At 51.8% G+C, this 57,671-nt stretch carries 14 protein-coding genes; 6 read left to right on the forward strand and 8 right to left on the reverse strand.

Annotated features, from left to right (window positions below; genetic code table 11):
- The 8 genes from GWG06_RS25045 to GWG06_RS25080 all read right to left on the reverse strand — a co-directional run.
- A partial coding sequence (locus tag GWG06_RS25045; protein ID WP_160716856.1) for a type I polyketide synthase occupies window positions 1-2,311 on the reverse strand: 2,311 nt, incomplete at its 3' end.
- Window positions 2,292-11,873, reverse strand: coding sequence for a non-ribosomal peptide synthetase (locus tag GWG06_RS25050; RefSeq protein WP_160716858.1), 9,582 nt, complete (start codon window positions 11,871-11,873; stop codon window positions 2,292-2,294). The genes GWG06_RS25050 and GWG06_RS25045, both read right to left, overlap by 20 nt.
- Before the next feature lie 22 nt (window positions 11,874-11,895).
- On the reverse strand, window positions 11,896-12,621 hold the full coding sequence (locus tag GWG06_RS25055; protein ID WP_127033717.1) for an aspartate/glutamate racemase family protein: 726 nt from the start codon (window positions 12,619-12,621) through the stop codon (window positions 11,896-11,898).
- A gap of 8 nt (window positions 12,622-12,629) precedes the next feature.
- Window positions 12,630-18,704 (reverse strand): non-ribosomal peptide synthetase, encoded by a 6,075-nt coding sequence (locus tag GWG06_RS25060; protein WP_160716860.1) that lies wholly within the window; start codon window positions 18,702-18,704, stop codon window positions 12,630-12,632.
- Complete coding sequence (locus GWG06_RS25065; RefSeq protein ID WP_160716862.1) at window positions 18,701-25,336, reverse strand: non-ribosomal peptide synthetase; 6,636 nt, start codon at window positions 25,334-25,336, stop codon at window positions 18,701-18,703. The genes GWG06_RS25060 and GWG06_RS25065 overlap by 4 nt, the downstream gene beginning before the upstream one ends.
- The gene (locus tag GWG06_RS25070; protein ID WP_160716864.1) at window positions 25,333-38,025 is read right to left on the reverse strand and encodes a non-ribosomal peptide synthetase; all 12,693 of its coding nucleotides are present in this window, start codon (window positions 38,023-38,025) and stop codon (window positions 25,333-25,335) included. Before GWG06_RS25070 ends, GWG06_RS25065 begins: the two co-directional genes overlap by 4 nt.
- 1 nt (window position 38,026) lies before the next feature.
- Window positions 38,027-44,587, reverse strand: a complete 6,561-nt coding sequence (locus GWG06_RS25075) for a non-ribosomal peptide synthetase (RefSeq protein WP_160716866.1) — start codon at window positions 44,585-44,587, stop codon at window positions 38,027-38,029.
- Window positions 44,584-46,593 (reverse strand): AMP-binding protein, encoded by a 2,010-nt coding sequence (locus tag GWG06_RS25080; RefSeq protein WP_160716868.1) that lies wholly within the window; start codon window positions 46,591-46,593, stop codon window positions 44,584-44,586. Before GWG06_RS25080 ends, GWG06_RS25075 begins: the two co-directional genes overlap by 4 nt.
- 1,449 nt (window positions 46,594-48,042) lie before the next feature.
- On the opposite strand from GWG06_RS25080, the gene GWG06_RS25085 reads away from it, so the two are divergent.
- From GWG06_RS25085 to GWG06_RS25110, 6 genes are all read left to right on the forward strand, one after another.
- Entirely contained in the window at window positions 48,043-48,630 is a 588-nt protein-coding gene (locus GWG06_RS25085; RefSeq protein WP_160716870.1) for an RNA polymerase sigma factor, read from the forward strand.
- Window positions 48,631-48,730: 100 nt separating this feature from the next.
- Window positions 48,731-49,894 (forward strand): FecR family protein, encoded by a 1,164-nt coding sequence (locus tag GWG06_RS25090; protein WP_160716872.1) that lies wholly within the window; start codon window positions 48,731-48,733, stop codon window positions 49,892-49,894.
- A gap of 282 nt (window positions 49,895-50,176) precedes the next feature.
- Window positions 50,177-53,728: a SusC/RagA family TonB-linked outer membrane protein gene (locus GWG06_RS25095; RefSeq protein WP_160716874.1), complete on the forward strand. Its 3,552-nt coding sequence runs from the start codon at window positions 50,177-50,179 to the stop codon at window positions 53,726-53,728.
- Window positions 53,729-53,738: 10 nt separating this feature from the next.
- Window positions 53,739-55,088, forward strand: a complete 1,350-nt coding sequence (locus GWG06_RS25100) for a RagB/SusD family nutrient uptake outer membrane protein (protein ID WP_160716876.1) — start codon at window positions 53,739-53,741, stop codon at window positions 55,086-55,088.
- A 10-nt stretch (window positions 55,089-55,098) separates the two neighbouring features.
- Entirely contained in the window at window positions 55,099-56,598 is a 1,500-nt protein-coding gene (locus GWG06_RS30470; RefSeq protein ID WP_202183113.1) for a TlpA family protein disulfide reductase, read from the forward strand.
- A gap of 274 nt (window positions 56,599-56,872) precedes the next feature.
- Window positions 56,873-57,604, forward strand: coding sequence for a basic secretory protein-like protein (locus tag GWG06_RS25110; RefSeq protein ID WP_127033668.1), 732 nt, complete (start codon window positions 56,873-56,875; stop codon window positions 57,602-57,604).
- Window positions 57,605-57,671: the final 67 nt, after the last annotated feature.

Below are 57,671 nucleotides of genomic sequence, written 5' to 3' on the forward strand. Positions count from 1 at the left end.
CCACCCAGTATTGGGCGCTGCAGGCAGCGGTATCCTGAATAAAGTCGCCGGTCAGGTTAGAGATGAAAGGCAGCTGCGGCTTGTTCAGTTTCACCTGCTGTAATACAGAAAGGAATGCCGGCAGGATGCTGTCCTGCATCTGTGAGTGGAAAGCATGCGACGTATGCAATTGTACATAGGCAATGTCGGCGGCGTCCAGGCGGGCTTTCAGGCCAGACATTGCTTCCGGGTCACCGGAGAACACGACCTGCTCCGGTCCGTTGACCGCTGCCAGGCTGATGCCCGCTGTCAGCATTGTTGCTGCAGCGGCGGCACTCACCGGAACGCTCAGCATAACGCCGGCGGATACACGCTCCATCAGCTCACCCCGTTTGGATACCACCAGCAACGCATCTTCAAAACTGAATACTCCACTCAGGCAGGCAGCCACATATTCGCCGATGCTGTGACCCAGCATGTATTGCGGGCTGATACCCAATGACAGCAGCAAACGCGAAAGACTGTATTCCACCAGGAACAGCAGCGGCTGTGTGTAGCGGGTGTGGTTCACCAGCGTACCATCTGCCGCATGGAAGAGCACCTGTTTCATATCCTGGCCCGTCAGCTGTTGCAGCAAGGCGAAGCCTTCCTCCATCTGTGCGCGGAACAATGGTTCTTCCTCATACAGGCCCAGGGCCATATTCATGTACTGGGAGCCCTGGCCGGGGAACAGGAATACAGGGATGCTGTTGCGCGCTGCGCCCCGCTGCACCACCGGCGGTTGACGCAGCTGCCGCAACAGATCTTCATAACCGGTAAAGCTCAGCGTACTCCGGAAAGGAAACGCTTTGCGACCTACCTGTAAGGTATAGGAAAGGTCCGCCAGGTTGGTATCCGGGTGTTGTTCCAGGAAACTGTGCAACGAGGTCAGGTATCTTTCCACGGAGCCGGCAGTCTTCGCGGAAACTGCCAGCAGCTTATATTTTCTGCCTGCATCGCTTGCTTCGCGGACAGGCGCTTCTTCCAGAATAGCGTGTGCGTTGGTACCTCCGATACCGAAGGAGCTGACGCCGGCACGCAAAGGATGTCCGTTGCGGCGTTCCCAGGGTTGCAATTGGGTATTGACAAAGAAGGGACCGCTTCCGAAATCGATCTCCGGGTTGGCTGATTTAAAATGCAGGCTGGGAACCAGCTGCCTGTGTCCCAGGCAAAGCGCCGTTTTAATCAGACCGGCAATACCTGCGGCCGTATCCAGGTGACCGATGTTACTTTTCAATGCACCGATAGCACAGGATTTCTCTTTACCTCCCAGCGCATATGCCTCGTTAAGCGCTCTTATTTCCACCGGATCGCCCAGCCTGGTAGCCGTGCCATGTGCTTCCACATAGCTGATACTGGCAGGTTCCACATTAGCTACCTTCATGGCGGCGGCAATACATTCAGCCTGCCCTTTTACACTGGGAGCGGTATAGCCTACTTTCTGCGCACCGTCATTATTCACAGCAGTAGCCCTGATGATGGCGTAGATGTTATCTCCATCCTTCATGGCTTCACTGAGACGTTTCAGCACCACCACACCGGCGCCCTCTCCCACTGCCGTACCGGTAGCATCCTTGTCGAATGTTCTGCAGTGACCATCATCCGAAGAGATACGGCCTTCGTAATATTTATATCCTTTCTTACGGGTAGTCTGTATAGAGATACCTCCTGCCAGCGCCATGGCGCACTCCCTGGTAAGCAGGCTTCTGCACGCCAGGTGAACAGCGCCCAGAGAGGTAGAACAGGCGGAGTCTATATAGAAAACAGGGCCGCGCAGATTCAGTTTATAAGCTACCAGCGTACCGATAAAATTAGGCGTGCTGATCATACTCAGGTAAAACGGGTCTACGTTGCTGCCGGCCGATTTCCCGTACAGGTGTATTTTCCAGTTGGTATTACCGGAAGCGCCGGCAAACAATCCTATTTTCTTTTTATCAATAGCCGCTGTATATCCGGCATCGTCAATAGCATTCCAACAATGTTTGTGGAACAGCCTTATCTGCGGATCCATCAGCGTTGCTTCTTCTGCCGTGTATCCAAAAAATGCGTTGTCAAATGTTTCCTTGTCTGACAAGATACCACCGGCTGTTTTCACAAAAGCAGGATCATTCAGCAGGGTGGCATCCACACCTCTTTCTTTCAGTTCCTCATCTGTCAGGAACTGCAGCGATTCATTGCCTGCTGTCAGGTTACTCCAGAACTCCCGGTAATCATTGCTTCCGGGGAACTGGGCTGAAATCCCTATGATCGCTATTTCCAGCCCGTCGTACTGCTTAGCTGAGGTCGTCTTCATACGCGTTGAATTTATTGAGGTCACCTATTAATTCATCTCTGTCAAAATCATCTTCTTCTGCCACTGCCATCGCCGGTTCATCTACGATGAAGTTTACCAGGTCTTCTATATTCGGATACTGGAATAACAGCGCCACGCTGATATCTTTGCCCAGCAGCCTGGTAGAGAGCTGTGACAGCCGGACAATCTTGATGGAGTTACCACCGGCATCGAAGAAGTTATCGCGGATACCGATTTTATCTTTACCCAGCAGTTCCTTCCATATGGCGACCAGCTTTTCTTCTATTTCATTTCTGGGAGCCACATATTCCGCGCCCGACCTCAGTTCTATGCCCAGCGGATCCGGCAGCCGGCGCTTGTCTGCCTTACCGTTCTGCGTCAGCGGTATTTCTTCCAGCTGTACAAAATAGGAAGGCACCATATAGGCTGGCAGTGCGCCTGACAGGAACTCTCGCAGCTCGCCGGCATTCAGCTCTTCGTCTGCTACTATGTATGCCGCCAGCTCCCGGTCGCCACCCGGTACCGTTACCGGTACTACCGCGGCGTTCTTCACTGACGGGTGCTGCTGCAACGCATGCGCCACCTCGCCCGGCTCTATGCGGAAGCCGCGGATCTTCACCTGTTCATCGCGGCGGCCGATGTACACCAGGTTCCCGTCTGCCTGCCAGTAACCCAGGTCGCCGGTCTTATACAACCGGCTGCCCGGACGGTAAGGATTGTCTGTAAACCGTTCTGCCGTTAACGCTGGCTGGTTCAGGTAACCTGCTGCCAGTCCTGCTCCGGTAATACATATCTCTCCGGTAACGCCCCTGCCGCATAAGCCACCAGCGGCATCCAGGATGTAGATGCCTGTGCCGGCAACGGGTTTACCGATGATCACCGGTTCGTTCAGTAACAACGGCGCTACGATACAGCCTACTGTAGACTCCGTAGGGCCGTACTCGTTATACACCGACATTTCGCTGTTAATACCCTTCAGCGTTTCCACATGTACAGCCATTACCTGCTCACCGCCCACAATAGCGCAGGTGACGGCACTGGAGTGAAGCTCCAGCTGCCGCAGCATACTGATATGGGAAGGCGTCAGCTTGATACTGTCAATACCCTGGCTGCCGTCAAAACTGGCAGTCAGTATATCGCTCAGCGCCGCATGCTGCGGGAAGATGGTTAACACTCCTCCGCTGGTCAGCGGACAAAATATAGTCGTTACCGTGAGGTCGAAGGACAATGAAGTGAACAGCCCGAAATGAGGACGCCCGCCTTTGAAATAATAGCCATTTGCCCACTGTATATAAGACGACAGGTTACGGTGTGTGATGGCACAGCCTTTGGGCGTACCCGTGGAACCGGAAGTATAGATCACATAGGCCAGCGAATCAGGCGAAGGAGTAAACGTATCTGCTGATGCAGGCGCTTCCAGGCCACCCAGCTGTACATCTACCGCTATTACTGTTCCGCTGTAGTAAGACAGATCAAAAATGTAATCTGTCTGTGTCAGCAGCACCGTTATTGCCGCATCACCGATAATATATTCCTTCCGAGAAACAGGATACGCCGGGTCCAGCGGAACATAGGCCGCGCCTGACTTCAGCACGCCCAGAATGCTGATGAGCATTTTGTCTGAACGGTCCAGTAAGATACCTACCCGCTGATCCGGCTGCACCCCGCAGGTGGTACGCAGGTAGTAAGCCAGCTTATCTGCTGCTTCGTTCAGCTGCCGGTAGGTGAAAGTCTGCCCTTCATATATCAGCGCCGTTGCATCCGGCTGCTGCTGCGCCTGCCGGTGGAAAAGCTCCACCATGCCCGCGTAGGGAAGGCTGGCTTCCAGTGGCTGGTTGAAGCCGTGTATCAGCTCAACATGTTCGGCGGTGCCCAGGTAATTCAGCGCTGACACAGATGATGCCGCCTGTGTTATCACGGAGCGGGTCATCTCCAGGAAATGTTCCTGCAGTTGCGCCATCATAGCCTGTTCGTATACGTGACCGTTGTATTCAAACTTAATCATGATGTCTGTTCCCGGCAGCACCGTGATGGTGAGATCAAAGTTATTCTGCCCGAAACCTGTACAGGATACCAGCGAGAGCATACCATCTTCTTCCAGCTTCTCCATATTCTGTGCTATCAGCTGTTGTACGGGATAGTTTTCAAACAGGATAATATGATTGAAGAGCTCCCGGTTCAGGTGGTGGGCAGCCTGTACCTGTCCCAGCTGCGTATAATGATGCGGCACGCTTTCCAGGGAAGCATGCTGTACTTTCCGGAACAGTTCTTTCACCGGCATATCAGCAGTGTGTTGCACACGTACCGGTATTGTATTGATGAACATACCGATCATCTGTTCCACACCGCGCAGTTCAGCAGGGCGGCCGGAAACAACAGCGCCGAATACCACATCATCCGTATTGTTGTATTTACTTAACAACAATCCCCATACGGTCTGTATAAAAGTACTTTCAGTTATACCCAGTCCGGTGCAGAACTGGCTTACTTCTTTCCTGAGTGCACCGTCAATATGAAAAATCTGTTTCTCCGGCCTGAACACATAGTTACCTGCCGGATGCAGGGAAGGCAGTACAGCCGCCTCTTCATAACCACGGAGGCAGGACTTCCAGTAATCCAGGCTGGCAGCAGTATCCAGCCCGTTCAGCCATCCGATGTAATCAGCATAAGGAACGGGTTTTTCCAGTGAAGAAGAGATGCCCTGCTGCTGGCTGTAATATATTTTGAAGAATTCCTGTATCAGGATGCTCACGCACCATCCATCCATCAGGATGTGGTGATGACTCCAGACGAACTCGTAGAGATCATTACTTTTTCTCAGTACCGTCAGGCGCATCTGGGAACCTTCGTGGAGATTAAATCCTTTTTTCCTGTCTGCATCACGGAAATCCTGTATAGAAAATTCCGGCTGCTGCCGGATGTCCCGGAAGCTGAAATGGTTGCCTGCCTGGCGTTGTACAATCTGTAGCGGGCGGTCGCCGTATGCCTGTGTGAAGCGGGTTCTCAGTACGCCATGACGGGCAACGAGCAGGTTGTAGCTTTTCTCCAGCAGGTTTACATCCAGTGTGCCTTTCACTTCATAGCTCATCTGTTCAAAATAAGCGCTCGATGCAGGCGTAATCAGCCACTGGTAATACAATCCTTCCTGCAGCGGGCTTAGCGTATACACATCTTCCACATTGCCGGAGGCGGTAAGTTCCATCACGGTATCCACGCTGAGATCCTTACAGGTCAGGTCTGCCGGTGTCAGATGAACCGTTGTCACCTCACTGAGCTGGCGGATCAGCAGACCAAGATGCTTTTCATAGGCAGCCATCAGCAGGTCTATGGTGGCGGCGTTATATTGCGCAGTATTGTATCCTGCTGTCAGCCGCAGGCGGCCTTCTGCAACGATACCGGAAATATCCAGCAGGGCAGTTCTTTCCCAGTTCTCGGAGATGGTGCGGCCATGCGGTTCTCCGCTGAAGCGGAACAAGGCCCCGCCATCGCCGGCTGCAACACCGTGGCCGAAATCGCCCAGGTAGTTGAAGTTTACTTCCGGTGTTAAGGTCACCTCCTGTGTTGTCATATAGCGGAGAATACCATAGCCTATGCCCTTGTTGGGAATACGATGCAGGTGTTCCTTTACTTCTATCAGCTGACGGATCATATCCTCCCGGTATTCCATATTGAAGAGCACCGGATAGATACTTGTAAACCAGCCAACAGTACGGGTTACATCCACATCAGCACCGATCTGCTCACGGCCATGACCTTCCAGGTTAATCAGTACGCGGTCAACGCCGAATACTTCTGTCAGCGCCAGGCTTAATGCGGTCAGCAGTATATCATTGGTATCTGTATGATACGCGCTGTAACAACCGGTAAACAGCTGTGTGCTCATTGACTGATCCAGTGTGAAGGAACGGAAGCTGATGTCCTTTACCAGGTTGCTGCCACCGGGATAGTCCAGCGGAAGATGCGGTACCGGCTGCGCTGCAATGGCAGACCAGTAGGTTGCTTCCTGCTGTAAGGCTTCGCTGGCGGCATAGACTGTTTGCTTTTCCTGCCAGTAGCTGAAAGCGTCTGTCTTCATGGGCAGTACGAGCGGCTGTGCTGCCAGGGCCTGTTCATACAACGCAGATATATCTTCCAGCAGTATTCTCCAGGAAACCCCGTCGATAACCAGGTGATGCACTACCAGCAGCAGCTTATCGCCCGCTGCATCCCGGAAGATGGCTGCCCGGAACAACGGGCCTGATGCCAGGTTAATGCCTGCCTGTATGCGGTTACAATGTGCATCGAAATCATGGGTATCATAAGACAATATTTCCAGCGCATATCCCTGTTCCGCTCCTTTGTTCTCCTGCTCCCATCCGCCGGCTGTCTGCCGGTAAACCATCCGCAATGCATCATGATGGAGCAATATTTTGTCCAGCGTCTTTTGCAGCGCGGCTTCGCTGATCGTTGTTTCACATTGCAGTAAGACAGACTGATTATAATGATGCTTTTCCTTAAAATTATTAGAGAAGAAATAATGCTGGACAGGGCTGAGCGGTATCATGCCGGCAACCGTTTCCTGACTGATGGTACGGCTGTTTTTCATCACATGCACGGCGGTATCTTCCAGCACCGGATGCAGCAATATATCCTGAATAGTAAGCGTGTAGCCTCTCTGCTTCATGCGGGAAACCACCTGTATTGATTTGATGGAGTCGCCGCCCAGCACAAAGAAATCATCTTTGATACTGATGTTTTTCCTCTTCAGTACTTCTTCATATACAGCAATCAGTTGCTGTTCCGTTTCATTCCCTGCAGCTACGTATTCCACGCCGGATTTCAGTTCTATACCCAGCGGATCCGGCAGCCGGCGCTTGTCTGCCTTGCCGTTCTGCGTCAGCGGTATTTCTTCCAGCTGTACAAAATAGGAAGGCACCATATAGGCTGGCAATGCGCCTGACAGGAATTCGCGCAGCTCGCCGGCATTCAGCTCTTCGTCTGCTACTATGTATGCCGCCAGCTCCCGGTCGCCACCCGGTACCGTTACCGGTACTACCGCGGCGTTCTTCACTGACGGGTGCTGCTGCAGCGCATGCGCCACCTCGCCCGGTTCTATGCGGAAGCCGCGGATCTTCACCTGTTCATCGCGGCGGCCGATGTACACCAGGTTCCCGTCTGCCTGCCAGTAACCCAGGTCGCCGGTCTTATACAACCGGCTGCCCGGACGGTAAGGATTGTCTGTAAACCGTTCTGCCGTTAACGCTGGCTGGTTCAGGTAACCTGCTGCCAGTCCTGCTCCGGTAATACATATCTCTCCGGTAACACCCCTGCCGCATAAGCCACCAGCGGCATCCAGGATGTAGATGCCTGTGCCGGCAACGGGTTTACCGATGATCACAGGTTCGTTCAGTAACAACGGCGCTACGATACAGCCTACTGTAGACTCCGTAGGGCCATACTCGTTATACACCGACATATCGCTGTTAATACCCTTCAGCGTTTCCACATGTACAGCCATTACCTGCTCACCGCCCACAATAGCGCAGGTGACGGCATTGGAGTGAATCTCCAGCTGCCGCAGCATACTGATATGGGAAGGCGTCAGCTTGATACTGTCAATACCCTGGCTGCCGTCAAAACTGGCAGTCAGTATATCGCTCAGCGCCGCATGCTGCGGGAAGATGGTTAACACTCCTCCGCTGGTCAGCGGACAAAATATAGTCGTTACCGTGAGGTCGAAGGACAATGAAGTGAACAGCCCGAAATGAGGACGCCCGCCTTTGAAATAATAGCCGTTTGCCCACTGTATATAAGACGACAGGTTACGGTGTGTGATGGCACAGCCTTTGGGCGTACCCGTGGAACCGGAAGTATAGATCACATAGGCCAGCGAATCAGGCGAAGGAGTAAACGTATCTGCTGATGCAGGCGCTTCCAGGCCATCCAGCTGTACATCTACCGCTATTACTGTTCCGCTGTAGTAAGACAGATCAAAAATGTAATCTGTCTGTGTCAGCAGCACCGTTATTGCCGCATCACCGATAATATATTCCTTCCGAGAAACAGGATACGCCGGGTCCAGCGGAACATAGGCCGCGCCTGACTTCAGCACGCCCAGAATGCTGATGAGCATTTTGTCTGATCGGTCCAGTAAGATACCTACCCGCTGATCCGGCTGTACCCCGCAGGTGGTACGCAGGTAGTAAGCCAGTTTATCTGATGATTCGTTCAGCTGCCGGTAGGTGAAAGTCTGCCCTTCATATATCAGCGCCGTTACATCCGGCTGCTGCTGCGCCTGCCGGTGGAAAAGCTCCACCATGCCTGCGTAGGGAAGGCTGGCTTCCAGCGGCTGGTTGAAGCCGTGTATCAGCTCCTCTTGTTCAGCCGCGCCCAGGTAGTTCAGCTCCGACACAGCGGTGGACGGATCGGTTGTCAGCGCTGCCAGCAGGTATTCAAAATGATCGATGATCCGGCCGGCAGTAGCGGCCGAGAAAAGATCGGTGTTATATTCAAGCGAAAGGTATACATCACTTTCAGATACCATGAACATAAATGTCAGATCGAATTTGCTGACAACATGTTCCGTGCGCAGGTAGCGGTTAACGGTGAGTCCCTGTTCCGGCAGTATATGTTGCAGGTCGCGGGTATCATGCAGATCGATGAGTACATCGAACAGGGTACTGCGGCTCATATCCCGCTGCAGCTGCAGTTCTTCGAGCATGAGATCAAAAGGATACGCCTCATGTTCATAGGCTGCCAGCGTCATATTTTTCACGTGGTGCAGCAGCTGGCTGAAACTTTCTGCTGCATTGAATCTTGTTCTGAGCGGCAGGGTATTCAGGTACATCCCGATCTGGTCCTGCAGATCCGGGTGATAGCGGCCGGCAATAGGGCTGCCGACAATAATATCTTCCTGCGCCGTGTATTTATACAGCAGGGCTTTTACAGCAGCGAGCAGCCCCATAAAAAGGGTAGCGCCTCTTTCCTGCAACATTTCCTGCAGCCGCGCCATGACGCCGTTATCGAGTACGCGCGCCGCGATGCTGCCGTTATAGGTTTTGATGGCCGGACGCGGATAATCTGTGGGCAGCTGCAGCACCACCGGCTCCTCAGCCAGGGTTTGCATCCAATAGGTTCTGCCCTGTTCCAGCAGTCCTTCTTCCATCTGCTGCTGCTGCCAGGAAGCATAATCGCGGTATTGCAGTCGCAGCGGAGCCAATGCAGGCGCTTCTCCGCGCACCAGGCTGTTGTACAGCGCCCACAGCTCTTTTACCAGTATCATCATAGACCAGTAGTCGCAGATGATGTGGTGCATGGTATACACGAATACCCACTTATTATCTTCCACCTGCAGCAACTCTGCGCGGATAGGCAGGTCTTCCGACAGGCGGAAAGGTGCGAGCATATTTTTACGTACCCGCTCTTCTGCAGCAGCAGCGGTATTTGCAGCGGTTCTCAGATCCCGGAACTGCAGGCGGAAAGAAGCAATATCTGCCGGCAGAATAAATTGCCGGATACCGTCTGCATCTTCCCGGAACAAGGTACGCAGGCTTTCATGTCTGGCCATCAGCTGCTGCAGGCTGTTTTCCAGCGCGCTGCGGTTCAGGTCACCTTCAAAAGTATAGGCGCCGGACATATTATAGGCGATGCTGCTGTTCTCAAACTGGCTCAGCACCCATATTCTTTTCTGTGAAGAAGATAAGGGGTAGCTGGCTTTTTCGCCGGCAGACCGGATATTATACTTCTCCCCGTTTTTATTCCGTTCAATATAGGCAGCCTGCTCGCGGATAGTAGGATACAGGAAGATGTCCTGCACTTTCATGCCGGCATTGAATGTCTTGTGTATGCGTGCCAGCAGCTGGATAGCGCGGAGTGAATGGCCGCCGGCGCTGAAGAAGGAAATATTTCTGCCTACCTTTTCCAATCCGAGTATAGCCTTCCAGAGGTCTGCCAGCGCGGTTTCCACTTCACCTTCCGGCGCTTCCTCCGGCAGTTGCTGCACCGGAGCCGGCAATGCCTTACGGTCTATTTTCCCGTTGGTGTTTAACGGAAATTTTTCCAGATGAATAAACCACACGGGAATCAGCTGCTGATTGAGATAGCGGGACAGGCCCATACGCAGCGCTTCTGTTTCCAGCGGCGTACCGGTGTAATAGGCAGCCATCGCTGATATGTTATCCGCCGAACGGTGTACCGTTACCACGCAGCCTGTCACATTCTCCAGGCTCAGCATCGCACGTTCCACTTCTCCCAGCTCCACGCGTATCCCGTTTACCTTCACCAGGTTATCGAGGCGGCCGATCACTTCGATGTTACCATCTGCAAGGTATCTTCCCTGATCGCCGGATTTATACACGATATCCGGTGCTGCTGACAGCGGATTCTGTACAAAACAGGTGCTGGTCAGCGCTTCGTTCCTATAATATCCTTTGGTGGCGAATGGCGTTTTAATGTAGATCTCTCCTGTTTCTCCCGGCTGGCAGATACGTCCGTTCCTGATGATGGCAACGATGGTATTGCTGATGGGGATACCTGCAGGAATAGACTGCGCATAATTGCCGGACACTTCATTGATCCTGTAGAAAGTTTTTACCAGCGTAGTTTCTGTGGCACCGTACAGATTCACCAGTTGTGTACTTTCGCCCATTACCTGCCGCCAGTTAAGTATATCTTTTACATACAGCATCTCTCCTGCCATCAGCAGGTATTTCAGCCGGAGCTGCTTTGCTGCTTCCGGGTTCAGCAACAGTTCTGTGGTCAGCACGCGGAAAAGCGACGGTACACAATGCACCAGCTGTATGACATTATCTCCCAGCCATGTCAGCAACGCGGCCGGATCATTTTTGACTTCCGGAGCCGGAATATACAAAGTACCACCGTTGATCAGCGCGGTAAATATATCACGGAGGGAGGCGTCGAAAGTAACGGCAGTCAGCTGGCTGACGCGCAGGGATGCATCGAAGCCGAATTCCTTTGTTTCCCAGTGGATGAAATGGCTAAGACCGGCATTGGCGCCGAGGATAGCTTTACCATCGCCGGTAGACCCGGAAGTATAAAATATGTAATTGCTGCTGTTGCCGTCGGTTATCAGCGGGAGGTTCTCCTTCCAGCCTTCCTCTTCCGTAAATACAACGGGAACGGCTATATTATTTTCACAGATAAACAGTTCAATGCGATGGTCGTCGTGCAATACAATCAGCCGGCGGATATCCGTTTGCAGTTCCTGCAGGCGGTGGCATACCAGCTCTTTTTCAGCAGCTGTTACCACCAGTATTCCGTCGGAAGTTTCCCGGAAGATCTGCAGTAATCTTTTTTCTGCGAAGGAAATATCAACAGGAAGATAGATAGCGCCCGTTTTGAAGATGGCCAGCAGGGCGGCAATCTGCGGAACGGAAGCCGGGATAACCACGTTCACAATCTGTTCCGGTTCGCAGCCGGCCATTTGCAATACATGTGCCAGCCGGTTGGCATATGCATTCAGCTCCAGGTAGGTAATGCTTTCAGTCGCTGATACCACAGCGGTGCTGGCAGGAAATTTTACTGCCACCTGTTCAAATACACTGTGTATTACTTTCTTATCCATTTTATCTGATTGTCGCATTTTTTTAATCGAGGTTATAACAGCATTCAACGGTTTTGCGGGCCAGCAGATCCAGCGCATCGAGGTAAATCACGTCCTTGCTTTCCGGCACCACTCCCAGTGATACTTCCGTACATCCGCCAATAATCATGTCTACATTCAGCGCTTTCATTCTGTTGACGGAAAGCAGCAGCAGCTCTCTGGCTTCGTCGGAAATACGGGCAGATTTAAAACCATTTTTCATGTAGACGGCACGCATAAAAATTTCTTCCTGGCTGACAGGATCCAGTGTCACTACTTCCACATTACATTTCTCCAGTGCCTGGTGATACAGGCCGCTGTTGATAGAGCCGGTGGTGGCCAGCACGCCTACGCGTTTCACCGCAGTATATTCATGGAGCAGGCGGTCAGCAATCAGCTGCAGCGGGTTCAGCACTTTTGACCGGCTGTAGTCCGCAATCCTGTCATAGTAATAATGGGAGGTAATGCAGGCAATGGCTACCAGTTCTACCTGCTGGCTGTTGAACATTTCCAGGGATCTGTAAATGCCTTCCAGCGGGGAAGGTCCGCCGTTGATGATTGCGCGGGTACGGTCAGGAATACCGGAATTATTATGGTATAATATTTCCGGAAAGTCCTGGTCTGTTACCGCCGGAGAATAATCGATAATCAGCTGCAACAGCTTTACACCGGCGCGTGATCCCATTCCTCCGATAATACCTACTTTCTTTTTATGCATAGTCATCATCATCAAAAAGATTAGAATTCTTCACTGATTGTTGCATTGAATGTAGTCTGCAGCTGCGGATCAGCAGCGGCTCTGCGGGCTTCTCCCAGCTGCGCGGCATCTCCTGCCAGCGGTTGCTGCGCGCGGAGAATATGTGCAGTCAGTTCCGTTATATCTTCCCTGATATTTTCTATCAGCGCTTTATCATAAACCTGTGCATTGTAGCGTATCCTCATGGCAATACGTTCTCCCGGTACAATGACGATACTGAAATCATGTTCTGTCTGATCAAATACATCTGATACGGCAGACATTTCAATCTGCTGTACATGGCTACCTTGCGGCCCTGCCACTTCCTGCACGGGGAAGCTCTCATACACGAGCATATGATCAAACAAGCCGGTGCTGAGGGCACTCTCCGCCTGAATATCCGCCAGGTGGGTATGCTGATGCGCGGTGCTGCTGATAAATGACTGCTGCGCCGCTGTCATCACGCGGCTCACGGGCGTCTCTGCGGTATATTGGATACGTACCGGCACTGTATTGATAAACAGCCCGATCATCTCTTCCACTCCCTTCAGTTCAGCGGGGCGGCCGGAAACAACGGTACCGAACACCACATCAGCCGTGTTGTTGTATTTGCCGAGTAATAAACCCCACAGTACCTGGAAGAAAATATTCTCTGTAATACCCAGCCCGGCGCAGTAGGTACGCAGCTCGCCACGCAAAGCGCCTTTCAGGAAAAACAGCTCGTTGGCAGCGCTGTAACCTCTTATGCCACCGGCTCTTCCGGGCACGCTGTTCAGCATATCGTAGCCGGACAGATAGTCCTTCCAGAATTGCAGGCTCACCGCCGGGTCCTGCGTCTGCAGCCATTGTATATAGTTGGTATAGGGTACTACTGCGTTCATTACCGGAAGCGTACCCTGTACCTGGTTATGATAGAATTGCAGGAATTCCTTCACGAGAATGCTGCCGCACCAGCCGTCCATCAGAATATGATGATGGCTCCAGATGAATTCATAGAGATCATGGTCTTTTTTCAGTACGGTAAGGCGCATCTGTGAACCGCTGTCCAGACGGAAGCCCTGCTGCCGGTCTGCTTCGCGGAATGCTTTCAGCGAGAAATCCTGCTCCCCGCTGATATCGCGGAAGTAAAAGTTATCGCCGGCATCGCGCTGTACGATCTGCAGCGGGCGGCCATATTCCTGTGTAAAGCAGGTGCGCAGGATACTGTGGCGGTTTTCCAGCTGCTGATAGCTCTTCTTCAGCAATGTTTCATCGAGCATACCTTTCACTTCATAGCTTACCTGTTCAAAGTAGGCGGAGGAAACGGCAGATTGCAGCCAGTGATAATACAGCCCTTCCTGCATGGGGCTTAACACGTATACATCTTCTACGTTGCCGGTAGCATTGAGCGCCATGACGGATTCCACGCTGAGTTCCTTATAGCTCAGGTCTGATGGCGTCATATGAACAACAGTTTCAGCAGATAATTTTTCAATCAGCGCTACCAGCTGTTCCCGGCAGGCATTCATGAGCCGCTCCATGGTGGCAGCCTGATACTGGGCGGTGCTGTAACCAACGGTCATGCGTAAACGTCCTTCTGTTACTATACCAGAGATATCCAGCAGGGAAGTTCTTTCCCAGTTGCCTGTAATAGCCTGCCCCTGTGCTTCTCCGCTGAAGGAAAACAGGTTTTCTCCGTTACCGGCGGCAACGCCGTGGCCGAAATCGCCCAGGTAGTTGAAAGTAACTTCCGGCGTCAATGGCAAATCGTGCCCGCCCATATAGCGAAGGATGCCATAGCCTATGCCTTTGTTGGGCACGCGGTGCAGGTGTCCTTTTATTTCTATCAGCTGCCGGATATTATCTGCGCGGTGTTCCATGTTAAACAATACCGGGTAGAAGCTGGTGAACCATCCTATGGTGCGGGTTACGTCCACATCGGCGCCGATCTGCTCGCGGCCGTGGCCTTCGAGCGTAATCAGTACACGGTCTGTTCCGAATACTGCCGACAGTGCCAGGCTCAGGGCCGTCAGTAATATATCGTTTGTATCAGTACGGTATGCGCTGTAACAGGCGGTAAACAGGCGGTTGCTCAGGGCTTCGTCCAGCAGGAAGGAATGGTAGCCGGTATCCTTCACCAGGTGGCTGCCGCCGGGGTTGTCCAGCGAAAGGCGCGGCACTGGCTGCGAGGCTATATCAGCCCAATAGGCGGCTTCCCGCTGCAGCGTTTTGCTGACAGCATAGGCTGCCTGTTTCTCCATCCAGTATTTGAATGAGTCTGTCTTCAGCGGCAGGTTCAATGCTGCGCCGGCAACAGCCTGTTCATAAAGTGCAGATAAATCTTCCAGTAATATTCTCCAGGAAACGCCGTCCATCACCAGGTGGTGAATCGCCAGCAGCAGCCTGTCTCCCGCGGCATCCCGGAAAAGCGCGGCATGAAACAGCGGACCGGTTTCCAGGTTAAAGCCTGCCTGTATGCGGTTACAGTAGCTGATAAAATCCTGTTCCTGATAAGGTAGTACTTCAAATGTACAGCCCTGTTCTTCTCCCAGGTTCTCCTGTTCCCAGCCGGCGGCTGTCATCCGGTACACCATACGCAGCGCATCGTGATGCTGTACCAGCTTATCCAGGGCAGTTTTCAACGCGGCTTCATGAATAGCAGTATTGCTTTTCAGTAAGACAGACTGATTATAATGATGTTTTTCTGCTGCGTTATTGGAGAAGAAAAACTGCTGCACAGGACTCAGTGCTACAGGTCCTTTTACTGCATGCTGCCAGATGGTGCGGTTGCTGACACCTACATGCCTGGCCAGATCGCCGATAACGGGATACAGTAATATATCCTGGATGGTGAGCGTATAGCCTTTCTGTTTCAGCCTGGAAACGATCTGTATGGATTTGATGGAATCTCCTCCGAGGAGGAAGAAATCATCATTCATACCAACGGGTTGTTTCTTCAGTACTTCTTCGTATACGGCTACCAGGTGTTTTTCGATATCGCCTGACGGCGCCCTGTAAGCCTTACCCGTAGCGATGTCCAGCCCTGCCGGCGCAGGCAGCTTACGTTTATCTGCTTTACCGTTGGTAGTCAGCGGCAGTTCATCCAGCTGTACAAACCAGGCAGGCATCATGTATGCGGGCAGCCTGTCTGCCAGGAAGCCGCGCAGGTCTGTAACGCTAAGGGGTTCATCGCTGACAAAATAGGCAGCCAGGTCTTTTTCATCGCCGGGGCTGGTATAGGCGATGACTACTGCCGCGCTGATACTTTCATGCTGTTGCAGTGCGCTTTCCACTTCTCCCGGCTCAATGCGGTAGCCTCTTACCTTTACCTGTTCATCTTTTCTGCCGGTAAATTCGATGTTGCCATCGCGGAGCCTGCGGCCCATATCACCGGTTTTGTAGATACGCCCGCCGGGGATGTACGGATCGGGTACAAATTTTTCTGCTGTAAGTTCCGGCCGGTTGAAATATCCGCGTGCGAGGCAGTTACCGCCGATGCCTATTTCTCCGGTAATGCCGTCAGGCAGCAGGCGGCCATACCTGTCAAGAATGTATATGCAGGTGCTGTCTATCGGTTTACCAACCGGCATGGGCCGGGAAGTATCCGTTGCCGGCAGCATTTCAAAAATAGTGGCGCATATCGCTGTTTCTGTAGGGCCATATGCATTGAAGTAACGTGTATATGGCAGGAACTGCGCCGCTTTTTCCGCAAGTACCGCTTCTCCTCCCGTAATCAGTTTTTTCACGGAAGGGATATTTGCGGGCTGCAGCAGTTTGATGTAAGCAGCCGGCAAAGTAGCTATGGTCAATGCTTCCCTGGCAATATATTCTTCCAGCAGCAGGAGGTTCTTCCTGGTTTCTTCCGGCGCTATATACAATGTTGCGCCGGTTGTCAGGGCAAGAAATATTTCGAAGACAGATACATCAAAAGAAGCGGAGAAGAACTGCAGGCACAGATCTTCGCGGCCTGCCTGAAATATCTGCTGCTGTCCCGCGATGGAATGCTGTAACGCCGCATGTGTAATCATTACGCCTTTAGGCAGACCAGTAGAACCGGAAGTATAGATGATATAGGCAAGTTTTTCCGGGGAGAGCTGCGGCGGCACTGCTGCTGTGGCTTGCATCACATCGAGCTGTATATCCAGCGCAATCATTTCTCCGGTAAAAAAGGAAAGATCGAAGAGGTAATCTGTTTGCGTAATCAGCGTGCCGATGCCGGTATCGCTGATGATAAATTCCCGGCGGGCCTCCGGATAGGCTACGTCTATGGGCACGTATACTGCGCCCGCCTTCAGGATGCCGAGCAGGGCTATGATCATCAGGTCGGACCGTTCCATCATTACGCCTGTCAGCATTTCCGTATCCGGTTGCTGCAGTTCCTGCAGGTAATGACAGAGGAGATCAGACTTTTCATCGAGCTGCCGGTAGGTAAGGCGGCGGTCACCGGCTACAACTGCCGTAGCATCAGGGTTTTCCTGTACACGGGATCTGAAGCGGGAGATGACCGTTTCACTGTTGTCTGCCGCAAGTCCGGAGAGATGCTGTAGCAGTTCCTGTTGTTCTGTTTCACCGATATAGTTCAGGGCGGACACGGGCAGCTGCACATCACTGGTAACGGACGTCATCAGCGCTGTTAAATGCCGCACCATGGCAGCCATGATCTGCTCATCATAAATATCGGAGTTATATACGATACGCAGGTCCAGCGCATCGCCGGATTCCACAAAATTGAAAACAATATCAAATACGCTGGTCAGCCGCTGCGTACCGCCATATCCGGCAACCTCCAGTCCTCCCAGCGTGCGCGCTGCGTTGCTGTTGTCTGCATGCTGCAATACTACCTGTACATCAAACAGCGGGTTCCTGCTGATATCGCGTTGCAGCTGCAGTGATTCTACCAGTTCATCAAACGGGTACACCTGGTGTTCGAAGGCGCCGATAACGGTTTGCCTGATATGGCTGAACAGCTGGCTGAAGCCTTCGTCTCCGCTGAAGCGGCAACGCAGCGCCAGGGTGTTGGCATACAGGCCGATCTGATCTTCCAGGTCGGCATGTTCTCTTCCTGCTACAGGGCTGCCGATGATCATATCTTCCTGCCCGGTATAGCGATAGAACAGGGCGCTCATTCCCGCCAGCAGCCCCATGTACAGGGTACCTCCCAGTTGCTGGCACATCTCTTTCAGCGCCGTGGTGAAAGCGGCATCCAGCCGGGTGGTGTACAGCGCGCCGTTATATGTTTTAAGCGGCGGGCGTTTATTACAGGCGGGCAGTTCCAGTACAGGCAGCTCGCCTTCGAACTGCTGCATCCAGTATTGTTTGTGATTGTTCTGGCCTCCCAGCTGCGCCTGCTGCCAGGCGGAGAAGTCGCGGTACTGCACCGTCAGCGGTTCCAGCGGTGCTGTTGTGCCACTCACTGCTGCATTATAAAACAGCATCACTTCGTTTATCAGCAGGCCCATAGACCAGCCATCGCTGATGATATGATGTATCACATAGGAAAATACCCAGCGGGTATCCGTCAGCTGATAGAGTGAAAGCCGCAGCAGCCCGGCGGTCAGATCAAAGGCCATCCGGCTGTCCTGCTGCAGAAAGGCTTTCAGTACTTCTTCCGGTTGCTGTTCATCCCGCAGGTCACGTTGCTGAATACCACCGAAAACAGCTGCCGGCTGTAATATTACCTGCAGCACATTGCCCTGCCCGTCTTCCCGGAATACGGTACGCAGGCTCTCATGGCGGCTTACCACCGATTCACATGCCGTATTCAGCGCCGCGGCATCCAGTGCGCCTTCCAGCTGATACACACCGCTCATGTTGTAGGCGATGTTACCTTCGGCAGACTGGCTCAGGATCCACAGCCGGCGCTGGGCGGCAGACAGCGGGTATCCTTCCTGATCAGGCGCCTTCGGTATGATGCTCCCTTTGCTGTCTGATTTTTTATAGAAATTGATGAATGCAATAATTTCTTCCTTGTGCTTTTTTATTTCCGCCAGCAGTTCGCTGTTCAGCGCTCCTTTGGGAGCCTGTATATCCAGCCGGCCGTCTACCACCCGGATATTCACTTTCAGCGCTTTCAGTTTAGTATACAGATCAGCAATCATATAGAAAAGTTTTCCAGGTCATTAAGATTATCTGCTTCAAATAATTCGTTGCCGGCCCACAGCATCTTCTCCACTTCAGCGGCCAGCGCCCCGATACTGGGATACATAAATACCGTTCTGATATCAATCACGGCTGCGGTTTCGCGCTGGAAGCGGTTAACGAAAGCACCTACAGAGAGGGAGTTGGCTCCCATTTCGAAGAAGTCGTCGCGAACACCCAGGCGGTCGATATGGAGAACAGATTTCCAGATACGTTCCATCGTTTTCTCCAGTTCTGTTTCCGGAGCCACATACGTATAGCCGTGATCGTTATCTTCCTGCATCGGATCCGGGAGCGCCCTGCGGTTGATTTTACCGTTGCTTGTAAGTGGCAGCGCTTCCAGGATGGTGAAGAAGGAAGGTATCATATAGGCCGGCAGCTTCTCCCGCAGGTATTCCCTCACCTGGTTGATATCCGGTGTGGTATGCGGTACCAGGTACGCGCAGAGCTGATTGAGGTTGTTGCTGTCTTTCCGCACATCCACTACCGCGTCGCGGATCAGTTCATGACGTTGCAGTATGCTTTCTATCTCTCCCAGTTCTACCCTGAATCCGCGGATCTTTACCTGGAAGTCCTTTCTGCCCAGGAACTCCATATTTCCGTCCGCCATCATACGGCCGAGATCACCGGTTTTATACATCATGCCACCGGGCCTGCGGGTAAACGGATCAGGTATGAAGGAAGCTGCTGTTTTTTCCCTGTCGTTGGCATAGCCTGCCGCCACGCCCACACCGCCGATATACAGCTCTCCCGCTACGCCTTTCGGCACAGGACGCAGATGATCGTCGAGGATATAGAAAGTGTTATTGTCTATTGGTTTGCCGTAAGGAATGCTGCTCCAGGTTTTATCTACTGCTTTCACCGGGAAGTAATTAGACCATACTGTTCCTTCTGTGGCCCCGCCCAGACTAATTACCTGTACCTGGGGGAAGTAACGCAGGATACGGTCAGGCAGTGATACCGGAATCCAGTCACCGCTCATGAAGGCCACGCGCAGGTCCGGTTGCTGAAAGCCGTCTTCCGCAGCTTCCAGTTCTGCTACCAGGTAGTTGAGGGTGGAAGGAACACTGTCCCAGAAAGTAATCCGTTCTTCCTGCAGCAATGCTTTCAGCTTTTCTACCTGCTGTACTTCTTCCTGTCGCGCAATGACCAGCGTACCGCCGGCGGAGAGCATACCGAAGATGTCGTACACGGAGAGATCAAAACACATGGAAGTAATGAACAGCAGACGGTCGTGCGTACCTACCCGATAGGTATTATTCACCCAGCTTACCAGGTTCACAACGGAATGGTGTGCTATCATTACACCCTTGGGCCTGCCGGTAGAACCGGAGGTATAGATGGTATAGGCAAGCTGACGGCTGCTGACGGCAACACCGGGATTTTCCTCGTTATATGCGCTCACATCCTGTTGTTGCATACAGATGATCCTGTCTCCGGAAAGCCCTTCCAGGTTAACTTCCGGAAGGTTGGTCATCAGCAGGGAGATGCCTGAATTGGAAAGAATATATTCCTGCCGGTCTTTCGGATACTCCGGATCAATTGGCACATAGGCGCCACCTGCTTTCAGAATGGCCAGCATCCCAACGATCATATCAAAGCTCCGGGTAACCAGCAGGCCTACGTTATCGCCGGTACTGATATTTTCGCACAGCAACCGGGCCAGCCGGTTGGAGCGTTCATTCAGCTCCCGGTAGGTCATGCTGATGCCATCCTGCCGTAATGCGGTATTGTCCGGGGTGCGGCGTACCTGCGCTTCAAAGAGCGACTGCAGGGTTTCTTCCGCTGCATAGGGCACTTCCGTATCATTGAAGTCCGTCAGTATTTCCTTTTTCTCCGCGGCAGACAGCAGGTCCAATGAAGCCAATGGTGTATGTGCCTGTGTGACTATCAGCTCCAGTATCCTCACATATAATTCCAGTGCGTTTTTCACGTGCTGGTCTTCAAAGAAGGCCGGCATGTATTTGATCTTCACCTGGAATCTGTCCAGCGTCTTATCTACCTCCACATCAAAAAATGTGTTGGTCATTTCTGTGGATTCCTCCACTTCTCTTGTCTCCCATCCGGAAGCAGCCGCTGTGAGCGATGAGTTGGTTTCTACCCGTTCGTAGGTATGAAAATCCGTGAAGTTAAACAGCGTATCAAACACCGGGTTCAGCGATGTTGTACGCTCCTGCAGCATACCGGCTATTTCACTGAGATGTATTTCCTTTGGTTTCACCGCTTTCAGGTAGCTGTCTGTTTCCTGCAACAGGGACATCAGATCTGTCAGGCGGTCAAATCTCATACGCACAGGAATGGTGTTGAGGAAACATCCCAGGATATTTTCCCCGTCTTCTATCGAAGGGCGGTCATGCGTTACTACGCCTGTAACCACATCCTGTTCTGAGCAGATAATATGCAACAGGCAGATGTGAGCGGCCAGACAGATAGATTTGAAAGAAAACTGGTGTCTGGCGGCTACTTCATGGAGTTGTTCCAGGAGTGCAGGGCGGATAACGCTGGATATGCGTTTCATGCCGCCTCTCTGGCTTACAGGAAGGCCTTTGTAGTTAAACGGCAGTTTGTTCCGGGTAAATCCGTCCAGCAGTTCTTTCCAGTACTGCTCAATGCCTGCCGATCTTTTTCTCGCCAGCAGGATGGCGCAGTAATCTTTGTAGCTGTGTTTCAGCGGTGCGAGTGCTACTTTCTCTCTTGTGGAAAGCAGCTGCGTCAGTTCTGTATTGAAAAGGGATACGCTCCATCCGTCCAGTGCGGAGTGGTGGAAGCTCCAGATGACAACATATTCATGTTTGCGGAGCCTGCATATCTGGAAGTTCCAGAACAGCTCATCATCGAAATTCAGCCGCGCTGTCTGCCCTGTTGCCAGCTGATTTCTCACGGCCTGCTGCTGTTCGTCATCATTGAGCATGGAGAAATCCTCGTAGGTAATCGGCAGGACTATTTCCGGCAGCACCACTTTCACGGGGCTGCTGAAGCTCTTCATATAGTATTTTGTCCGGAGAATCGGATGACGTTGTACCAGCGCTGCTACGGCAGTTTTGAAAACAGACAGGTCATCGATGTGTACAAAAAACGGAAACTGATCGTAGTATACGGGTTCCTCCGGTCTGATCATGGAGGAATAGATCATTCCCTGTTCTATGGCTGTCAGCGGATAGATATCTTCATAATCTCCCGGCAGCATGTTATATTCATTGTCTTCCTCAATGATGGCGCTGCGGAGCGTTTCTATCTGCCGCAGGCCTTCTTCCTTCATCCGGTACAGACTGTCATCTTCCTTGTTTTCAGCCAGCCAGGCTGCCAGGTCGCCGATAACAGGATATTCGTACAATTTCCCTACGGTAATTTTTACGCCGAGTTCTTCCCTGATCTTTCCAACTATCCTGATAGCCTTGATAGAGTCGCCTCCCAGGGCAAACATATTATCGAGCATTCCTGTTTTTCCGGCCGGCACTTTCAGCACAGCGCTGAAGATATTTACCAGCGCTGATTCCAGCGCATTGCCAGGCGCTACGTATGCTACTCCTGCCTGGTGATCTGCCGCAGGTTCCGGCAGCAGTTTATAATTAATTTTTCCGTTGGCAGTAAGCGGCCACTCTTTTAACAGCACAAAATAGTTTGGCATCATAAAAGAAGGAAGGACTCCTGACAAATACTTTCTTAACACAGCAATACTGAAGGCATCACTATCTGCCACCACCCAGGCAGCCAGCTCCTTTTCTCCTTCGGGTGCAGTTCTGACCAGTACCACCGCTCCTTTCACGGTATCGTAACGGCAGATGGCATTTTCAATTTCACCCAGTTCAATGCGGTAGCCGCGGATCTTCACCTGATTATCCATACGGCCTTCATAGGCCATTTCACCGTTTTCGAGCAGCTTCACCTTATCACCGGAGCGGTACATGCGTGCGCTTGCATCGAAAGGGTCCTGCAGGAAACGGGCGGCGGTGAGTTCCGGTTTGTTCAGGTATCCTCTGGCTACTCCGTCTCCGGCCACATACAGTTCCCCGGGAACGCCCACCGGCACAGGGTTACCGCGTTGGTCCAGCACATAGCAGCGCAGCGTCGGAATCGGTTTGCCGATGTTGCTGATGCCGCTGGTAATTTCCTGTGATGTTATTTCCTTATAGGTAACATGCACGGTCGTTTCTGTAATACCATACATGTTAATCAGGCGGGTGTCCGGATATTTATGCTGCCATTCCCGCAGGTTCTGCGGATTCAGTGCTTCCCCTCCGAAGATGATGTACCGCAGCTGCAGCTCAGCAGGGGCTTCTTCCATTTCCTGCCGGATAATATTATAGAAAGAAGTAGGCGTCTGGTTCAGCACCGTTACTTTTCTTTCACGCAATAATGCGAGGAACTGGCGGGGATCCTTTGCCGTCAGGGCCGGTACTACTACCAATTCTCCGCCGGACAGCAACGGGCCGAAGATTTCCCATACAGAGAAATCGAAGCAATAGGAATGAAACAGGGTCCATACATCTTTTTCATTGAAATCAAACAGGGCTGGATCTGTTTTCAGCAGCCGTACAACGTTCCGGTGTTCTATCAGGTTACCCTTCGGCTGTCCGGTAGTGCCGGAAGTATAAATTACATAGGCCAGGTTGTCTGGTGTGATACTGCGGGCGGGGTCTGCAGCACTGTATTTGCCCGCTTCACTGCGGAACTGAGCCAGTAGTGTATCATCGATCACCAGTTTACACTGGCTGTCGCCGAGCATGTAGTCGATTCTTTCCTGCGGATAGGTGGTATCTACCGGCACATAGGCGCCGCCACTTTTCAGTATACCCATGATGGCTACTATCATCCATTCGCTGCGATCCAGCAGGATACCGACCAGATCATCCGGCCGGATGTTATAATTCGTCTGCAGAAAATCCGCGAGCCTGTTAGCCTGTTCATTAAGCTGCTGGTAAGTAAGTATGGTATCGCCGGCTGATAATGCGGTATGTTCCGGCGTACGCAGCACCTGTTCTTCGAACAGGCTGATAATGGTTGCTTCGCGGGGATAATCAGCCAGGGTATTATTAAGTGCTGTTCTCAGCTGCAGCAGTTCCGCTTCATCCATATAGGAGATGTTGCAGAGCGGCGTTTCCGGATTTTCTGCAGCGGCTGCCAGCAGGCCGGTGAGGTGGCGGGCCATGCGGCGGGCAGTCTGCTCCGTATATACGTCACTGTTATATTCCAGGTTCAGTAGCAGGGTATGATCTGCCGCGGAGAAATTAAAGGTGAGATCAAATTTGCTGGTAGTATTGGTATACCCTTCGTAAGCGGCCACCTGTAATCCTTCCGGCATGGTTGCCGTTCCGGTGGCGGCAGCGGCATGCTGCACGGTAATCATCACGTCAAACAGCGGATGGCGGCTGGCATCGCGCGTGGAGGCGGCGCAGTTGACCAGTTCCTCAAAAGGATACTCCTGATGTGCCAGTGCGGCGAGTGTTGTCTGCTGTACATTTGCCAGCAGCTGCAGGAAAGTATCTGTTCCGGAGAATCGGTTGCGTAAAACAAGCGTATTCACGAAGAAGCCGATCAATCCTTCCAGGCCGGCTTTCTCCCTGCCGGCAACAGGTGTGCCGAGGATAATATCTTCCTGATCTGTATACCTGTAGAGCAGCGCGTTGACAGCAGCGGTCAGCCCCATAAACAGGGTGCTTCCTGTCTGGTAACAGCGTTCCTGCAGCACAGCCGTTACAGCATCCGGTATACGGATGCTCACGGTGCCACCGTTGTAGGTTTTCACAACGGGGCGCGTGAAATCGGCCGGCAGTTGTAATACCGGCAGTTCGTCCTGCAGCTGCTGCATCCAGTAATCATGATGTTGTGTGTAACGGCCGGACTGCTCCTGCTGCCGCTGCCACACCGCAAAATCCTTATACTGCACGGGCAGTGGCGGCATTGCGGCAACACCCTGATAAGCAGATAATAATTCCTGCATGAGCACCTGCATAGACCAGCCATCGCTAACGATGTGCGGCATTACGTATACAAGCACCCATTCCTGCACAGCTGTTCTGAACAGGTGTACGCGCAGCAGCGGCGTCTGCTGCAGATCAAACGGCAGACTGCACACGGCGGTAATCTGTGCGCTCAGCGTATCTTCACCGGCAGTACGCATATCGTGATGCACGACCGTCACCGGCATCTCTGCTGCGGGCTTTATATATTGAAGTACCGTACCGTCTGCCTCTTCTGAGAAAACGGTGCGGAGACTTTCATGTCTTTCATATAAACTGTCAAATGCCTTTTCCAGCGCGGCAATATCCAGTTGCCCGCGGAAAGTATATATGCCTGGCATGTTGTAGGCAGCGCTGCTTTCTTCCAGCTGGGAGAGCAGCCATAGCCTGTGCTGGGAAGAAGACAGCGGATAGCCGTCCTGTTCGGGGGCAGGCGGAATACCGGCAGCAGTACGGCTGGCATCCTGTTCCTGGTTGCCGGACAGGAACTGCAGCAGTTCTTCCTTTTTGCTTTTGATTTCAGCAATCAGTTGGGGGTCGGGGTTACTGGTATTGGCAAATACACGTAATTTACCATCAATGATTTCTAACAGAATATTATTTTCTGTTATCTTCTTTAGTAATGCTTTCATATGTCGATTTGCACTAATTGATCAATAGATGATTTAAGTTTCTGCTGATCCAGCATAAAGATGATCTGGTCGCTGATGTGCTCTATGTAAGGATCTTTGAATACCTGCGGGATGCTGAGCTGAACGGCGAACTGCTGCTGGATTTTTGAAATCATCTGCATCAGTTTAAGGCTATGGCCGCCGCTTTCAAAGAAGTTATCGCGGATACCTATACGTTCTTTTCCGAGAAGTTCCTGCCAGATGCGGACGAGGCCCTCGTCTGTATCATGGCGCGGGGCAACGGGGATATATGTTTCATGCAGCTGGGCCGACTGATGATCCGGTAACCTGGATCTGTCTTTCTTTCCGCTGGTTGTCAGCGGAAAATGTGTCAGCTGTACGAAGTAAGCCGGTATCATATAGTCCGGCAGCGTCTTCCTCAGTGCAGTACGTATGGCAGGTATCTCCGGCAATTCATTGCATACGATGTAGGCTACCAGGGATTTATCGCCCTGCCCGTCTGCCTTCGCCATTACCAGCGCATCAGTAACTACCGGCAGCTGCAGCAACGCTTCTTCTATTTCTCCCGGCTCAATTCTGTAACCGCGTATTTTTACCTGGTTATCTTTTCTTCCGCTGAAAGCAATGTTGCCGTCAGCCGTCCAGTAACCGACATCGCCTGTTCTGTACATTTTTACTCCGGGCAGGAAAGGATGCGTGGTGAATTTTTCGGCTGTCAGTGCAGGCTGACGCAGGTAGCCCCTGGCCAGTCCGCTGCCGCTGATACATATTTCCCCGCTCACACCGGCAGGCTGCAACTGCCCGGCTGCCCCGAGGATATACACGGCCGTGTTGGAGATCGGCTTTCCTATCAGCACACGGCGGGCATTATCTAACCGGTACATGGTGCTGTACGTGGTATCTTCTGACGGCCCATACAGGTTCCTTACCTGCATACGCTGCAGTTGCGCATCCTGCAGGAAGTGCGGCGGCACAGGCTCTCCGGCAACATTCAGCAGCTTCACCGCACTGAGATCAATATGTTCGCTCAGCAGCCCGGCTACCACGCCAGGCACGGTATTCAGCAATATGCGTTCCGTCGTGTGCAGCCATGCGGGAATAGATAAGGCGTTATCCAGTATGCGTAGTTTTTTACCGCAGATGAGCGAATAGAATATTTCAAAAACAGAAAGATCAAAACAAACGGAGGTAACGGCGAAGACTATATCAAAATCATTGCTGTCAAATTCTTCCAGACACCAGCAGATAAAAGCATAGGCATTACGATGTTCAATCATTACGCCTTTGGGCTTTCCGGTAGATCCGGAAGTATAGATGAGATAAGCGAGATCGTTGTCATCCGGCAGCTGCAGCGGATTGCTGTTACTGTACGCCATCATGGTTTCCCGGAATAACAGCATGCCTGTTTCATCCAGTACCAGGGTACACTGGCTGTCTTCCAGTATATAGGCAATTCTTTCTGCCGGATAGGAAGGGTCCAGCGGTACGTATGCCGCACCAGCTTTCAGCACGCCCAGTATAGCCACAATCATCCACTCATTGCGCGGCAGGTTCACGCCTACCATTTGTCCTTTTCCTACCTGGTAGTTTTCCTGCAGGTAAGCGGCCATCCTGTTAGCACAGGCATTCAGCGTATCATAGCTCATACTGTTGTCTCCGCAGAGCAGGGCCGGTTGCTCTCCCGCTGCTGCCGCCTGTTCCTGGAACATGCTCACAATGCTGCGGCCTGCGGGGTAATCACGGTGGTTATTATTGAAGGTAAAGGCTACCTTATTTTTTTCTTCGGAAGATAACATCTCCATCAGGGCCACCGCCGTATCCGGAGAGGCAACCGCTGTCCTTGTCAGCTGCTCCAGGTGAGCGGTCAGCGCCGTCATCATGTCTGCTGAATACAAGTCAGTATTGTACACAATGCCTGCCTGCAGATTGCCGGAGATGTCTTCTACAAAACTGAAGGTGAGATCAAATTTATTTCCGGGCAGCAGCGTTTCATTGTGGTACGGAGTAATGCGCAGATGCGGCACTTCCGGCGCAGCGGCAGCGTCGGCGGTGTTGTTCAGCGTTATCATCACATCAAACAGGGCATTGCGGCCCATATCGTGCCGAAGCGCCAGGTTATTCACCAGTTCATCAAAAGGATAATCCTGGTGTTCCAGGGCTGCCAGCGTGGTTTTCGTCACGGTTGCCAGCAGTGTGGCAAAACTTTCAGTACCGCTGAACTGTGTGCGCAATGCCAGCGTATTGATGTAACATCCGATCTGCTCTTCCAGGTCGGCATGCAGGCGGCCGGCCACCGGCGTACCCAGGATAATATCTTCCTGACCGGTATAACGGTATAACAATGCATTTACTATCGCTGTGATGCCCATGAACAAGGTAGCGCCATGAGCGTGGCATAAGGTTTTCAGCAGTGTGGCATATTCACCGGGGATAACCGTGTTTACTACTGCCCCGTGATACGTTTTTACTGCCGGGCGTATTTTATCGGACGGGAAATCCAGTACCGGCATTTCACCGGAGAACCGGTCCAGCCAGTACAGGCGGCTGGCCGTGCCGGTAGCCACTTCCAGCTGTCTTTGCTGCCATACCGCATAGTCCTTATATTGCAAAGGCAGTACTGCCGGGCTTTGCGGCTGGTCATATTGCCTGTATGCTTCAAATAATTCCTTTGTCCATACATTCATGGACCAGCCATCGCTGATGATGTGATGGGTAACATACAGCAGTAACCATTTATGATCTTCCAGCTGCCACAGGCAGGCGCGTTGTAACGGACCTTTCGCCAGGTCAAACGGTTCGGCAGCCTTTGCCGCGGCGGCGGATACTGCTGCAGCTGCGTTTCCGCGCATATCACCGTATTCGGGGCATAATACAGCTGCTTCCGCCGGCAATACCACCTGCCGTATCAGGCCATCAGCATTTTCGCGGAATACGGTACGCAGGCTTTCATGTTTTTCCGTCAGCCTGTTTAATGCCGCCGTCAGCGCTTCTTCCTGCAGCGTTCCTTCCAGGAAGCAGGCGAATGGCACGTTGTAGGCAATGTTGGCATCGCTGAAACGACTGAGTACCCAGATGCGGCGTTGTGCGGCAGACAAAGGATAGTCGGCCTCTGCTGCGGCACGGGGTATGCCGTTGAAGCCCACACCCTGCGTATCTGCTATCCATTGTGCCTGATCTGCCAGTTTCGGGTGTGCAAACAATTCCCGTATCGTCATCTTTATCCCGAAAACTTTATAGATCCGGGTAATCAGGCGGTTGGCCTTCAGACTGTGCCCTCCCGATAAAAAGAAATCATCCGTTACACTGATATTTTTTCTGCCCAGTACTTCTTCCCAGATGCCCTGCAGCTTTTCTTCCGTCATATTCCGCGGCGCAACATAGCTGCTGCCGGTAGCGGCATCGGCAGCCGGCAGCGGTAAGGCACGCTTGTCTGTTTTACCGTTGGCAGTAAGTGGAAAACGATCCAGCAGCATATAATGATCGGGCAGCATGAAAGCTGGCAGCATACGGCCCAGATAAGCGCGCAGTTCTGCTGTGCTGATACCGGCATCGCCTGTCAGGTAGGCGACCAGCGATTTATCTCCGGCAGCATCTGTAACAGGCATTACCAATGCCGCATCCACCTGCGGGAAGGATGTCAGCGCATTTTCTATCTCTCCCGGCTCTATGCGATAGCCGCGGATCTTCACCTGATCGTCCTTACGGCCCAGGAAGCCGATGTTGCCGTCCGGCAGCCATCTGCCCAGGTCGCCGGTCTTGTAGATCCGCTCTCCCGGCAGGAAAGGATGCGGCACAAAGCGCGCAGCCGTAAGCTCCGGCGCGGCTACATACCCGCGGGCAAGGCCATCGCCGCCTACGCATATTTCTCCGGTAGCACCCGGCGGCAGCAATGCGTGATGCTCATCCAGGATGTAAACGGTGGAATTGCTCACCGGCCGCCCTACCGGGATATCCTGCATACCGGCAGTAATCCGGCAGGTAAGGGAAAATGTCGTATTCTCCGTAGGCCCGTAACCGTTAATGAGTTCCAGGGCGGGATATGACTGCAGCAATTTGCCCACATGTGCGGAAGAAAGCCTGTCGCCCCCTGCCAGCACTGTTTTCAGGCTGCTGAAAATATCGATATTATATTCTATCAGCTGATGGAACCAGCCGGCAGTAAACCACATCATGGTAACGCCTTCGGTACGGATCAGCTGCCCGAGTTGCTGTGTATCTGACAGGGTTTCCTGCGGACAAAGCACCAGCCGCCCGCCGTTCAGGAGCATACCCCAGTATTCGTAAGTGGTGGCGTCGAAGGCTACCGCGCCGGTAGACAACAACACATCGCTTTCCTGCAGACTGACATACTGCTGGCCCTTTACCAACCGCACTACGCTGCGATGTTCCACCATCACACCTTTAGGTTTCCCGGTAGATCCGGAGGTGTACATGATATACGCCAGATCCTGCGCAGTTGCGGAATGAACAGGGTTATGGCTGTCATATGCCGCTATATCCCCGTCAAAGATGTTCATCAGCTCCTGTCCTATCAGCAGGCTGCAGCCGCTGTCTTCCATCATATAATTCACCCGTTCCTGCGGAAACACAGGGTCTGCAGGCATATAGATGCCTCCGCATTTCAACACGCCGAGAATGGCGGCCATCATGTGCACACCTTTATCCAGCTGTATGGCGGCAACGCTGTTGTGCCCGAATCCATGCGCCGATTGCAGGAAATGTGCGAACCTGTTGGCAAGTGTGTTCAACGCTGCATAGCTCAGTGTTGTACCATTGCATGACAACGCAATATGTTCCGGCGTAGCGGCAGCCTGTAATTCAAATAGCTGCGGAATGGTCATGGCAGCGGGGTAAGGCGCAGCTGTTGCATTGAACTGTTGCAGCTGCTGTATTTTTTCTGCCTCAGATAACAGCGCTGTTTTACCGATGATCTGCTCCGGAGCAGCGGCCATACCTGTTATAATGCGATCAAGGCTCGCCATAAAACCTGCCGCAGTGGCGGCATTCCACAGGTCGGTATTATATTCCAGATGCGCCTGCAGTAGTCCGTTTACTTCCACAAAGCTGAAAGTGAGATCGAACCTGCTTCTGGTAGTCTGATGACCACGATAGGTGCCGATGCTCATATCTCCGGCCAGCAGCTGATCGTTCATAGAGCTGTTATCATGCTGCTGCAATACTATCATCACATCAAACAGCGGGCTGCGGCTCAGATCCGGCGTCAGTTGCAGGCTATCGAGCATTTCCTCGAAAGGATACTGCTGATGCGCGAAAGCATCCAGCGTCAGGCGGCGTACCTGTTGCAGCAGCTCCGTGAAGCTGCCGGCGGGGTTCAGCTGCATACGCAGGGGCAGTGTGTTGAGGAACAATCCCAGCTGGTCTTCCAGGTCAGCATGATTTCTGCCGGCCACGGGGCTGCCGATGATGATATCGTCCTGGCCGCTGTAGCGATGCAGCAATACATATACGGCTGTCAGCAACTGCATGAACAGCGTATTTCCTTCTTTGCTGCCAGTGGCCTTCAGTGATTGCAATACGGCGGCGCTTATTTCCATGGAGGTACTTCCTCCATTGTAGGATTTAAGCGCCGGCCGGGGCCTGTCTGCCGGCATTTCCAGCACCGGCAGCACGCCTGAAAGCTGTTGCTGCCACCAGCTGCGGTCAGCTCCTTCTTCTTCGTGCAGCCGTGACTGTTGCCATGCCGCATAATCTCTGTACTGGAGTTTGAGCGGAGATAATTCCGGTCTGCTGCCGGTACGGAAACTATTATAGAGCGTGATTAATTCTTTCAGCATGATACCCACCGACCAGCCATCGCTGATGATGTGGTGCATCACATACAGGAGGATATACTTTCCTTTTCCGTTATGATACAATGCGGTGCGCAGCAGCGGACCGGCGCTGAGATCAAACGGGCGGTTCACGGCGGCTGTAATGGCAGCTGCCAGCATTGCTTCATCAGCATTTTCCATAACGGGTATGCTGCTGAATATGCTATCAGCAGCCAGGATCACCTGTCTTACCTCTCCGCTTTCCTGTTCCCGGAAAACGCTTCTCAGTATCTCATGCCGGTCGACCAGGGTGGCAAAGGCATTATTGAGCGCTGCTATATCGGGTTGTCCCTGCAGTTCAAAAATGCCGGGCATATGATAGGCGGCGCCGGCTTCAGGAAACTGGCTCAGTATCCAGAAGCGGCGTTGTGCGGAAGACAGCATATAATCTTCCTGTTCCTGTAAACGTGGTATAGCGCTGAATTCCAGCGGGGTGGCAGCAGCAATGAGCCGTGCCTGTTCTTCCAGTGTGGCATGCCGGAAGAGTGCCGGTATATCCAGGCGTATCTGGAATGCTTTGTGCACCTGGCTTTGCAGCCGGATGACCTTCAGGGAGTGGCCTCCGAGCAGGAAGAAATTATCCTTTAATCCGATGTGCGATGTTTCCAGCAAAGCACACCATATTTCCGCCAGCTGCTTTTCCACAGTGGTTTGCGGCGCTATAAAAGCAACTGCCTCCCGCTCTTCTGATGCCAGTGCGGGCAGGCGTTTCCGGTCTATTTTCCCGTTCAGCGTCATGGGCATCGTTTCCAGCTGCACATAAACGCCCGGCACCATGTAATGCGGCAGGAATGTTTCCAGGTGCGCCTGCAGCAATGGAATAGCTACCGCTTCGTGGCTGACGAAATAGGCGGTCAGGAATTTTTCTCCCTGACTGCCGGTGCGTGCTACTACTACCGCTGATGTTATGCCGGTATATTTACGGATGGCAGCAGCAATTTCTCCCGGTTCAATGCGGTAACCACGGATCTTCACCTGGTCATCTTTTCTGCCGGTAAATTCCAGGTTGCCGTCGGGCAGCCAGCGGCCCAGGTCACCGGTTTTATACATGCGCTGTCCGGGCAGGAAAGGATTCGGAACAAATTTCTCTGCCGTCAGGTCTGGGCGGTGCAGGTATTCTTTTGCCAGGCCATCGCCGCTGATGCATATTTCACCGGTTACACCCACCGGTTGCAAGGCACCTTCCGCGCTGATGATGAACACTGCTGTATTGGCAATGGGCCGGCCTATCAGGACACGGTCGTCTTCTCCGATACGGAAGACGGTGCTGTAGGTCGTATCTTCAGACGGGCCGTACAGGTTTCTGATCGTCATATGACGCAGGCCGTCAGCATGTGCTACCGCAGCAGGCAAGGTTTCTCCGGCCATATTCAACACTTTCACGGCACGCAGGTCGGCGCCTGCCGCCAGAAGCTGTGCAGCTACGCCGGGTACGGTGTTCAGCAGCAGCCGGTCTGCCGTATCCAGGTAATCGGGAACAGACAAGGCATTCGGCAGCAACCGCAGTTGTTTGCCACAGGCCAGGGTATAAAATATTTCGAAGATGGAAAGATCAAAACATACAGAGGTAACACCCAGTACTACATCTGCTTCTGCTATCGCGAATTCCTCCAGGCACCAGCAGATAAACGTATAGGCGTTAAAGTGAGTAATTACCACTCCTTTGGGAGCGCCGGTAGATCCGGAAGTATAGATTACATAGGCGGCATCATCAGGAGCGGGCAGCGTTGCATGGTCCGCAGCGGGGTAAGCCGCTGCTGCTGTACGATAGGCCGCCATCACCGTTTCGTCGATCAGCACGCGGGAGCGGCTGTCGTTCATCATATAACGGATACGCTCCTCCGGATAGTCGGGGTCCAGCGGCACATAGGCGGCGCCGGTCTTCAAGACCCCCAGCAGGGCTACAATCAGCCACTCATCACGGCGGAGCATCACGGCAGCGAGATCACCGCTGCCCAGCTGGTATTGTTGCTGCAGAAAAGCGGCGAACCTGTTGCTGCATTCCTGCAATTCCAGGTAGGAAAGGCAGGCATCACCGCAGGAAATCGCCGTGGCATCAGGCGTTGCAGCCGCCTGCCGGGCCAACAGCTGTAATATGGATGTATGAGCGGGATAATTCGCGTACGTATCGTTAAATGTGTGCGTAAGTATTTTTTTCTCTGCCGCAGAAAGATAATCAACCAGTCCGATTTTCGCCTGTGGCGCATCCAGCAATGCTTTCAGCAGCTGCGTGAAATGCGTGGCTATGCGCGCTATTGTGCTGCGGTCAAAAATATCTGTATTGTATTCCAGCCACAGATCCAGCTCCTCTCCTGCTTCTGCGAAGCTGAAGGTAAGGTCGAATTTACTGCGTACGGTGGTGTTGCCTTTCCATGGACGGATACTGACACCCGCCATCATTTCAGGGGCCAGGATACGGTGACTGTCTGTATTCTGCAGGATCACCATTACATCAAACAACGGGCTGCGGCTCTGGTCTGCCGGCAGTTTCAGGTCATTCACCAGTTCTTCGAACGGGAACGACTGATGTGCATAGGCATCCAGCGTGATGCGGCGCACGGCCTGCAGCAGCTCCGCGTAGCTACCCTGCCCGTCCGTCTGCACACGCAGTGCCAGCGTGTTGAGATATAATCCCAGCTGACCTTCCAGGTCGGCATGTTCCCTGCCGGCTACCGGGCTGCCGGTGATGTTGTCCTGCTGTCCGGTATAGCGGTACAGTAAGGTGTGCACCGCTGCCAGCAATCCCATAAACAGCGTAGCGTCATGGGCTGCCACAGTGGTTTTCAGCTGTTGCAGCAAGGCAGCGGGGATACGTTTGTTCAGCGCGTCTCCCCTGTATGTTTTAACAGCAGGACGCAGCCTGTCTGCCGGCAGATTTGTCACCGGCAGTTCACCTGACAATTGCTGCAGCCAGTATTGGCGGTTGGTAGCTGCCGATTGCTGCAACTGTTCCTGTTGCCACCAGGCATAATCTTTATACTGAAGCGGCAAGGGCTGCAACGCTGGCTCCATGCCACTTTGCAGACTATGATAGCGTAACAGTAATTCTTTGAACAGTAATCCCATGGACCAGCCATCGCTGATGATATGGTGCATCACATATACCAGCACATAACTGTCCGGCGCGGTACCATACAGGGCAGCCCTGAGCAGCGGCCCGTCGGTCAGGCTGAAAGGCTGACTGACAAAGGCTTCCATGAGGGGCTGCATATCTGTCTCACTTACTTCTTCACAGGTGATACCGGAAAAAACATCTGCCGGAAGAATTACCTGCCGGATATTACCACCGGCATCTTCCCGGAATACGGTTCTCAGGATCTCATGCTGTTGTACTAGTCCGCGGAAAGCCTGTTGCAGCGCAGCGATGTTCAGCGTGCCATGTAACTGATAGATACCGGGCATGTGATAAGCGGCGGCGGCATCGGGAAACTGGCTCAGTATCCAGAAGCGGCGTTGCGCCGGGGATAACGGATAATCTTCCATCACAGGCGATGCCTGAATACGCTGATGTGTTTCCTGTGCAGCGCCGGCAATCAGCTGCGCCTGCTCTTCCAGCACCATATGGCTGAACAATGATTTCAGCGGCAGCGCTACCTGAAATTTACGGCGGATGCTGCTCAGCAGCCGCGTTGCTTTCAGGCTGTGGCCTCCCAGCAAAAAGAAGTTATCCTTTACGCTGATCTGCTCTTTTTGCAGCAGTTCACGCCAGATCTCTGCCAGTTGCTGTTCCAGCGCGGTGCGGGGGGCTATGTATTCAACGGTGGAAACAATATTACTTTCTTCAGGAGCCGGCAGCCGCTTCCTGTCAATCTTACCGTTAAGCGTCAGCGGCATGGCTTCAATGCGGATGAAGTACGCCGGTATCATGTAAGCCGGCAGCAACGTGGCCAGCCAGGTCTGCAATGCCTGCATTTCCAGCTGCGCGGTGCCCGCAACATAGGCTGCCAGCTGCTTTTCGCCGGTGCGGCCTGTAAAGGGCACTACTGCAGCAGCGGTAACGGCTGCATAGCGGCGGATAGCGGCTTCTATTTCACCCGGCTCAATGCGGTACCCTCTGATCTTTACCTGGTCATCCGTTCTGCCCATAAATTCGATGCAGCCGTTCTCCAGCCAGCGGCCTACGTCGCCGGTTTTATATATTCTTTCTCCGGCAACAAAAGGATTCGGTAAAAATCTGGCGGCGGTAAGTTCCGGTCTGTTCAGATATCCGCTGGCCAGGCCATCGCCGCTGATACAGATTTCCCCGGCAACGCCCACCGGTTGCAGTTGTCCGGCTTCGCTGAAAATATAGAAAGCGGAACGGCAGAAAGGTTTTCCCAGCGGTTCATGCGCGGCATGCTCCCGCAACTCCACCCGCTTCAGTAATTTCCCGATCGTCGTTTCTGAAGGGCCGTAGTGATTGTATACCTCGCAGTCGGGATGGGCGCGGCTGATAAAGGTGACTACATTGGAAGTCAGCTGTTCTCCGCCGAAGATGAGGCATCTGGCCGGAAGGTAACAATGGTTTTCTTCCTGCAATGCCATCCAGTGAGAGGGCACAATCTTTATACAGTCGAGTTTTCCGGTAAATATTTTTTCCGGTGTCAGCAGGGCGTCGTTGTCATATACATGCAACGCGCCGCCGGTGATCAACGCGGGAAACAGTACGGTATTACCCAGATCTGCCGCGATGGTAGATACCAGCCCGAAAGTCCGGCAGGCATCTATATTCGTTACCGCCCTGATACCTTCGCAGTAATCCATCAGGGAGCGGTGTGTAATCATTACTCCTTTAGGCTCGCCGGTGGATCCTGATGTATAGATCACATAGGCAAGCGATTCCTGCCGCGTTGCAGGCAGGACAACGGGTAAAGCGGCAGCAGGCAGGGTTTGCAGCCTGTCCATCAAAAAGGTATCACCAGTAAAAGCTGTTGTATCATCAAAGGCATCTGCTGCCGTCAGCAGCACTTTTACCTGTGTATCTTTCAGTATAAATGCTTTCCTGGAGGCGGGGTATTCCGGATCAACAGGTACATAGGCGGCGCCGGCTTTTAATATTCCCAGTATGGCAACAATCATATCCGCGGAACGATGCAGCATAATACCCACCAGATCGTCTTTCCCTACGTGATATTGTGTCCTGAGATATTGTGCCAGCAAGGTCGCACGGCTATCCAGTGCAGCATAGGACAGCACCTCTTCCCGGCATACTACCGCGGTTGCTTCCGGCGTGCGCCGGGCCTGTTCTTCAAAAAGATCTACGATAGTTTTGTCTGCCGGGCAGGCGGCCTCCATGTTATTAAAAGCAGATAACAACTGGTCATATTCTGCCGGAGTCAGGTAAGACAGTTCGGCCACGGCTTTATGCGGGTCTGTCAGCGCTGCATCCAGCAGCTGTATAAGGTGATGACCGGCGCGGGTGGCGGTAGACTGCGTATATATATCTCCGTTATAGGTAACCAGCATTTCTATTTCATCGCCGGTTTCCATAAAATTAAAACTCAGGTCAAATTTGTTGAAGGTTTCCTGCCGGCCTTCATATTCCCGGATAGTAAGTCCGGACAGATGCTGTTCTGCTTTCGTATGGCTGACGGCATTATTTCTCAGTATCACCATCACATCGAACAGCGGATTTCGGCTCCGGTCCCACTGCAGCTGCAGTTCTTCCGTGAGCAGGTCAAACGGATAATCCTGGTGACTGAAAGATTCCAGGGTCAGCTGCCGTACATGACGCAACAGCTGCAGGAAGCCTTCCTGTCCGTTTATCCGGGTGCGCAGCGCCAGGGTGTTGAGATACAAACCTACCTGGTTTTCCAGTACGGTACGGCTTCTGCCGGAAACAGGCGTGCCGGTGATAATATCATCCTGTCCGGTGTAGCGGTATAGCAACAGGTTAACGGCGGCAGACAGGCCCGTAAACAGGGTACTGTCTGTGGCAGCCAGCAGGGTTTTCAACCGGGTGGTAACGGCAGCGGGTATACGAAGTTGGACCATACCGCCGTTAAAGGTTTTCACGGCCGGGCGGGATTTATCTGCCGGGAAAGCCAGCACCGGCAGCTCTCCGGAGAAAAGCGCAGTCCAGTAGTTACGGTGCGCATCAAAATCAGGAGCGCTGATTTTACGTTGCTGCCAGGCAGCATAATCTCTATATTGCACAGGCAATGCCGGCAGGTCAGCAGTACCGCCATGGCAGGCGGCCGCATACAGCAGCATCAGCTCTGTGATGATAATATCCATTGACCAGCCATCGCTGATGATATGGTGCATCACCAGGCAGAAGACATGCCGGGTATCCGACAGCTCCCCGATACAGGCGCGCAGCAGCGGGCCTTGCGTAAGCTGGAAAGGTTGTGACACCATGCCGCCGGCCCATACGGCAATGCCGTCATCGCCGGCTTCCTGCAGGTTATAAGTCTGTACGGCAAATGCCATTTCTTCCACAGACAGAAAATGTTGCCTTACCTCTCCGTTATCATCTTCCCGGAAAACAGCGCGTAGTATTTCATGCCGTTCCAGCAAGCGGTTAAAAGCCAGCTGCAGACAGTCCGGCCGCAATACGCCTTCAAATATTTTAACCACCGGAATGTTATACGCAGCATTGCCTTCTTCCAGCTGACTTAAAAGCCATATGCGGCGTTGTGCGGAAGACAGCTCCCAGGATGCCTGCGGCGCGGCAGGAAGAATATCTTCTTCCGCCACTGCCTTTGCCTGCAGCAGTAAACTGATGACTGCTGCCTTATGGGTGCGCAGGACATCTTTCTCCGCAGTTGTCAACGCAGCGATGTTACCTTTCAGTTTCAGGCCGGTTCCGGTATCATCAACACCAAGACTCACGCCTTTTGTCCTGCACGCAGCTATAACTTGCAATAACGCTTTCATACTAAAATATTATTTCGTCTTCACTGCCGGCTATTACTTCATTGCTTTCGTCCATCCACTTCATCGTTTCGATATAGTCAGACAAATGTTCAACTGTGGGATCGATAAAGAGTGTTTTCATATCTATTTTGATTCCGAAAGATTCCTGCACGCGTGATATCACGCGTGTAGCCTTCAGGCTGTGACCACCCAGGTCGAAGAAATTGTCTTTGATACCGATGCGGGAGCGGTCCAGTATGGCTTCCCAGATGGCGATGATTTTTTCATCCGTTTCATTACGCGGGCCTTCGTATGCCGTATGCATATCCTGTGTCATGCTCTCTGCGCGGGGCAGGGCAGTTTTGTCCAGTTTACCGTTGGCGTTGAGCGGAAAATCTTCCAGCGGAATAATATGCGCAGGCACCATATAACCGGGGAGGGAAGCGAGCAGCTTTTTGCGGAGCGCAGGCGCCGTTGCCTCTGCCGCCGGGATGAAATAAGCAGCCAGTTCCGCTTCTGCCGCATTGTTTTTCCAGATAATTACTACCGCATCTTTAACTTCCGGCAGCGCCATGAAGGCGGATTCTATCTCTGCGATCTCAATACGGTGTCCCCTGATTTTTACCTGATCGTCCCGGCGGCCGATGTATTCTATATCACCGTTGTCCATGATACGGGCGTAATCACCGGAGCGGTATAATTTTTCACCGGGGATAAAGGGGTTGTCAATGAAACGCTGTGCGGTAAGCTCCGGCCGGCCGAGGTAGCCACGTGCAACACCGGCGCCGCCAACACAGAGTTCGCCGGTAACGCCAACGGGTGTACGTTGCAGGTCGTTATCCAGAATGTAGCAGCTCAGCGTAGGAATTGGTATGCCTATGTTGCTGCGGTTTTCTTCTATCTCACTGCGGGTGATTTCTTTATACGTCACGTGCACCGTAGTTTCTGTGATGCCGTACATATTGATATTTTTACAGCCGGGGCAGCTCAGGCTCCATGCATCGAGGATAGCGGGCATCAGCGCCTCGCCGCCAAAGATGAGGTAGCGCAGCGGCGCTGCAGATAATCTGTCCTGGTTATGCAGCAGCAGGCTGCGGAATGCAGTAGGCGTCTGGTTCAGCACTGTGATTTTTTCCTGTACTAAAAAATCAAAGAAGGCGATGCTGTCCTGCGCCGTTTCTGACGGCACCATCACCAGCGTGCCCCCGTTCAGGAGGGCGCCGTACATTTCCCATACGGAGAAGTCAAAGCAATAGGAATGGAACAACGTCCACTTATCTTCCGGACCGAAGTCAAACAGGTTATTATCGTTGAACAGCAGCCGGGTTACATTGCGGTGTTCTACCAGTACGCCTTTGGGATTACCGGTAGTACCGGAAGTATAGATCACGTAGGCCAGTCCGGCAGGCGGTACTGCTACTTCAGCAGTAGCGTTATCATATGGCAATGCAGTAATGTCAACAAAGCGGCAGTCCGGGAACATATCCTGCAAAGTGCTGTCCACGGACGTATCCGTGAGTATCAGCCTTGTACCGGAGTCGCGGATAATATAGTCTTTACGTGTGAGCGGATAGCCCGGATCTACCGGCACATAGGCTGCACCGGCTTTGAGCACTGCCAGTATCGCCACCATCATCCATTCGGTTCTGCCAGTATGCAGTACAATCAGGTCTTCCGGCATCACGTGGTAATCATGCAGCAGCCTGTATGCGAGGCGGCCGCTGGCTTCATCCAGCCGGCTGTAGGTCAGCTGTGTTTCACCACATCTCAGCGCAATATTATCCGGATAACGGGTAACCGTTTCCCGGAACAGGCTGTTGATGGTAGCAGCCGTATTATAGGGCACCCAGGTCTGGTCTGCCTGCATCGTAATCAGCCGCAGTTCTTCACTATCGGGTAATACAATTTCACATACGGCCATTTCAGGTTGTACCGTTACCTGTTCCAGCAGTCGTACCAGGTGTTTCACCGTTCTGACGATGGTGCCTTCTCTGAACAGCGCAGTATTGTATTCCAGGGCCAGGCTCAGTTCACCGTCGTTTTCTGCAAAAGAAAACAGCAGGTCATATTTCGCGACGCCTGTTTGCACCGCCATTCTTTCCAGCTGCAGGTCTTCCGTCACCTGGGCGGCCATGGTATTTTCCATGCCGTCAATGTTCTGCAGTACGAGCATTACATCGAACAGCGGGGAGCGGGAGAGATCTCTTTTCAGGTCCAGCTGTTCCAGCAGCCATTCAAACGGGAAATGCTGGTGTTCAAAAGCCTGCAGCATCACCTCTTTCTCCTGCTGCAGCACTTCCACAAAGGAGGCCGCAGAAGGGATAGCAGAGCGGATGGCGAGCGTATTGACAAAGAAGCCGATCTGATCATGCAGCTGTTCGATGCTGCGGCCAGCCACCGGCGTGCCCACGATGATATCGTCCTGACCGGCATATTTTTTAAGCAGCACCTTCACTGCTGTCATCAGCAGCATAAAGAGGCTTGCGCCGGAACCGGCTGCCAGCTGCTTTATCCGCTGTGTAAAAGGAGCGCCGAAGCGCATGGTATATTCTGCACCCTGATATGTTTTCACATCCGGGCGGTGAAAGTCGTATGGTAACACCAGCGCTGGAATCTCGCCGGCGAACATATTTTTCCAGTAGATCAGGTCTTCCTGCATGGAGCCGGCATTCAGCTGCTCCCGTTGCCATACCGCATAATCTTTATACTGCAGCATGGGCGGCATCAGTTCCCTGGTATTGCCTGCAGCCAGCAGCCGGTAAGCCTGTAACACCTGATTGCACAATACAACCAGCGACCAGCCATCGCTGATGATGTGGTGCATGTTGAAGGAAAGTATATCTCCTGAAGTGGCACGCAGGATGAAACATTGTAACAGCGGTCCTTTCTGCAGGTCAAAGGTTGCTCTCCATTTTTGCTGCAGCAGTGCAGTCAGGTCATCTTCAGACAGAAATTCGGTTACCGTTATCAGTTCTACGGCGAACGACATATCTTCCGGCGCTTTCACTACCTGCACCGGGAAGCCCTCTCTTTCCGTGAATACCGTGCGTAAAATTTCATATTTGCCTATTACCATGCGGAAGGCTTTCTCCAGCAGGGTTTCATCCAGCTGCCCTTTGATACGGAAGGCTGCCGGCATATGATAGGCACGGGACGCTTCTTCAAAACCTGTCAGCACCCAGAGGCGTTCCTGTGCCAGGGAGATCGGATAATCCGCAGCTGTATCAGCAGGTTCAATATAGGAGGTAATCACCACCGGCCTGCTTTGCAGCAGCAGGGCCTGTTCCACGATGGTAGGCAGAGCAAATATTTCCTGCAGGCTTATCTGCTTAGACAAAGCCGTAGCTACCAGGGAGCGCAGCATCATGGCTTTGAGACTTTGCCCGCCTGCTTCAAAGAAGTTATGCGTAGTACCGATATGTTCTGTGCGGAGAACCTGTTTCCATAAACCGAGCAGTTGTTCTTCCAGCGGATTTTGCGGGGCCACCGGCTCCTGCATGGCGGCAACATACATTTCGGGCGCAGGTAGCTGATCCCTGGCCACTTTTCCGTTGCTGTTCAGCGGAATTTCAGGCAGCTGTATGCAGTAATCAGGAATCATGTATGCCGGCATACGTTCGCCCACAAAGGATTTCAGGCTTTCGGCATCCAGGGATGCTTCGCTGGTGAGGTAGGCCACGATCTGGTATTCCTCTGCCACGCGGGCAAGGGTTACATAAGCCTGCCGTACCATAGGATGCTGCTCCAGCGTGTATTGTATTTCACCGGGTTCTATGCGGTAACCGCGCACTTTCACCTGGTCATCGATACGCCCCCGGAAGGCTACATTGCCGTCTGGCAGCCAGCACCCGATGTCTCCTGACCTGTACATTTTTCTGCCGGGCAGGAAGGGATTATCGGTGAACCGCTCTGCGGTAAGCTCAGGGCGGTTGTAATAGCCTTTGGCGACGCCTTCCCCGGTAAGATAAATTTCTCCGTCTACTCCTGCGGGTAACAGATTGAGGTGTGCATCGAGAATGTATAACTGCGTATAGCCGATAGGGTTACCAATGGGCACAGCCTCATGTTCATCATCTGTAAAACGGTATATGGTGCTGTAGGTAGTATCTTCTGAAGGGCCATACAGGTTGCGGACTTCCATGCGGTGATAATCCAGGTCATCCTTGAGTTTCCGCGGCACTGCTTCTCCGGCCATATTTATGGCGGTAACATGCTGCCAGTCCATGTTCATATCTACCAGGCTTCTTATCACAGACGGTACGGTGTTCAGCATGATGCCCTTGTCCTGCTGCACAAAGCGCGGAATTTCGGTAGCAGCATCCAGCAGGCGTATGGTTTTACCCTGAAGCAGCGGGAAGAAAAATTCAAATACCGACAGGTCGAAGCAGCAGGAGGTAGCGGCGTACACAATGTTCCAGGGCGTTGCGGCAAATTCTGCTGCGGCCCAGTGCAGGAAGGCAATTGTATTACGGTGACAGATCTCCACTCCTTTCGGTTTGCCGGTAGATCCGGAAGTATAGATCAGATAGGCGGTTTCTTCCTGCAGATTATCCTGAGAAGCAGAGAAAGTCTTTTGCGAAGCGGTAACTGCAGGATCATCTATCTGCAATACCAGCCCTTTGTAAGTTGCCGGAATCAGCGTAATGCTGGCGGCATCTGTGAGGATTACATCGGGGGATGCATCTTCTACCAGGAAGCTGATTCTGGAAGCAGGATACTTTGTATCCACCGGCAGGTAAGCATATCCGGCCCTCAGTACCCCCAGTATGCTGGCAGGCAGGAAAGAGGTACGCTGCATGAGTATGCCCGCAAAGGCGCGCTGCCGGGGCTTCGGCGGCAATGCCGCCGCGATGTTGTCTGCCAGCTGATCCAGCTGCGCATAGGTAAGCGTTGCATCGGTTGCTATCAATGCCGTATGGCCGGCGTATTTCCGGAAGCTGTCAGCTATCAGATGACTGATACTCTTCTCCGTTACCGGCAGCACGGGCTGGTTAAACACGTGGAGTATCTGCTCTGTATCGGCTGCATTGGCAATGCTGATGCCACCCAGCGGCATATCCGGCGTATCCAGCACCTGCGTATTGATATGCGTAAATGCCTGGAAAAACCGCGCGATGGTTTCTTTCCGGAAAAGTTTTACGGCATATTCCATCTCCACAAAAAACCGGCCGTCAGGATCGTGATCGAAAATAAAAGTCAGGTCAAATTTAGCCGGACGTTTTTCATCTTCTGCCCTGCTGGTTCCGTACAGGTAGCTGTCAAGACCGGAAAGCTGAAAGTCCTGCTGCCGGTTCATACTGCTGTACGTCATGGTAGTATCCTGCAACACGATCATCACATCAAACAGCGGGTTACGGCTGATATCCCGTTTTGCATCCACCAGTTCCACGATACTGTCGAACGGAAAATCCTGGTACTGAAATGCCCGGTAGGAATGCTCTGCCACCTGCTGTACAAAGTCGCGGAAGGAAAGTGTTTCATCGATCCGGGTACGCAGGGGCAGGGTATTTACGTATAGCCCTACCTGTTGTTCCAGCTGATAGTGATTCCTGCCGGAAACGGGTGTACCGGTAACTACGTCCCTGTTATTGGCATATTTATATAACAGGATGTTGCAAACTGCCCTGAAGTAGTTGAAGGGAGTAATATGATGCTGGCCGCAGTAATCCTGTATGCGCTGGTATAAGGCAGGATCCATATAAAATTTGGTAACTGCGCCTTCGGTTGTCTTCATATCCGGCCGGCTGAAATCACCCGGCATACTCAGCGGCGTTACTGCTTCGCGGAATTCATCGGCCCAGAATGCTGTTGCCTGTTCCATTCTTGCACCGGCTGTTCTTTCAGACATCCAGGCGGCATAATCTTTATACTGTACAGGCAATGGTTCCTGCTGGTATACTTCATTTCTGCGGTTGGCTTCATAAGCGGAAAATACTTCCTGTACAATGACGCCGATAGACCATCCGTCGCTGATAATATGATGCATGGCAAATACCATCACGTATTCCTGTTCTCCGGTACGTAACAGCTCTACCCTCATCAGTGGCCCGTTGCGGAGATCAAACTCCCAGCCGATGGCCGATGCTACCAGGCCTTCCAGTTGCGTGCGGATATTTTCCGCGGAGCGGATATCTTTGAAGCCTACACTCAGCGGCATGTCGGCAGCAATGAACTGACGAGGTTCCCCGTTTACCTCCCGGAAGAAGGTACGCAGACTTTCATGCCGGGCAACGGATTGGCGGAAAGCATTCTCCAGTGCCACATGTGACACCTCTCCCCTGAGGTAAAGGCTGGTAACAATATTATAAACGGTGCCCCCGCCCAGGTGATGCAATGCCCACATACGGGTCTGCGCATTGGACAAGGGATAATGCTGTTGTCTGGCTACCACGGGAATAGGAGCAGCAGCATGCTCAGCGGAATTCTTCAGTAAAGCGATCAGCTCTGCTTTAGCAGATTTAATTTCTTCCATCAGTTCCGCAGAGAGGTTCTTTACCTCTCCTACCAGTTTCAGCTGATCTCCGTGTAACCTGGGAACAACCTTATTTTTCTTTAATGCTGTAATAAGCTGTAATGCGTTCATATGATAATCTCATTCCCTGCGGCGTGTGCAGATTTCAGCCACAGCAGGCTTTCGATGCCTTCTGTCAGCGCAGACAAGGTGCTGTTGCGTAACAGCACTGATGCGTCCAGGTTGATCTGCAGATCCTTGTTAATAGTATTGATAACTTCCATGGAACGGAGTGAGTCAAGTCCCAGCTCCGTCAGTTCTATATCTTCAGAAGAAAAATGATGCTGTGGTATACCTGTTTTTGAAGAGATGACTGTCAGCACATAATGCCGTATATCCCTGCTGTCAGGGTTTTCGGGCAGTACTGCTTCCGTTGCCGGCATCTCTGCGGCGGCATCGGTAAGGTGACCGGAAGCTGCAAGCAGTTGAAAGGCCTGCTCCTGGTACAGCGTAGTGCACTTACCGCGTTGCAGTTTACCGCTGGTGGTTCTGGGTATACCCAGCGGCGTTGTCAGTATAATTTCATGAGGGGTGATACCGAAAGTGTCGGCGATATTTTTCCGGATTGCCAGGATAACTTCCTGCAGATCCGTCTGCTGAATGGCCTGGCGTTTTATTTCCGCGATCACCGCAAACGATTCCTGCGGCTGCATCACGCTGAATACCGCTACCCCGCCAGGTTCTATCGCTTCGTGGCTATCTGCTGCGTGGTGTTCAATATCGTATGGATAGAAATTTTCGCCGCGTATAATCAGCATTTCTTTCAGCCTGCCATGCACAAAAAGTTCGCTGCCGGAAAGAAATCCCAGGTCGCCTGTTCTGAGGTAGCGGCGGCCATCTGCGAGATGGAAGAGCGCCGTATTATCCTTCTTCCAGTAGCCTGCTGTTACGCTTTCACCGGATATACAGATTTCTCCTACTTCCAGGGCGCTGCATTCCAGGTTGCTGGCCGGAGCAATGATCCTTACATCCATATCCGGTGTCACGGCGCCGGAGCTGACGAGGGTAATGGTGTTTGCAGATGCAGCGGATACCGGCTGCATCTGCGCAGCGGCAGCCATATCTTTGGGGATATGCATCACTACGGGCAACGGCCCGCTTCTAACGCCGGTTACCATCAGTGTGGCTTCTGCAAGCCCGTAGCAAGGATGAAAGGACTCCTCACTAAAACCAGCGGTACGGAAAAATTCACTGAACGCACGCATGGTATCGTAGCGTACAGGTTCAGCGCCGTTGTAGGCTACTTTCCAGGAAGACAAATCCAGGGCGGGAAGGTCTTCCCGCGCGATTCTGCTGACACATAGCTCATATCCGAAATTGGGACCGCCGCTATGCGTTACCTTATAGGATGAAATAGCAGACAACCAGCGCAATGGCCGCTGGATGAAATGTGCAGGCGCCATCAGTACGCAGGAACAACCGACGAAAATAGTATGCAGCAGACTACCGATAAGCCCCATATCATGATGAAAGGGCAACCAGGAAAAAATAACGGAGCTGGTATCGCAGCCGAAGGCATGTTGTATCACCTGCTGATTATGTATCAGGGAAGAAGCTGTTACCGTTACGCCTTTGGGCCTGCCGGTAGACCCTGAAGTATATTGCAGAAACGCAATTTCCTGATCGGTAGCCGGCGTATGTTCCTGCGTGGTTGCAGGAAAGTCTCCGCGATCAGTGATAATGATGCTGACAGGTTTATCTGCGCGGACAAAATGCTGCTGCACATATCCTGCCAGGCTATCGCTTGTCAGTATGATGGCTGCTTCCGCATCTTCTGCCAGCGCATGCATCCTGGACACATGTTTCGCACCCCGGGCAAAGTAAACCGGTACTGCAATAATGCCTGCATACTGGCAGGCAAGGAAAGCAATGGTAAAGTCGATGACATCCTGATAAAACAATAAGGCGACAGTATCACCTGAACGCTGACGCTTCAGGTATTCTCCCGATTGTTGTACATGGTCATACAACGTACGATAGGAAATACTCCGCACACGTGATTCACCATCCTCCAGTAAAGTGAATGCAGTCTTATCAGGAATCAACACGGCATGTTTGAACAAAGATCCAATAATCACAATTCCTCTTTATTAATGATGAAATTACAGAGACAAGCAGGGATTAATCAGGTATATAGCTAACAAGACATTATAACGTTGTCATTGATTTCCGGAACGTTTGTATGGCATCTGAAAAAATGAACTGACTGATGCTGGCAGGCTTTGGGGGTACAAAGAGACCATACCCTGCAACCGGTAACAGGGTTGATAATGTTGAGAGAAAGGCTGATAGCTCCGCATATCAAAAAAAATTTTTTCATCATTCTACAGGATCGTAAAGGCATGGCAATGCCCGATCATTCCTGCCGGAACAATGCAAAGTGTACAATAAAATATCAATAAACAAGTGGACCCTCTAAACTCAGGTCAGCCTCATTCTTCCCGCATCCTGTAAGGGATAACGGATAAGTGTATGTAATATGAAATCCTTACTAACATGACTGTACGATAAACCTGAACAGTTGAGACAGGAATCATTTGGAATTACAGAAAGCTCTCGTTACCGGTTGTCATCCGGCATTGATAATACTGCATAACGCGCTGATGGAATACGAATCGCACTACACTACTACCTCTGTAGTATTGCAATATGACAGTTATATAAATTGATTTAACAGCCGGAAAAGTGCACAGGAAAACCGAAAAGTACCAGTAAACACTCGGGCAAAGGTCTGAAGGCTCATCTATCGCTGGCCATCATCTAGGGCAAATATCTCCACATTTCATAGAATTAACGAAATTAACGCGGTTTACGATTTTAGTGTCAGCAATTAACTAATTAACAAAGGACCATTACTTGTTTTCAGATTCTAATGCTCTTAACATCCTGGGCACAAACCAAGCTAACAACAATTAAAAGTGTGCTGAAAATTTGGGTTTACCTCGGTGAGGTATATTTACAGCAATAATACAAAAAAAATCTTACAACCAAATTTTATTTTGGCACTTGAAAAAAAATACTTTCTACCGCAATTTTATGGCAGTAAAAATATAACTGCGACCTGCTTCATCACCAGCATACCCAATACCAGCAAGACATTAAACGGATTTTTATATTGTTCCGCATTAACATATTTCACTGCGCTGATTTCTACGTACTATACTATAGAAAGGTATCCTAATATTTGAATTGCGTGATACAAAATTGCAGTGCTGAAGATTTTTTTCACTTCTTAAAAAAAATTTTTTTTGAAGTACTGAATTAAAAATGCAGCAGCAGATATCTGATAATATTCAGGCAGATGATTAAAACGATTTTTTACGCCCGGTTTAAAAAGCCAGATACTTTCACGGAATATTTCTCCTGTCAGTAAAATAAAAACCAGTTATTCATCCCGGCATCTCACCTCCCCCTGCTCAGATCTTCACCCCGCATTTGCCATTCGTCATCCGTCATTCGTAATTTTCAATCTTTTTGCTACTTTTAACGGAAAATCAACCAATTATTCGCAGGGAGACAATTTCAGCATGTCAAATACTTCAGACAATGAGCGGGAACTGCTCCGGCTGGTAGCTGCCGGAGATGAAAATGCGTACAGGTTATTATTTGACAGGTACGCTGACAGAATGTATATGAATGCACTGCATTTCACCAAATCGGAGGAGCTGGCGCAGGATCTCACGCAGGAGATTTTTATCCGGATATGGGTAAACCGGCTGAAACTGGCGACTGTAGACCGTTTTGATGCCTGGCTGTTTACTGTAGCCAGAAATGTTATCCGGAATGAGTTAAAGAAAAAGATTCTTCCGGTAGAAAATGAAGCGTTCCTCCATACCTATTTCAGGGATAATAATTTAACGCCGCAGGAGCGTATAGAATATAAGGAGCTGGAAAGCTCCGTGCACCAGGCCATCCGGAATTTACCGCCGCAAATGCAGACGGTATTCCTGCTGAGCCGGCAGGAAGGGCTGACGCATGAAGAAATTGCCCTCCGTATGAATATCTCCGTTGTTTCTTCCAAAACATATATGGTCCGCTGTCTGCTTGCGATTCGCAGGCACCTGGGCAAAGATGCCGTCAAACTCGGTATCGTCGTCTTTTTCCTCTTCAAATAATTTTTTTTCTTCCAGACGTCTTACCCCTGCTTATTTAATTGTCTTTATCCTGAGTGGCCTTCCGGCTGCTGATGCCATTATTATTTTAACAACAGAAAATATGCCGCCATCCGAATTTCAACACCTGGTACAAAAATTCACAGACGACAGTATTACTGCAGCTGAATTGCAGCAGCTGCGGCAATGGGTGCTGGAAGACAGGGATGCCGACATGCAGGAAGCCGCCATAGAAGCCATTCTGCACCATAGTCATCCTGCCGGGCATATGCCAGCCGATAAAGCGGCGATGTTCTCTTATATACTGGAGGAGGCGAACCGCCGCACAGCCGCCACTTCCGGCGCAGTGGTGGTATCTGTGAAACGCTGGTGGGCAGCGGCAGCAGCAGCGGTGCTGTTACTGGGTACGGGCCTGTATTTCCTGACCCGTCCGAAACCGCCGGCCACCGTGGCGCAACACTCCGTTCACTCAATACTTCCCGGCAGGGAAGGCGCTATACTTACGCTGGCAGATGGTTCCCGGCTGGTGCTGGACAGTCTGCAAAACGGGGTGATCTCCCGGCAGGGCCGCGCGGATGTAAGGCTGCAGCATGGTCAGCTGCTGTATACGCACAACGGCGCTGCTGCTGCCCTGCCGGCCTACAATACCATGACGACCCCACGGGGACGCCAGTTCCGGGTAATGCTGCCGGATGGCACCGCCGTGTGGCTGAATGCAGCCTCCTCGCTGCATTATCCGGTTGTATTCCCGGAAGGCGAAAGGAGTGTAACGGTTACCGGAGAAGCCTACTTTGAAGTAGCTCCCGATCCGCACAGGCCGTTTACCGTAAAAACGGCCAATGGCGCCGTCATCGAAGTATTAGGCACCAGCTTTAACGTGAACGCCTATACGGATGAAACAGCCTTGCGCACTACCCTGCTGCAGGGAAAGATCCGGGTGAAAGCTGCTGCCGGCAACAGTATATTGCAGCCCGGAGAACAGGCCGTGATCACTCAGACAGTTACCGTAAACACTCATGCCAATACCGCGCAGGCAGTAGCCTGGAAGAATGGCATATTTAATTTCCAGCACGCCACCCTGGAAGAGGTGATGCGGCAGATCGCCCGCTGGTATGATGTGGAGGTAGTGTATGAGAAAAATATCCCGGCCATTACTTTCGGCGGGGAAATGGGCAGGGATCTGGAACTGAAGGATGTACTGGAATTTCTGCAGGGATCAGGTGTACATTTTAAATTATCGGGAAGGAAACTGATTGTAATGCCTTAATGCTTTTGTCAACCAAAACCGTAACCATATGCCACAAAAAACCGGAAGCGGTTCGAAGCGCTTCCGGTTAAAACTGGCTCAACTGAGAAAACAAGTCCTGCAAGACTGCTTATTCATCAACTAAACCATTGCAAAGCTATGCAATTAAATGCTCTTTGTAACCGGTCCGGGAAAGGTGTGCCACATTCGCCTGTTCCCGGAGTATCAGCAACACACAGCTGCCGGTTATCAGCCAGAATCAGGGAATCGCAACGCCGTTCAGCGATTCCGTTACTGAAAATCATGAAACTTACTCTCTTGCTGCTCACCGCCGTATTCCTGCAGGTATCTGCTACCAGTGAGGCGCAGCCTATCACCTTTTCCGGGAAAAATGTACCGATGGAAAAAGTATTTTCCGTCATCAGGGAGCAGACTGGTTTCCTCGTGGTGTATAATGTTGCCCTGCTGAAAGATATCAGAAAAGTATCGGTAGATGCACATAACATGCAGCTGGAAACATTCCTGGAACTGACGTTCAGGGAACAGCCGCTGAAATATGTGATCCGCAACAATACGATCCTGGTAACGGAAAAACCGCGGCCATCGCAGCTCTCCGGCGACGGGGAACAGCAGTTGGCGGCAGCCCCGCCGGCCGTGCTGAAAGGTATGGTGGTCAATGAAAAAGGGGAACCGTTACCCGGCGTAACCATTCTGCTGAAAGGCAGTAGCCGCGGCGCCGTCACCGATAATGAAGGCGCATTCAGCTTTACTGCCGGAGCGGAAGGCGACGCTGTTCTTATCGTGCAGATGATCGGGTATATCCGGCAGGAAATTGCCGTGAATGGCCGCAGTCATCTGCAGATTACGCTCCGGGCAGATGTACATAACCTGGAGAATGTGACCATCTCCACGGGGTATAAAAAAATCCCTAAATACCAGCTCACCGGCGCAGCCTCGCTGGTAACGCAAAAGGAATACGATCAGCGTGTAGCCGTTACCGGTAACTTCCTGGAAAGCCTGGAGGGTAAGGTTCCCGGCCTGGTGTATAACAGCCAGTCAGGAGAATTGTCTATCCGCGGCGTGTCTACTTTCGACGCGGTGAAAAAGCCGCTGATAGTAGTAGATGGATTTCCGACAGAGATAGATCTCAATACCATCAATCCGATCGACATCGTTTCTATTTCCGTCCTGCGGGATGCCGCAGCAGCAGCCATTTACGGCGTACGTGCCTCCAACGGCGTAATCGTGGTGGAAACCAAACGTGGCAAATCAGGTAAGGCCAGGCTCAGTATGCGCGCCACTACTGCCTTTCAGGAGTCTCCCGATTTTGGTTACCTCCGCTTTGCCGGAGCGCAGGAATTTGTATCCCTGCAGGAAGCGGTGTTCAGACGCACCAAACCCGATGAAAGCGCCTACATTGCCTATGGCCGCCCGATGAGCCCCGCTACGGCCATCCTCTTTGATGAGCAGCAAAAACGGATCACACCGGCTGCTGCCCGTCAAAAACTCGATTCGCTGGGCGGTTCAGACAATACGCAGGAATATAAAAATCTCTTTTACCGCACCCGTATGGCCAGCAATGTCAACCTGGACATCAGCGGCGGAAATGAAAGAAGTACCTACCTGCTGGGAGTGAACTACATTGCAGAACAACCGGTGAACAACCGCTCGAAAAACAATCAGCTGATCCTGAACATTGCCAACACGTATCAGCTTTCCAAACGCCTGAAAATGGATTTCCGCGGCGTATATGCGCATGCTGTTTCTGAAAACGGAACAACCGCTCCCCTTACCGACTTCTATCCCTATGAAAAGCTGGCTGATGCCAATGGTATTCCGCTGGCGGTAGCACAAGGCACCAACCGCGAATACCTCAACTTCGGCGTGAGCCGCCTGCGTAACAACCGCCTGCTGGCCGTGGGCCTGTACGATCAGCTGTATTACCCTTACCGGGAACTCACTGCCAACACCACTAAAACCAAAACAAACACTTTCCGCGCGCAGGCCCGCGTGGAAGGAAAAATCAACGAATGGATGTCCGCAGAAGCAGGCGGCAATTATGAACTGCAGCAAGGCGTACAAAACAACCTGCTGGATGAACAGTCCTACACGGTGCGTAAACTGCTGAACCTGAAAGCGACCAAAGGTCCCGACGGCAGGGCATTATTCATCGATATTCCGCAGGGCAATATTCTTCGCAGAACAGATCAGAAAGTGCTGAACTATACCCTGCGCGCGCAGCTGAATTTTGACAACCGCAGCGCCCGCAGCCTCCATGAAGTATCCGGTATCCTGGGTGCGGAACAGCGGAAAACTACCGGCGAAAGTTATCTTAACAGCTACTTCGGATATGATCCGCAATCACTCCTCAGCAGACCTGTTAATATGCAGCGTGCCACCCTTTACGGTAATGCGGCTTTCCCGGATGTAACCCAGTTCGGCGGCGGCATGACGCTGACAGAATATCTCAACGAAACCAGCTCCGACAGGCGCTTTCTTTCCTGGTATGCACAGGGTACCTATATCTACAACAGTAAATATATCGTTACCGGCAGCTACCGTATCGATCAGTCCAACCTGTTCGGGGTAGATCCTAAATACAAGTTCCGCCCACTATGGTCCGCCGGTGGCGCCTGGCGGCTGCATATGGAGAATTTCCTGAAAGACGTTTCCTGGATCAGTGAGCTGAAACTTAACGCTACCACAGGCTTCAACGGAAATGTACCTGTCAGCAACAACGGCGCATTCCTGATCCTCGCTTCTCAGCTGAATAATATGTTTGAGGTATCACAACCCTCGAACTATGTGATAACACCCGAAAACCAGTCGTTACGCTGGGAAACGACACAAACCTATAACCTGCGGCTGGACTATGGCTTCTTCAACAACCGCCTGTTCGGCTCCCTGGATTATTACCATAAAAAAACAAAAGATGTATTCGGTCAGTATGATGCTGACCCCACCAGCGGATTTAACCAGTACAATGCCAATACCGCAACTATCCGGAACAGCGGCATCGATCTGCTGATCTCTTCCGTCAACCTCCGGAACCGCCGTTTCGAGTGGCGTACAAGTCTTACCGCCTCCCTGAACAACAATAAAGTGCTGGCCGTCAAAGCAGGAGAATATAAAACATCGGAAGATATTACCAGCTCCCGTATTAACCGGCAGGGCTACCCGATGGATGCCATATTCAGCTATAATTACGGAGGGCTGACAGACAAGGGCAAACCATTTGTTTATGATACCAAAGGAGGCCGGCATATTCTGGACTTCTACGGTAATGCAGTGGTAGATGTAGCTTTTGAAGACCTGATCTATAACGGTACTACCACGCCTAAATATGTACTGGGACTGAACAACCAGTTCTCCATCGGTGACTTTGACCTGTCATTCCTCTTTATGTACTACGGCGGTCATATTATGCGGGTAGAACCGCCGAACCCGGCGAATCTCGGCTCCTACGGCACGATGCTGCTGAAAGGGTCTTCAGACTACTGGAAGCAGCCAGGGGATGAACTGCGGACCAATATACCCGGCATTGCGCCCGGTACGCTGCAGGACCCTTATTACTTTCCTTCGTATGCCCGTTACGGTTACCGCTATGCATCACAGTTTGTACGCCGTGCAGATTATATCCGGTTACGCGACCTTATCATCACCTATAATCCGAAGTTCAATTTTATCAGGCGGATGGGACTTAGCCAGACACAGCTCCGGTTACAGGGCCAGAACCTGTTCTATTATACGTTCAGCGGCAATGATATAGACCCTGATGCCATTGACCGTGTCAGCGGTGTGCGCAGACTGCCGCAACGGCCGCTTTACAGTATTTCCCTTTTTACTAACTTCTAATTATTCAGCTATGAGATCATTTCATATTGTCTTAATCCTTTTACTTGCCGCCGCCGGTATCTCCGGCTGCAACAAGTTCCTGGATGTAAAGCCCAAAGGCATCCTGATTCCGGAGAAGCTGAACGATTATCAGCTGATGCTGAACTCCAGGCAGCTGACACTTACTTTTCCGGCCGTATTGCTGTATTGTACAGATAATTACTATGAAGAATTTGATGACATCAGCACGGTACCGGCAGCCAATGCCTACTACTGGCGGCCTGGCATTGACCAGAACGAAAAAGATAATCCGGTAGCCTGGGGAGATCTGTACAACAGTATTTACCATACCAATGTCATCATCAATAATGTGATGTCGGCAACAGATGGCTCACCGGAAGCGCGTGCAGCCACACTGGCCGAAGCGCTGGTAGTACGGGCAGACTGTTACTTCATGCTGCTGACGCTCTTCGCGAAGGCTTACAATCCGGCTACTGCCGCCAGCGATCCGGGATTACCGCTTGTACACAGTACAGATGTCACCAGTAAAACACCGCCGCGCGCCTCCCTAAAAACAACACTGGATACCATCATCACCAACGTAACCGATGCCATTGCCTCCCTTCCGCTGACCAACCTCAACAAATACCGGCCTACCAAAAATGCGGCCTACAGCCTGCTCGCCAGAGTCTATCTCTATATGCAGGATTATGACAACTGCGGTAAGTATACCGACCTGCTACTGGCAGCGCCGCATGCCATGCTGAACTATAATGATTATGAAGATGCCTATTCTTTTCCGCCCACGGACTTCAGCCCCGAAGTTATCTGGCAGCGGGGATCCTTGGATTATGAAATCCCCGGCGGGATGGGTATGCAGCATGCGCTGAGTGATTTGTATGAATCCGGCGACCTGCGGAAAGAGTTCCTGACCTATACCTTAGCTTCAACACCGGATGATTACCATTATTCCGCCGAAAATGGCTATTTCAATTTCGGTACTACCTATCAGGAAATGTATCTGAACAAGGCAGAAGTACTGGCGCGGAAAAATCAGCCGGATGCAGCCATGAATATGCTGAACCAGCTGCGGAAACACCGCTTTACACCGGCAGCCTATAAGCCGGTGACAGCCAGCGGACAGGAAGACGCGCTGAAGAAAGTGCTGGAAGAACGCAGAAGAGAACTGGCTTTCCGCGGACCGCGCTGGATGGACATGAAACGCCTGGATCGGGAAGGACGGATGCCGCTGGTAGAGCGTAGAGTGAACAGCACCGGTGTTTTAAAGGCAACGCTGGAACCCGGCAGCAGGAAATATGTTTTCCAGATTCCTGCCCGTGTGCAGCAATTTAATCCGGACATACAATTAAACGACCGTTAAACAATCACATATGAAAAAAATCATCCTCACGCTGATGCCCGCCGTGCTGCTGTCTGCCACCGCTCTGGCGCAGCAGCCTGCTACCCTTTCCGGTAAACTGAATGGAAAGGATATTACCACGCCCCTGCACCTCAAAAATATGACAGGCGCAGATCTGCTGGTTCCTGTAAACGGTGACGGCACCTTTAAGGCGAACATTGCGTTACCTGCAAAAGGATTTTATTCCCTGACCCATGTCGGGCAGGTATACCTGGAACCAGGCTACCAGCTTGAGATTACCACCGGCCCCGACAGCGCCTACCGTTTCAGCGGAAAAGGCAGCCTGGAAAACAATGCCGTTACAGATGCCCGGAAGGCATTGTCGGCCTTTGTCAGCACAGATGCCGAAGGTCAGCTGGGTCAGGAATCCCTGTACATGCCTGTTCCGGAATTTACCAGTAAGATAGACGCCTTCGTAAAAGCCGGACAACAACAGTTCGCGCAGTCACCCAGCGCATTTTTCCGGGAAATGGCCGGCAAAGACCTGCTGTATTACAGCAAATACCAGCTGGCACATTACAGTCTCTATTACGGAACAGACCTGAAGAAACAGGAAGCGTTCTTCAAACTGATGCAATCCGGCGACAGGAAAGATACCTCTTTCAGCCGCCGCATGGAGGAAGCCGCCATGAGTATGCACGTGAAAAGACTCGACAGCACAGAACGTAAGCTGCTGGATAAACTGTCGTTAACCGACTGGGACAAGAACGATGCAGCCCTGTTTCAGCAATCCGCCTGGTACAGGCAAATGGTGGATCAGTATCTTTCTGTGATCCAGTACTCCAAGTACAGGCATCTGTTTGAAACCTCCATTCATAACGATAATATGCGCCCGCTGATAGGACTCCATATTTCAAGAGGCGAGATCACCAACCCTTTCATGCTGGAGTACTTTACTTATGCCGGCACCAGAAATGCGCTGAAAATGCTGCATGACAAACCCGTTCGGGATAGTCTGTACAACAGCTACATCGCTACGGCAAAGCATCCTGCCCACCTGAAAGAGATCCGGGAAATATACAGGAATGCCAATACCTACGGCGACAATATGCCTGCACCGGATTTTTCCTATGAAGATATCAACGGAAAAAAAGTGGCCCTGAAAGATTTGCGCGGGAAATATGTATATATAGATGTGTGGGCCACCTGGTGCGGTCCATGCAAAATGGAAATTCCACATCTGTCGAAAATAGAAGAACAGTATGCGCACAAAAATATCCGGTTTGTAAGCCTGTCAGTTGACACGCGGGCAGACAAAGGCAAATGGAAAGACTTTGTTCAGAAAGAAAAACTGAAAGGCATACAGCTGCTGGCAGATAAAGATTTTCAATCCGACTTCATCCAGAAATTCAACATCAATGCCATTCCCCGTTTTATACTGATTGGCCCTGACGGCCGGATTATAAGCGCAGATGCACTGCGGCCATCTAATCCGGCGTTGAAAACACAGTTTGATAAATTGGGAATTTAAATTACGAATTGCGAATTGCGAATTACGAATGTAAGCACGAAGATTAAAACGAAGATTGAAAATGGTATTGAATAATTATCAGCTTCAATCTTCGTTTTAATCTTCGTGCTTACATTCGTAATTCGCAATTCGTAATTCGTAATTAATCATTAAATTGTCATGTTTCATTTTCCCACATAGGATTTTAAGAAGATATCGATAACTTGTTAATGATCGACCGTTTATCTGCCCCTACGAAACCCAAAATCTGATGAAAATTCCAAACCCGTTATGCATGGCACTTGGTGCAGCTTCCCTGTTATTATTTTCCGCCTGCAGCAAATCAGCACTTATCTCCCCCGATCAGGAAAAAGAACCTTTATCTGGCACGCAGCAGGTAACGGCCGCCGCCGCTACGCCCATAGGCACGGTTATTTATACCAGCAATGGGTATAAACTTACTTTTACGAATAATGCCGGCGGTTTTGATGATGCCACCCGTCAAAAATTCGTGGATATGTATTTCAGTATTTATCCGCAGTTGCTAAATCGATTTTATACTAGTGCCACCAAACAGGTTACTTTTGTAATTGACCCCAGCTACAACGGTGTCGCCTATACGTCAGGAACCACGGTAACGTACAGCGCCGCCTGGATGAGCAGCCACCCGCAGGATGTGGATGTGCTGACGCATGAAATCATGCATGTGGTGCAGGCATACACCGGCGGCACACCCGGATGGCTGACAGAAGGAATTGCAGACTATGTACGTTATAAATATGGCGTGAATAACGGACCTGCCGGCTGGTCACTCCCCGCCTGGTCTTCTTCCCAGTCGTACACAGACGCCTACCGCGTGACGGCACGGTTTCTCGTATGGCTGGAACGGCACGTGCGCGCCTCCATTGTTAATGACCTGAACACCGCGCTGCGCAACAAAACCTACAGCAGCAACACCTGGGTACAACTCACCGGTAAATCCGTAGACCAGTTATGGACAGACTACTCCAATAATCCGGCATTATAATTCACTCAAGTTATCATAGCATTGCCGCAATTATTCTCTAATCAGGGAATGATGAACAGTCGATCAA

The sequence above is a fragment of the Chitinophaga solisilvae genome, from assembly GCF_009928525.1.
Taxonomy (GTDB): Bacteria; Bacteroidota; Bacteroidia; order Chitinophagales; family Chitinophagaceae; genus Chitinophaga; species Chitinophaga solisilvae.

What these genes read in the sequence shown, in the direction of transcription:
- GWG06_RS25055 (WP_127033717.1), bottom strand. Translation starts at nt 12,621, where the DNA reads ATGATGATGACTATGCATAAAAAGAAAGTAGGTATTATCGGAGGAATG.
- GWG06_RS25095 (WP_160716874.1), top strand. Translation starts at nt 50,177, where the DNA reads ATGAAACTTACTCTCTTGCTGCTCACCGCCGTATTCCTGCAGGTATCT.
- GWG06_RS25050 (WP_160716858.1), bottom strand. Translation starts at nt 11,873, where the DNA reads ATGGATAAGAAAGTAATACACAGTGTATTTGAACAGGTGGCAGTAAAA.
- GWG06_RS30470 (WP_202183113.1), top strand. Translation starts at nt 55,099, where the DNA reads ATGAAAAAAATCATCCTCACGCTGATGCCCGCCGTGCTGCTGTCTGCC.
- GWG06_RS25060 (WP_160716860.1), bottom strand. Translation starts at nt 18,704, where the DNA reads ATGATTGCTGATCTGTATACTAAACTGAAAGCGCTGAAAGTGAATATC.
- GWG06_RS25090 (WP_160716872.1), top strand. Translation starts at nt 48,731, where the DNA reads ATGCCGCCATCCGAATTTCAACACCTGGTACAAAAATTCACAGACGAC.
- GWG06_RS25065 (WP_160716862.1), bottom strand. Translation starts at nt 25,336, where the DNA reads ATGAAAGCATTACTAAAGAAGATAACAGAAAATAATATTCTGTTAGAA.
- GWG06_RS25085 (WP_160716870.1), top strand. Translation starts at nt 48,043, where the DNA reads ATGTCAAATACTTCAGACAATGAGCGGGAACTGCTCCGGCTGGTAGCT.
- GWG06_RS25110 (WP_127033668.1), top strand. Translation starts at nt 56,873, where the DNA reads ATGGCACTTGGTGCAGCTTCCCTGTTATTATTTTCCGCCTGCAGCAAA.
- GWG06_RS25070 (WP_160716864.1), bottom strand. Translation starts at nt 38,025, where the DNA reads ATGAAAGCGTTATTGCAAGTTATAGCTGCGTGCAGGACAAAAGGCGTG.
- GWG06_RS25100 (WP_160716876.1), top strand. Translation starts at nt 53,739, where the DNA reads ATGAGATCATTTCATATTGTCTTAATCCTTTTACTTGCCGCCGCCGGT.
- GWG06_RS25075 (WP_160716866.1), bottom strand. Translation starts at nt 44,587, where the DNA reads ATGAACGCATTACAGCTTATTACAGCATTAAAGAAAAATAAGGTTGTT.